Here is a 54,967-nt window from a genome sequence, read left to right as displayed (position 1 = left end):
AACGAGGTCAATCTGATCCTTAAAGCCCCTGCTGTCATCGCTGAAACTGATATAGTTGCGGGCTCTTGCGCTCGTATATGCGCTGTCCGCCGTCTGGATATCAGCGGCAAGTTTATCCAGTGTTTCGTCCATCTCGTGGATCATAGCGTCAGCCTTCGCTTTTTTCTTCCGGTCAGACAGCCTTGTCTTCAGCTTTTCAGTCAGATAAGTGCTGTATTCAATCTGCTCCAGCCGTTCTGTCGCGCCTGCAAGCTGCGCGTCGGCGTGAAGGGCCATATTGTCCATCCCGGTTTTGGTCCTGGACATATAATACTGCATCGTCTGATCCTGGGTAGGAATCATGACAACAGCGCTCATCGCAGCGTCATACAGCCGGATTCCGTTATTATCCTCATCGTATGCTGCCATCAGTTTGCTGTACATCAGCCGATCCATACGTATTTTGTAATCCAGCATGCTGATAAGGCCAGCCCGGTCATTCGCTATGCCGTTTTCAATCACATAGGATCGGAGTTTTGCGAGGTCATAGTCATAGAAGTTATTCACCCGCTGTTCCAGCGCTGAAAAAGTAATTCCGGTATCCGGTTCCTGATAGTTTTTGCTTTCCCGCCTGCGAAGCTGTACATATTTCTCCAGCTGGCTGCACTTCAGGTCCAGCAGATCAACCGCGGTCAGATACTCGTCATTGAATTTCAGGTCATCAATCTCAAAAGACAGGATGGAGTGATTGTATCCGTAGTGCTCCACGAAGTACTCGCGATACGCTTTGCAAAGAAGTGAAAGCATATCTTCCGCGGTTCTTCCGGCCATAGCCCCGTTGACTGTAAACTCCACAACAAACGAGGTGCTGATATAGTTCACGCTGCCGCTGATGCTTTTATCATGCGTTGCCTGAACGTTGATGCATTCGCTCAGTTCTTTCGGAGTGATCTTTCCTTCCAGGCCGGCATATTCAATCAGCCGTTCCATCACTTCGCCGCCCTGGATCTCGAAGATGTTGAACCGCGTCCTGTTGGGCGTCAGGCCTTTGGAAGCTTCCTCATAATCCAGCGACAGCACAGTGCTGGCCGTGTGCTTGTTTACAAAATAGTGATAACCGCACAATGCCAGGAAAACAAGCATAAAAACAATGAGAAAGAAACGCCACCTCTTCCGGAATACTTTCAAAGCATTTCGCATGCCGTTCCATACTTTGCCGGAAATTCCGGGCGTTCCTGCGGATTCGCCAGTCCGGATTTTGTTCTTCTCTTTCATTCCTTCTCCTTCTTATCTTTCAGGTCATCCTGCAGACGTGCTGTGCGGCGGTTGTACACCGGGAATTCCTAATACCGGTCAATATCGATCACAACCAGTTCCGGCATGTTATTGATCCGCGGCGGGAACGGTTTGGAATCGCCGAGTCCCGCGCTGACGATCAGTTTCTGTTGGTTCTGCAGCGTGTATTCCCCCGCAGTAAAGCGCGGGAAGAATCCTTCTTCGTCCGAATACAGGCCTCCGGCAAAAGGCAGGTTCACAATCCCGCCGTGCACGTGTCCCGCGATTCCCAGGTTGAAATCATATCCGGCCAGCTGCGATTCAAAGAGGATCGGAACATGGGCCATCAGAATGCTGTACGCAGATGGATTGATCACGGTTTTATCCATGAATTCCCGTCCGCCGTATGCTTCAAATCCGTGAGCGCTGCCTTCCACTCCGATCAGCTGGATCACGTCATTTCCGATCCGGACCTCTTCAGTCGCGTTGCGCAGCAGCTTCAGCCCCGCGTCTCTGAACTTCCCGGGCAGTTCCTGGTCGTCCCGGTAATAAATGCGTTCGCTCTCATGATTTCCGAGAACCCCGTAACACGGCGCGATCCCGGATAATGAGGACACAAGATTCAGCATGGGCCTGTAGTCATCCTGTTCCCGGATCACCATATCGCCCGGGATAAGAATCAGATCTGGTTTCAGGGCTCGGATGTCAGAAATCAGCGTTTCGTTTTTTTCCCCGTATTCCCGGTTATGAATATCGGAGACAACCGCGATCCGGATGTTGTCACTGACTTTTCCGGATGTCTCCTGATAGAATCTGATCAGGTAATGGGTCTGCGTATACTGGCTGTAAAAATACACAGCCGCAGTAATGATCGCCAGGATCAATACCAAAGCGATCAGTACACGAAAGAACTTCCGCAAAAAACGGTTTTTCCGCCTTGCCGTTTTCTTTTTTACAAGTACGGTATCAGTACTCATGTAAACGTTTACTCCTGAGTTTAGATTTTTGCATAGTTGTTTTTCCTATTATATCAGCTGAATATATGAAAAACAAGGTGATTTACGTTACACTTTTGCATTCTGCAATCATGAAATAATATGATTGGATCATAAAGTACATACATCATACCGGAGCAATGGCAAAGAAACCGCAGCCGGATGACCGGAAGTAAAAAAGAAAAGAGCTCTTGATCTCTCAAGAGCTCTACGTGCGGGAAACAGGACTTGAACCTGCAAGTACGTACGTACACATGAACCTGAATCATGCGCGTCTGCCAATTCCGCCATTCCCGCAAGTATGGTGGGCAGGGGTGGATTCGAACCACCGAAGCTAATAGCGGCAGATTTACAGTCTGCTCCCTTTGGCCACTCGGGAACCTACCCATATGATGTCCCTCTTGACCCAAAGGGTGGAGCTGGCGATGGGACTCGAACCCGCAACCTGCTGATTACAAATCAGCTGCTCTGCCAATTGAGCTACGCCAGCACGAAGCTCGTTCTGCGAGTCCTACCGTAAAAGTGGCGACCCGGAAGGGGCTCGAACCCTCGACCTCCAGCGTGACAGGCTGGCGCTCTAACCAACTGAGCTACCGGGCCAAATGGCTGTGGGCCTTCAGGGACTTGAACCCCGGACCAACCGGTTATGAGCCGGCCGCTCTGACCAACTGAGCTAAAGGCCCATATCGGAAAGGAAGAAAAAGTGACTCCGCCGGGATTCGAACCCGGGTAGCCGCCGTGAAAGGGCGGTGTCTTAGGCCTCTTGACCACGGAGCCACGTACGAGGTGACTGAGTCGGGGTGAAGGGATTCGAACCCCCGGCCCCATGCTCCCAAAGCACGTGCGCTAGCCAGACTGCGCTACACCCCGGTGCATCCTTCCCACGGTCTATCCCGCAGGCGACTTTGTTAATATACACGATTATTTGACGGATGTCAATCACTTTTTTTTCCATTACTGAAGAAAAATTTTTACGTGCTGAATCAGTCCCTGTCGTGTATGTGTGCCTGCCCGAATCAGTCCTTGTCTTATGCTTCCTTCTTATCCAGTGTGGACATAAACCAGGCAATCGCAAAACCGACAATCAGGCAGGCAATGCTGGCAATCCAGTTTCCGGTGTTTGCCAGCTGGAAGCATTCCCGGTTCTGCATCAGCAGTGCCACAGGAGATCCGATCACCAGTCCGAAAATCGCGGAGAAGGTCAGTGCGGCATGCTTTTTGAGCAGGAAGTTCATGAGCTTCGCGATGAACACGATGCCCACAAGAAGACCGATTACATAAGGCGCCAGAATCGCAAGGCTGGACCAGTCCCCGCCCCGCAGGTCATTCATGGCATTGATAACCGGGTTGTAGTAGCCCAGGAGCATCAGGATCATGGAGCCGGAGATACCCGGAATGACCATGGTGGAAGAAGCAATTGCGCCCAGCGGGATCATCAGCAGGATGGTTCCGATGGAATGATCCACTGTCCGCGCTTCCGGAGGATTCAGCAGGGGCAGAACCACTACCAGCGCCAGGAAGACCAGGAACAGGATCACGCCGGGGATCTTGGCGCTCTTCATATTGACCCGCTTGTAAATGGCGGGAAGTCCCCCGAGAATCAGGCCGATGAACGCGAAATTGGTGGGCAGGCGGGTGATCGGAATCTCATCGGATTTCGTTCCCAGCAGGGTGCCGATGAGCGCGGCAAAGGCAAACAGGCCGATCAGCACGCCGATGATAATCGGCAGAAGATCCTTGAAGTTCTTCTTGAACTGCTTGAAAAGGTTATTCACCGCATAGATCACGCGGTCATAAATACCCATGGACACGGCCATGGTCCCGCCGGATACGCCGGGGATGATATTGGAAACGCCGATTACGGCGCCGCGCAGAATGTCAAGAATCCACTGCAGCATTGAACTAACCTTCCCTTCAGCCAATAAGTTGTACGCCGTTGATAACAATCAGGCTTCCCACACCCATAATGATGGCAGCCAGCAAGACGCCCAGCAGCACAGCAATGACGCTGGATTTGAAATCCATATCCAGGATGCTTGCAGCCAGGGTACCCGTCCAGGCTCCGGTTCCGGGAAGCGGAATGCCGACAAACAGCAGAAGCGCGATGAAAAGTCCCTTGGTGCCGGCCCTTGCCTTCAGCTTTTCGCCTGCTTTGTGACCCTTTTCCAGGCAGAAAGTAAAGAAGCGCCCGATGTATTTTTTATCCTTGCCCCATTCCAGCACCTTGCGTGCAAAGAAAAAGATCACCGGCACCGGCAGCATATTGGCCACCATGCACACGATGTAGGCAGGCAGGGTGGGAATCCCGTTGGCCAGTGCGTAAGGCAAAGCGCCCCTGAGCTCGATCAGGGGAACCATGGAAATCAGAAATGAAATAATGTAGTGTTTCAGCATATATCCTCCGGCGGGCATCCTGAATGTCCCGGCAAAAAAACAACGTCGGCATTATAGCATAGCCGCAAAACCGTGTAAAGCCGGGTCAGGGCCTGTCATCAAACCATTCGGCGTCTTCCGGATCCTCATCAAAGGACGCGGCAATGTTTTCCGGATCAAACCTGGGATCAAAGGCCAGGTCCTTCAGTCTCTCCCGACTGACCACCGTATTGGTTCCCAGGCAGTCATTGCAGCGATAGCCGCAGTCCGGGCAGATACAGCCCAGATGATCGCTTTCCGCCTGGATCATGTAGGTTCCGCATTGCTTACAGCTGCACCGCATACGGATCGTCTCCTTCCCGAATTCAAGGGAAATTATAGCAAACCAGCAGAGGATATTCAAGAAAGGCAAAAAAATGGGGCCGCACCCGCGGCCCCGGGGTATATTGTACGGTCCGGATCTCAGGGTCATTTTACGGCCTTGTCGCTCTGATCGCTAATCGCGTTTTGATGTGCATGGCTTCTCTCCGGAAATTCCACATGCTGTTTGAGCTTTTTTTGCCGTTCCTGATTGTCCTATCCGGACTTTACAGTCTCATTAAGCTTCCGGCTCCAGCAAACCCAGATCTCCGTCCTTTCTCAGGTAGAGGACGTTGGTCCGATCTGTGTCGATATTTACAAAGGCGAAGAAATTATGTCCCAGCAGTTCCATTTCAATTGCGGCGTCTTCCACGCTCATGGGGCGTACCGGGAAGGTCTTCTGCTTAACCACCTTTCTCTCTTTCTCTTCTTCGCCTGAATCCTCTTCAATATACTCCGGCACATCCGGGATTTCTTCTCTCAGGTTCTTGCCCAGCTTCGTCCGGTGTTTCCGGATCTGCCGTTCCATCTTCGCCAGGGCTTTGTCAATGGCGAGGAACAGGTTGTCGTCCGCGGAGGACTCGCTGCGCAGGATCACGTTCTTTCCCATGGGGACGGTGATTTCCACCACCCGGCGGTCGTTCTTCTCCTTTCTCATTCTTACCTGCATCTCTGTCTCTGGCCAGAGATACTTGCCCATGGTTTCCGTCTTCTTCTCGATCCTCTGAGTGATTGCCGGGCTGACCGACATGTTACGTGCCTGTATTGTAAGTTTCATATTTCCGATGGGCTCCTTTCAAATTTGTGATACATGATTCTCACAGAAAGGTTATCCGATCAGATTCCCTCTCTGTGAAAGATCGTGTGCCATCGGCATCACACCCTTTCATTTTGTTTCTGTTTTATTATTTCGACACCCCTCGACGAATTCCTTCTTCTTTTTGTATTTTTTTTGAGAATTTAAGACCATTTATAACAAAATTTGTATTTACATCTGATGATTCCTGTATTCTCCGGGCGTGCAGCCGGCGATTTTCTTGAAGCTGCGGGAGAAATGCGCCACGTCTGAGAAGCCTGCCATTTCCGCAATTTCATGTATCCGGAGCGCCGGATCCGCCAGCAGTTTTTTGGCTTTGGCAATCCGCATACTTCCCAGCAGGTCAAAGAAGCTCTGATCCGTTTCACGATTCAGCAGCTTGGACAGATGCCACTGGCTCACATAAACGTGATCCGCCACCTCTCCCAGGGAAAGATGCTGCTCTGTGCAGTGTTCCTTCATATAGGCCAGCGCCGCCTTGACCAGGTGGTTGCCGGCTTCCTTCACGGATTCGTCATCCGGATCCTCTGGCAGCTGCGGCATGGCGTCCAGCCGGGAAACCATCAGCTTCACGGCTTCCTGCAGTTCATCCAGGTTGCTGGGCTTGAGCAGGTATCGGCACACGCCCAGCGTAATGGCCTTCCGGGCGTATTCAAAATCCCGGTAAGCCGTCAGCACGGACATCTGGATGCCCGGAAACTCGCTGCGGATGGCTGCCAGCATTGTCAGTCCGTCCATGTTCGGCATCCGGATATCCGTCAGCACGATATCCGGCCGGATGCTGCGGATCAGTTCCAGGCCGCTGACGCCGTCATGGGCTGTACCGGCGATTTCACAGCCAAGTTCTGCCCACGGAATCACCGTGGACAGTCCGCGGATAATCAGTCTTTCATCGTCCACAAGGACTACCCGATACATCTCTTCACCTCATTCCGCGAAAGGGGCCAGGCTCATCACCCGGCGCCAGCATTCTTCAGGCGTCATGGTTCCCTCCGCCACCGCGGGAATACATTCCAGCAGCCAGACTTCCCGGGCCTTGATGTTCATGGCGTCCTGCAGCGGGCTGACCATCTGCCTCCCTGCCTGCATATCCTTTGCGGAATCCAGCAGCCTCCCCGAAAGGGTAGAGCTGCCAAGCTCCGCGATACTTTCTTCGCTGGTCAGTTCCTGCAGCAGGGCCACTGCCGCGTCCCGCCGTCCGGACTCCCAGGCCCGGCGGGTCAGGTAGAAGCCCATAGAAACACCGCCGACATAGCAGTCGGCCGTTCCTTCCCCATTGTGCAGCGGCATGGGCAGCACCCGCAGGGTGTCCATCATCCCGTACGTAAAGGAGGATTGAATCCAGCTGCCGTCCATCTGCATGGCCGCCTTCTTTTCCAGGAACAGGTTGGTGGTCGCGCTTTCATAGGTGCTCCACGCGTTATCCGCAAAGGCCCCGGCCTCTGCCAGTTCCCGGATCAGGCTCATTGCTTCCAGCCAGGAGGCAGGCACCTCTTCAAAAGTCTTCGGCCTTGCTGCCAGGTCTTCTTTTGGCGCGCAGGCCAGCAACGACATTTCCGCCAGGTAATGGGGAATGTCTGACAGGGAAATGGCAATCGGGATAATACCATTCTCCCGGAAGATTTTGATTGCTTCCAGAAGCGACGTCCAGTCCTTCGGCAGCGGCGCACCGTATTGCTCAAACAGGTCTGTATGTACATACAGGCCTTCCCAGTATCCTCTCACCGGCACCGCGTATACCTTCCCGTCCGGTTCCCGCAGGATATCGTTTTCCGGCAGGTTCATATCCGGATAGGCAGTATTGATTTCTTCAAGAGAAACGACCCGGGACAGGATCGGTGCGGAGTCCGCTCCCGCCGCGAAGAAGAAAAGGATATCCGGCTCATTTCCCGCCGCGAAGTCCTTCAGGACATCTGTCTTCCAGGCCTCATCGATGACGGCGGAATTGTCGATCACCGTATTGCCGGTCATCGACTCATAGTGCTGCAGGATCGCAACGTATTCTTCCGCAGACCCGTCCAGGCCCGCAAAACAGCTGATGGTGCGCAGCGTAACGCCGCCCTCCGCCGTTCCTCTTCCGGCAAGGACTGTCAGCAGCAGCGCCGCTGTTACTGCAATCAACTTCCTGATTCGCATATCCTTCTGCCTCCCTTCAGGGAATCTCCCGGGGGATCACGATACTGACCGTGGTCTGCCCGGGGGTGTCCGTATCCACGCGGATCTCTACCGATTCCCCGTAGATCAGGCGCAGTCTGTTCACAATATTGGCCAGGCCCAGGTGCTTTCCGGTGGGCTGTCCGTGTAGGGCCGCCTCGATCCGTTCCCTGTCTTCCTTGCCCGTCTCCCGGCCTGTATTGATGATTTCAATGTGCATGCAGGCATCGTTCAGGGAGCAGCGGATGGTAATCGTACCGCCGCCCGCCGGGGCAATGCCGTGTTCCACCGCGTTCTCCAGCAGCGGCTGGATCGTCAGCAGCGGCAGGATGCCGTCCAGCGCTTTTTCCTCGATCTCCCGGTTCATGGTCAGGTCCGGTCCGAAGCGCTGCTGGATGAAATAGATGTAAGCCTCCGCCACTTCCATCTCTTCCCGCAGGGTTACCAGCCGCCGGTCCTGCCGCGCCATGGTGGCGTTCAGCAGCACGGACAGGGAGGTCACCATGGAGGAAATGCTCTCTGAGCCCTCCATCCGGGCCTGCCAGTTGATATCCTCCAGGGCATTGTTGATAAAATGCGGATTGATCCGGCTCTGGAGCGCCAGGATCTGTGCGTTTTTCAGTTCGATTTCTTCTTTATAGGTCTTGTCAATCAGTTCCTTCAGCCGCAGGGACATCTTGGAGAAGGAGCGTCCCAGGCGTCCCAGTTCATCCCCGCCGTTCAGGGGAACGGTCACGCCCGGTTCGCCTTCCTCAATGCGCCGGCTGGCTGCGGACAGGAGCGTCAGGGGTTTTACAATGCGCCGGCTCAGGTATACGCCGATCAGCACCATGATGGGGATCAGCAGCAGGGCCATCACCAGCAGGAGCAGCCGGAAGGTATAGACCTCGCTGTACTGCTTCCTCCTGTCCATGGTCAGCTGCAGGTTCAGGCTGTTCTCGCTGTCCCCGGCCAGGCGGGTATAATACAGTTCTTTTCCGTCGTCTGTCAATCCCTGGGCCAGATTCACCCATTCGTTCTCCGGATTTCCGCAGTCATCCAGCTGGAAGGCCACCTTTGCGTCCCAGGCCTCTCCCAGTTCATTCAGCGGCTCAAGCAGCTGCTCTTCATTGATGCCCAGGATCAGCATGCCGAAGCGTTCCATCCGCAGGTTCAGCAGGTTCCGCACCAGGTAGATCTGTCCCCCGAAGCGGAAGAAACGGCAGCGGGTGTCCAGTTTTTCTCCCATAACCCGCACGGTATCCGTAAGCTCCTGCAGTTCTCCGGTTCCGCCGATTGTTCCGCCCCGGATATACCTGAGCATTTCAAGATTCTTTACCGGAAAGAAGGCGGCAAAGGAGAGCAGCGATTCCCGGCTGTACTTCCGGTCCAGGTAGCTCCTGCACAGCCGCATGTATTCCGCGTCCCCGATGGTTCCGTCGTTCCATTTCTGCCAGGTGTCCGTCAGTTCCCCGTCATAGGTGGCGTCCCGCGCCAGGTCCAGCGTCCGCTCAATCTTCTGTTCTGTCAGCGTCCAGGCCTGTTCAGCACCGGAAGTGACTGCCGCGCGGGTCTGGTTCTCCAGCCGTTTCAGCAGGAAACCTCCCGTAAAAATCCCCAAAAGGACCACGGGCGTCAGATAGCTGAGCAGCACGATCAGGCCTATCTGGGCACGCAGCGAATGCCGGATGCCGCCAAACAGGCGCTTTTTCGTTTTCCTGCCCGTATCCTTTCCCATGGTCCTTTCCTTTCCCCGGATGTCCCGGAGAGCTTATTCCTCCCACGGCAGGCCGGTAAAGTCTGCCATCTGTTTTACGGTACGCTTTGCTTCTTCTTCGGTCTCCGCCTCGGCGAAAATCCGCACCCTGGGTTCCGTACCGGAGAAGCGGACGATCACCCAGCCTCCGTCCAGGTAAACCTTGCAGCCGTCCAGGTAGCTGACCTTTTCCACCTTCCGGTTGAAAGCGGGCAGCTCTTTGTCCGTCATTATCTTTTTCGCGATCTCTTCCCGTTTTTCCTCGGTCAGTGCCCAGTCATACTCAGCCGTATGCAGTTCGCCGTACTTGTCATACAACAGCTGCAGCAGTTCACTGAGCTTCTTGCCGCTGACGCTGAGCATTTCCACCAGCAGGCTGGCCGCGTACAGGCCGTCCTTGCCGGAGATGTGCCCCCGCACCGTCAGGCCGCCGGAGGATTCTCCGCCGATCAGGGCGTCATGGGCTTCCATGCCCGCGGAAATATGTTTGAATCCTACCGGAACCTCCACGCATTCCTGTCCGTGATCCGCCGCGATCCGGTCCAGCAGATGGGTGGTGGCGATGTTCCGCACCGCCGCACCCTGCCATCCTTTGTACTCCAGCAGGTAGTAATACAGCAGCGCCAGGATTTCGTTTGCCGTCACATAGCGGCCGTTTTCGTCAATGATGCCCAGCCGGTCCGCGTCACCGTCCGTGGCGATACCCACGTCGGCCCTGTGTTCCTTCACCGCGTACTGCAGGTCCACCAGCGTGTCCGGGTTCGGCGCCGGCAGGTGCCGCCCGAAGAAGGCGTCATGACGGTCGTTGATCACGTCCACATCGCAGCGGCAGGTATACAGGATCGTCTGCAGGCCCGTCAGGCTCACGCCGAACATCGGGTCCAGCACAATCCGCAGCCGGCGCTTCCGGATCGCGTCCACGTTCACCTGGCCGAGAATGGAATCCAGGTAGGCATCCCGCGGGTCGATGATCCTGATGATACCGGCAGCCTTGGCTTCCTCAAAGCCCATATCCCGGATCTCATCCTCCCGGATACGGTTTGCTTCTTCCTGCACCGCTTCCGTCACGTCCTGGGCGGCGTCCCGGCCGCCGAAGGTGAACAGCTTGATACCGTTCCAGATGGCCGGGTTGTGGCTGGCCGTCACCATCGCCCCGTAGGGCAGTTTCTTTTCCTTTACGGTAAACATAATCTGGGGCGTCGGGCAGCTCATGTTCACAAAGAACACCTGGATGCCTTCGCCTGCCAGCACTTCGCAGAACCAGATCAGGGCTTCCCGGCTCAGGAAACGCCGGTCATAGCCCACGCAGATTCCTTCCTTTTCCGCGCCTTCCCGCTTCATCCTGCGGGCCAGCGCAGCCGCCACCAGGCGGATATTCGCCCGGGTGAACTCGTCGCCGATGATCGCTCTCCAGCCGCCTGTACCGAACTTAATCATGCCGGATCACTCTCCTTTCAGCTCCACGTCAATGAAGTGGATGCCTTCATCGAAGACAGGAATCTTTTCCACAGGCTTTCCGTCTGCCAGGATCCGTCCCACGCCCTTTTCCACATGGTTGGGGTTCGTTACGTTGATCCGGTATTCCGCGCCGCGCCACTTCCGCACCGCCTCAAAGCCGTCCCATTCCGCCGGGATGCAGGGATCCACTGTCAGGCCGTCAAATCCGGGCCGGATGCCCAGCATGTAGCGGGTTGCCGCATAGTAGGCCCAGCCGGAGGAACCGGTCATGAAGGGATGCCGTGCCCGGCCGTGGGCCGTGTGATCCTTGCCCATGATGAACTGGCAGTAGCTGTAGGGCTCCGCCTGCCGGATTTCCATCTTGTCGTTCTGGTTTTCCGGCAGCAGCGCGTCGTAGAACTTCATGGCACGGCTGCCCCGGCCCAGCATGCACTCCGCCACCCAGGCCCAGGGGTTCGGATGGCTGAAGATAGCGCCGTTTTCCTTGACGCCCGGATAAACCCGGGTCACAAAGCCGATGCTGTCATCCAGCGTGACGAAGGACGGCGCGTTCAGCATCAGGCCCCAGGGGGTGTACAGCCATTCATCCACCGCGTCCATGCAGCTCAGGCCCTGTTCCCGGTCCGCGGCGCCGCTGATCACGGCCCAGGTATTGCTTTCCATATGGACCTTGCCTTCCACTGCCGCCTGGGAGCCGATCGGCGCCCCGGCTGCCGTGAAGCCGCGCAGGAACCATTTTCCGTCCCACAGCTGCTTCCGGCAGGTCTCTTCCATGTGTGCTTTCAGCGCCGTGTATTTTGCTTCATCTTCCTTGCGTCCCATAGCCCGGGCCGCATCCAGGAAGTGGTTCGTCGCCCACACCAGCAGGAAAGCCACCATTGCGCTTTCGCCGCCGCCCAGGTTCAGGCAGTCGTTCCAGTCCGCCCGCAGGCCCTTGGTTACGCCGTGGCTGCCCACCTGTTCATAGGAGAAATCCAGTGCCGCCTTCATATGATCCCAGACGGTTCCGCTGCCTTCATCGGCAAAGGGAATCTCCTGGTCAAAGAAGCTCAGGTCGCCGCTCTCCCGCACGTTTTCCACAATCGCCGGGATCAGCCACAGGGCGTCGTCCGCGCAGGCGTCCTTCAGCCCGTGCAGCATGCCCTTCTTGTCCGCCTCCGGAATCACCGTGGGAGACTTGAAGCCGTCCGTTTCTTCCTTCTCCAGTACTGCCGGATCAAACAGGTGCAGGCCGTAGCCCTGCTTCATCTGTCCGTGCAGCAGCTGCCGGATGCGCTTCATGCACATATCCGGTTCCGCGTGGGGAATGCACATGGCGTCCTGTGCCGTATCCCGGTATCCCAGGCCGGTGCGTCCGCCCACTTCAATAAAGGAGGAGAACCGGGAGAACAGGACGTTCACTTCGCTCTGGTACAGGTTCCAGATGTTCAGGGAGCGGTTCATGTTTTCATGGGGAACCGTCACCTGCAGGCCGCCCAGCTTGGCGTCCCAGAAGCTGCGCAGTTCCGCGAAGGCTTCATCCGTGCCCGCTTCGTCATAGCGCTTCCTGGCCTTTTCCGCAGCGTCGCCCTTGCCGGTGCCCAGGTAGAACAGCACCCGTGCTTCCTCGCCCGGCTTCAGGGTCAGCTTCTTCTGCAGCGCGCCGCAGGGATTGCCGCCCAGTTCATGGGAGGAGGTCAGCTTTCCGGTGCTCACGCCTGCCGGGTTCCGCTCCGTGCAGTAGTTGCCGATGAAGGCTTCCCGCACGCCGTCGTATCCGTCCGGCACAAAGTTGCCGGCGAAGAACTGCCAGGCGTTGGGCTCATAGTGGAGCTCGCAGAGCACCGCGTCGTTCTCGTAGTGGGAACCGGCGGCATACAGGCTCATCTGGAAGTTCTGGTTGTCCATGTCAATTTCATGGAAGGAAAACTCCACATAGCCGTATACGCTGAGGTTCCGTTCCCGGCTGGAATTGTTCCGGATCCGGACGTCAAAAATCTCTACCGGATCTTCCTTCCCGGCTTCCCGGGGAATAAACAGGAGCTGCTCCGCGCTGATGTCCTGGTAATCGCACTTGAAGCGGGAATAGCTCAGGCCGTGCCGCGCTTCATATTTCGCTTCGTCCAGCGGAAGGCCCGTGGGCTGCCAGCTCAGGGACCAGTACTTTCCGCTTTCATCATCACGCAGGTAGACATAGTGTCCCGGCCAGTCCATGGGGACGCCGTTGGGACGGAATCGGGTAATCCGGTGATGCTGCGGGCTGTCCAGCCAGCTGTATCCTCCGGCGTTATGGGATATCACGGTACCCATCCGCTGGGTACCTAGATAGTTTGTCATGGAAACAGGCACGTCGACCCGGTCAATCACGTACTCGCGTGCGGCGTCGTCAAAATATCCGTAACGCATATAGAACCTCCTGCGCTGTATTTTTCATTATAAGCATACCAAATCAAAAGCTCAAGAAGAAGGAACAGGTATGGCATTTTTTGTCTCGGATTGGCATTCTGCTGTCAACCCCTGTCAATGGCAGAAAATCCTGCGGCTTCCGATTATATATATACATACCGTCGTTCCCTGAATCCGTTATTTTTCAATCCTTTGGCCAACAGCGCAACCGGAGTCAAGATTTGACAATAGAGGATAATGACAGAAAATTGTCCTTTTTATAGAATTTAATCACCAGATAAGACAATGAAGGAGGATGAAAGCCCATGACAGCGCTTCAGGCAAAAGACAGGCGTCGCCTCGGGCTCCGCAGCTTCGCCGCCACGAAGAAGACCTTCTGGCTTACCACCATGATGCTGCCCGGCGCCGTCTGGCTACTTCTGATCCGCTACCTGCCCATGTTCGGCATTGTGATTGCCTTTAAGAACTACCGGGCATTCCGTCCCAACACATTCTGGAACAATATCGTCAAGAGTGAATGGGTTGGACTGAAGAACTTTGAGTTCCTGAAATCCCCGGATACGGGCATCATGATCCGCAACACCCTGGGTTACAACCTCCTGTGGATCCTTCTCGGCCTGGTCATTTCAGTAGCCTTCGCGGTCATGATGAGTGAACTGACCACGCGGTTCCTGGCCAAGACGTACCAGACCATGATGTTCTTCCCCTACTTCCTGTCCTGGGTCGTCGCCAGCTACTTCGTCCTGGCGTTCCTGGATCCCACAAGCGGCATGATCCCCTTCATGCAGAAAGCCGCCGGACAGAAAGTGACAAACTTCTATCACGATACCACCTGGTGGCCGTTGATCCTGACCATCTGTAACCTGTGGAAGAACCTGGGATACTCCTCCGTGCTGTACCTGGCCGCCATCACCGGCATCGACACCACCCAGTATGAAGCTGCGGCTGTTGACGGTGCCACCAAATGGCAGCAAATCTGGCACGTGACCCTTCCCGGCATCCGCCCCATGATCGTCATCCTGCTGATCATGAACGTCGGCAAGATCTTCAACGCGGACTTCGGCCTGTTCTACAACGTCCCCCAGAACTCCGGTTCTCTGTATCCGGTCACGCAGGTTGTGGATACCTACGTGTACAGGGCTTACGCCAACACCCATAACCTGGGCATGAGCTCAGCCGCCGGTTTCCTGCAGAGCTTTATCGGCCTGATCTGCATTATCGGTGCCAATTCCCTGGTTCGCAAAATTGACCCCGACAGTTCCCTGTTCTGATTATTGAGGAGGTTCGCCCGATGACAGCTGTTAGTCAATCTGCTAAGAAGAAGATTAAGGCAGGCTCCTTCTCCCTGAATCGCTTCGGCACGGGAACCCAGAGCGTCTTCCACCTGGTGCTGGCAGCATTCTCGCTGATGTGCATTATCCCCTTCATCTTCGTCATCATCATCGCTTTCTCTTCCGAGGAAAGCATTCGTCAGATCGGTTATTCCTTCGCTCCTCTTTCCTGGAGCACCCAAGCCTTCACCTACACCTTCCAGCTGGGGAATGCCCTCTGGAGAAGCTACTTTAACTCCTTCCTGATCACTGCGGTCGGTACACTCCTGAGCGTCTCCATTACAGTGCTGTACGCTTACCCGCTGTTCCGCAGGGACTACAGGTTTCGTAACTTCTTCAACTTCCTCAGCTTCTTCACGATGATCTTCGGAGGCGGTCTGGTACCCACCTTCGTTATCTGCAAGAGCGTTCTGGGGCTCAGCGACAACTACGCCGCCCTGATCGTCCCCATGCTCTTCAGTCCCTTCAATGTCATCATCATGCGGACCTTCCTCCAGACCACCGTCCCGACGGAGCTGATTGAAGCCGCCACCATCGATGGCAGCGGAGAATACTCCACTCTCCTGCGGATCGTACTCCCGGTCGTGAAGCCCGGCATTGCCACCATCGCCCTGCTGGTCTCCCTGGCCTACTGGAATGAATGGTTCCTGTCCCTGCTGTACCTGAACAAGAACATGGAAATCATGCCCCTGCAGTATCTGCTGATGCGGATGCAGCGCAACGCGGACTTCCTGGCCAAGAACTCCTCCATGCTGGGTGCGGATGCTGCCAAAGCCGCGGCACAGCTGCCCTCCCAGTCCCTGAAGATGGCCCTGGTCGTGTTCATCGTAGTCCCGATTGCCTGCGCTTACCCCTTCTTCCAGCGCTACGTGGTCGCTGGTTTGACCATTGGTTCGGTAAAAGGTTAATCGTAATTTAAGGGCACAGCCCTTAAAAATATAGAATATCAGCACCCGGGAAGGTGCTGAAAATAAGGAGGATGACCATGAAAAAGTTCCTGTCTCTCATTCTGACCCTGGCGCTGATCCTGTCCGTGTGCAGCTTTGCCGCCGCTGACGATCTGCCCACCATCACCATCATGTTCCATGGCAGCAACGTTTCCGACGACTCCGCCGTGCTCGAAAAAGTCAACGAGTACATCGCTGACAAAGTCGGCGCGAAACTGGAAGTCATCTGGGGCACCTGGGGCGACTTCGACGAGAAGGCCGTCAACGCCCTGACCTCCGGCGACAAGGATGTTGACATCGTCTTCACCTGCTCCTGGAGCTCTGACGAATACAACAGCTACGCCAAGAAGGGCTACTTCCTGAAGCTGGACGACCTGATCGAGCAGTACGGTGCCGATCTGAAGGCCGCCATTCCGGAAAGCCTGATGCAGGCCGCCACCATCGAAGGTGCTGAAGGCAAGGGCGTTTACGCCGTCAACGGCTTCAAAGACACCGCCACCCAGAACACCTGGGACGTGAACGTCACCCTGCTGACCGAACTGGGCTACACCGTAGACGATCTCATGGCCAAGGGATTCTTCGACTGGGACGAAATCTTCGCTAAGGCCAAGGAAGTCAAAGGCGACAGCTTCTATCCCTTCCTCGTGGAGCCCATGGTTGCCGAGCGTATGGTTACCAACTCCATCATCGTGGCTGGTGACGCCGGTTCCACCAACCTGCTGTCCCTGTACCTGAACCCCGAAGATGTGTCTGCTGACGGCGTCTACGGCAACAAGCTGGTCAACAAGTTCGGCACTCCCGAATACAAGGCCTTCGCTGAGAAGATGCATGCCTACTACGAAGCCGGCTACATCGATCCCGCCCTGTCCGTGGGTGAAACCTCCAACGATTGCCGCACCAACCACCAGAAGGACGCTTCCTACCTGATCGGCACCCAGTCCTACGCCTTCGGCTATGAATACTCTGCCGACGTGCTGGCCCGCGGCGCTGAAATCAAGTTCGTGCCCTGCACCGATCCTTATGTGGACACCACCGCTTCCCAGGGCGCCATGATGGCTATCAACTCCGCTTCCGAGCATCCGGAAGAAGCCTTCAAGTTCCTGGCCCTGCTGAACAGCGACCCGGTTCTCATGACCCTGATGAATTACGGTGTTGAAGGCATCCACTACACCCTGAACGACGAAGGCCTGGTCGTCTTCAATGACGAAGCCCGCGCCACCTACAGCCCCTGGACCAACGGCGTTGGCAACGTCACCATCCTGCCCGACACCGCTTCCGAAGGCAAGGGCTTCCGTAAGTCCTTCCAGGAATACTATGCCGGCGCTAAGGGCATTCCTTCCCTGGGCTTCGTGTTCGACAACAGCCCCGTTGAAAATGAAATGGCTGCCCTGGGCAACGTTGCTGCTCAGTACGCCCTGGCTCTGGACTGCGGCGCTGTCGATCCCGAGACTGAACTGCCCTCCTTCCTGGCCGCTCTGGATGCTGCCGGAATGGAAGCTTACCTGAATGAAGCCAATGCTCAGCTGGAAGCTTACCTCGCCAAGTAACCTCCATACTTTCCTTCGGAACCGCCGGATTTCCGGCGGTTCTCTTTTTATGTGAAAATCCCCTGTTCCGGGTCGGAACAGGGGATTCATGATATTCAGATGAGGCGTTATCCGAGGATAACTTCCACCGCGTGGGTCTTTCCGTCCGCGAAAGCCGGCAGCACATTGCCGCTGATTTCCTTCCCGTCCACGGTAACCTTCTTTACGCCGCGGCAGACATGGGACGGATTCTTGATCTCGATGTCGTAGATCGCTCCGCGGAAGCGGCGGCTGACCTTGTAGCCGTCCCAGGTGTGGGGCACACAGGGATCGATCTTCAGGCCGTCCCAATCAGGCTTGACGCCCAGGATGTAATTACTGATCACGTAGAAGTTCCAGGCCGCGGTACCGGTCAGCCAGCTGTTCTTGGCCTGGCCGAAGTTCTTCGCGTCCTTGCCTGCGATCATCTGGCTGTAAACATAGGGCTCCAGCTTGTGCAGGTCAGAGATCTCCTCGCGCCATGCAGGAGCAATCCGGCTGTACAGGTCGAAGGCCCGGTCGCCGTGGCCTACCACGGTCTCTGCCGCAATAATCCAGGGATTGTTGTGGCAGAAGATACCGGCGTTTTCTTTATATCCCGGCGGGTAGGAACTGACTTCGCCCAGCTCCAGGTGGTATTCCTTGTAGGCGGGCTGCAGCAGCACGATGCCGTGCTCTGTCTCCAGGATGTTGTGGACGCTTTCCAGCGCCTTTTCGGCCATGCCGTTCTCCACGCCGACCCCGGCCATCACGCAGTAGCCCTGGGATTCAATGAAGATCTTGCCGTCCTCGCATTCCTTGCTGCCGACCTTGTTGCCCATCGCGTCATAGGCGCGGACAAACCATTCGCCGTCCCAGCCGTCCTTCTCGATGGCGGCGGTCATGGCGTCAATATCCTTCTGGTAGGCATCCGCCTTGTCGTTGTTGCCCTTGCGGCGCTCAATCGCCACCAGTTCGGGTCCGATGGACACGAACATGCCGGCAATCAGCACGGATTCAGCCACCCGCTCATCCGGCGCGTTGGGATTGGAGAATGTCTGGAAGCTCTCGTCCGGCGTATCGGAATAGCAGTTCAGGTTCAGGCAGTCGTTCCAGTCCGCCCGGCCGATCAGCGGCAGGCCGTGCGGTCCGCGGTTGTTCACCACGTGCATGAAGCTGGCTTCCAGGTGCTCCAGCAGCGTGCCGCAGTCATCCGGATTGCAGTCATAGGGCGTTGCGGCATCCAGGATGCCGAAGTCGCCTGTTTCCTTAATGTAAGCCGCGGTACCGGCAATCAGCCACAGCGGGTCATCGTTGAAGCCGCCGCCGATGTCGTTGTTGCCCTTCTTGGTCAGGGGCTGATACTGATGGTAGCAGCCGCCGTCACGGAACTGGGTCGCGGCGATGTCCAGGATACGCTCCCGGGCACGTTCCGGAATCTGGTGCACAAAGCCCAGCAGGTCCTGGCTGGAATCGCGGAAGCCCATGCCGCGGCCGATACCGCTCTCAAACATGGAGGTGGACCGGCTCATGTTGAAGGTCACCATGCACTGATAAGGATTCCAGATGTTGACCATCCGGTTCAGCTTTTCCTCGGAGGAGGTCAGCGTGTAGGCGCTCAGCAGGTTGTCCCAGTGGGCCTTCAGCTGGGCAAAGGCCTTGTCAACCTGTTCATCGGAAGACAGGGCGGCCAGCATGGCCTTCGCGGGCTTCTTGTTGATGATGCCCTTCTTTTCCCATTTTTCTTCGACGGGCAGTTCCACATAGCCCAGCACGAAGTTGAATTTCTTTTCCTCACCCTTTTCCAGATGCACTTTGATCTGGTGGGCGGCCATGGGCTGCCAGCCGGAGGCAACGGAGTTGCCCATCTTGCCGGTCAGCACGGCCTGGGGATTTTCAAAGCCGTTGTACATGCCCAGGAAGGTTTCCATATCGGTATCGAAACCGTCAATGGGTGTATTCACCGCGTAGAAGGAATAGTGATTCCGGCGTTCGCGGTACTCGGTCTTGTGGTAGACAACGCCGTCTTCCACTTCCACTTCACCGGTGGAGAAGTTGCGCTGGAAGTTCAGCATGTCGTCCTGCGCGTTCCACAGGCAGAACTCCACGAAGCTGGTCAGGATCACGTCCTTGGCGGCGTCGCTTTCGTTCGTCAGGGTCACCTGGTGTACCTCGGCGTCGTAGCCCATGGGCACGAAGCTCTTCTGGGAGGCCTTCAGGCCGTTCTTTTTACCGGTGATGATGGTGTAGCCCATGCCGTGGCGGCAGGAATACTCATCCAGCTCGGTCTTGACGGGCTTCCATCCGGGGTTCCAGACGGTGCCGTTATCATTGATATAGAAATACCGGCCGCCGTTGTCGATCGGCATATTGTTGTACCGGTAGCGGGTAATCCGGCGCAGTCTTGCATCACGATAGAAGCAGTAGCCGCCGGCCGTATTGCTGATGATGCCGAAAAACTTCTCGCAGCCGAGATAGTTAATCCAGGGATACGGAGTCCGCGGCGTATCAATCACATACTCCCGCGCTTTGTCGTCAAAGTGGCCGTATTTCATGGAGCTTTTTCCTCCTGTATAATTGTCCGTCCGAAAACGGTCATTTTTAAGTATAGCACATTCACTTATCCTGTGTAAACGTTTCCTTTGTTTTCTCGAGGTACTCTTCGTAGTTGCACAGGTAGTCAGCAATCGTGCCATCCGGCTTAATCTCAATGATTCTGTCGGCTACTGTGGAGATAAACTGGTGGTCCTGGCTGGTGAAAATCACGTTGCCCGGGAAGTTGATCAGGCCGTTGTTCACCGCGGTGATGGATTCCAGGTCCAGGTGGTTGGTGGGCTGGTCCAGCATCAGGAAGTTCGCGCCGGAAAGCATCATACGGCTCAGCATGCAGCGCACTTTCTCACCGCCGGAGAGGACGTTCACAGGCTTGTACACGTCGTCTCCGCTGAACAGCATCCGGCCCAGGAAGCCGCGCATATAGGTTTCCAGCTGTTCCGGGGAATACTGGGCAAACCACTGCATCATGGTCAGGTCGCAGCCGTCAAAATACTTGCTGTTGTCCTTCGGGAAATAGCTGGTGGAGATGGTCACGCCCCACTTCACCGTACCGCTGTCCGGCTGGATTTCCTCCGCCAGGATGCGGAACAGCGCCGTCTGAGCCTGTTCGTTGCCCACCAGGGCGATCTTCTGGCCCTTGGTCACCAGGAAGGAAACGTCCTTCAGCAGCTGCACGCCGTCCTGCGTGTAGTTCAGGTCCGTCACCTGCAGGATGTCCTTGCCCGCTTCCCGGTCAGGGGTGAAAGCAACCCAGGGATAGCGGCGGCTGGAAGCCGGCATCTGTTCGATGGTCAGCTGATCCAGCAGCTTGCGGCGGCTGGTGGCCTGCTTGGCCTTGGACTTGTTGGAGGAGAACCGCTGGATGAAAGCCTGCAGTTCACGGATCTTATCCTCGCGGCGCTTCTTCTGGTCGTTCATCAGGGCCTGCATGATCTTGCTGGATTCGTACCAGAAGTCATAGTTGCCCACGTACAGCTTCACCTGGTTATAGTCGATATCCACAATGTGGGTACACACGTTGTTCAGGAACCACCGGTCATGGCTGACCACGATCAGGGTGCCGGGGAAATCCATCAGGAAATCTTCCAGCCAGGCCACGGAACGGTTGTCCAGGTTGTTGGTCGGTTCGTCCAGCAGCAGGATGTCCGGATTGCCGAACAGCGCCTGCGCCAGCAGCACCTTGAATTTATCGCCTGCCTGCAGCTCGGACATGAGCATCGTATGCTCTTCCGCCGGAATGCCCAGGCCGGTCAGCAGCGTGGCCGCGTCGCTTTCCGCGTTCCAGCCGTCCATCTCGGCAAATTCGCCTTCCAGCTCAGCCGCCTTTTCGCCGTCCGCTTCGCTGAAATCGGGCTTGGCATAGAGGGCGTCCTTTTCCTTCATGATGTCATACAGGCGCTGGTTGCCCATGATAACCGTATCCAGTACCGGATAGGCGTCATACATGAACTGGTCCTGCTTCAGGGTGCTCATGCGCTCTGTGGGCGGAATGGTCACAGAGCCGGTGGTGGGTTCCAGCTCACCGCTCAGGATCCGCAGGAAAGTGGATTTTCCCGCGCCGTTCGCACCGATGATACCGTAGCAGTTGCCCGGGAGGAACTTCAGGTCCGCGCCGGAAAAAAGCTTCTGTCCGCCGAATGTCAGTGATACATTGCTTACTGTAATCATATTCGTTCATTCTCCTATACTCATACTTCTGTCTTTGTTCTCATTTCCGTGCGGCTGAACTATATATCATTCTGAATTCTTAATTCTGAATTCTGAATTAATCATTCGCCTGCCAGGCGAATTAAGGCGTTCGCGTATATCTTCATGGCCAGCATCAGCCTGTCGATATCCTCGTATTCATCCGCCTGGTGTGCCAGGTCTTCCTCATCCGGGAACAACGCCCCGAAGGCAACGCCCTGCTTCAGCACCTTGGCGTAGGTTCCTCCGCCGGTGGACATGGGCTTTCCTTCCAGTCCCGTTTCTTCCTCATAGGCAGCCAGCAGGCTGGTCACCAGTTCACCCTCTGCCGGCACGTGGTGCGGCGGCTTCTGAACCGCTGCATTCACGTCAAAACCCTTGAGGCTGGCTGCGGCGGCTTCCTTCAGTTTTTCCTGGTCGGCAGTCACCGGGCAGCGCATGTCCAGCGTGCCATACCAGCTGTCGTTTTCCAGCTTCAGGATCCCCATATTGCAGGTCAGTTCTTCGGACACATCGTCCCTGCAGGCACATCCGAGGCTCTTTCCGTCATGCTCAGTGCCGACCGCGTCTGCCAGTACGGCAACCGGTCCTTCAGCGCCCAGCGCTTTCAGCAGCAGGAGCATCATACCGATGGCGTTCCGTTTTCCTTCCGGATAGGCGCTGTGTCCGGGAATACCGGTGGCGGTAATCCATACGCCCTTTCCGGTTACCACCGCCGTATAGGGCAGGCCCGTCTTTTCCGCGTATGCGCTGACTTTTTCAGCAATGTCCGCCCCGCCTTCAACCAGTGCCCTGCATTCGCCGGGAATGACGTTGATCCGGTCTCCGGTGGACAGTTCCAGGATTTTCAGGCCGGCTTTCGCTTCCGGAGCACGCAGTTCCAGGCAGAGCATGCCTTTCTCCGTGTTGATCAGCGGGAAGCTCGCGTCCGGGCTGAATCCCACATCCGGAATCTTTTCGTGCGCGCCGTAGTAGGCCATGTCTTCCCAGCCTTCTTCCTCGTCGCAGCCGAGGATCAGGCGAATGCCCTTCTTCAGCGGAATTCCCGCTTCCCTGATCGCCTTCATGGCAAACAGCGATGCCAGTGCCGGACCCTTGTCGTCGTTGGTTCCCCGGCCGTACATCCGGCCGTTCTCAATCAGAGCCTCAAACGGCGGTTTCGTCCATCCGTCCCCGACGGGCACCACATCCAGGTGACCCAGCACGGCAATCTTTTCCTCGGCGTCGCCCAACGTCACGTCACAGGCATAGCCGTCAAAATCCCGTACCTCAAAGCCCATCTCCCGGGCGTCCGCCATGGCGGTGTCCAGCATATTCCGGATTTCCCGTCCGAAAGGCGCGCCGGCTTCCGCTTTTCCCCGTACGGAGGGAATCCGTATCCAGCGCTGCAGTGTTTCCGTATAAGCGTCCCGATAGCTGTCAATCAGCTCATAAACTCTCTGTTCCATGGTTACTCCTTGTTTTATACGCAGCCTTTGACATATACAGAGGTTAACCTTTAATTCTGAATTCTTAATTCTGAATTCTGAATTAGTTTCCCCTCCTACCTCGTTAGAATGCGTTTCTCGGATCCTGGCTCTTCTTCTTTGGAGCGTCCGGATCGATATATTCAATCTCCAGCTTTTCAAAAGGCACCGACTCAAAAAAAGCGTCCGGCAGGAAACGGGTCATTCCGAATTCATCCCATTCCCGCTCGTTCTTATCCAGCCAGATCGGTTCCGGAAGATCCAGCTCGTGGCAGGCTTCCAGCAGTGCCCTGTGGGCGTCCGCCCGGGTACAGGGAACCGTAGTCTGCCGGTCCGTCCTGTGATGCCGGATCGTCTTTACCCAGAGTGCGGTAGCCATGCGGAGATCCTCCCAGTAATCAATGAATAATGCATATTGCAAAGCTGTTTTTCATCCTGAATCTTTATTCATTCAGGCTTTGGTTGATTATTTGTTATAATTCTGAATTCTTAATTCTGAATTCTGAATTACAACAAATTATTATCTCATGGATTCATATCGTATGGCAACCTTTATTTTTCCGCCCAGGCTCTCACCGCTTCTGCCGTGGCCCGGTTCATGCCGGGTACGCCGGCCAGCGTCTCAAGATCCGCCGCCTTAATGGCTTTCAGGCTGCCAAAGGCCTTCAGCAGGGCTTTCCGCCGCGCCGGACCCACGCCGGGAATATCCTCCAGCTGTGAATGAATGGAGGCTTTTCCGCGCAGCGCCCGGTGATGGATAATACCGAAACGGTGCGCCTCGTTCCGGACGCGCTGTACCAGTTGCAGTTCCGGGGTACGGTGATCCAGCAGGATCGGTTCCTCCGCGTCCGGCAGCCAGATTTCCTCCAGTCTCTCCGCCAGGCCGAACATGGCCGGCGGCTCAATGCCCAGGTCCAGGATCGCCTGCCTGGCAAACCGCAGCTGCTGCGGTCCGCCGTCGATGAGGATCAGGTCCGGCAGGTCTGTAAACTTGCCCTGTTCCGTTCCTTCCTCTTCCTCCCGGGCCGCATGGGCATACCGGCGGCTCAGCGTCTCATACAGGGACGCAAAATCATTGGCTCCTTCCACGGTCTTGATCCGGAAGTGCCTGTATTCCTTTTTCGCCGGTTCACCGTCAATGAATACCACCATGGCCGCCACGCTCTGCACGCCCTGGGTATTCGATATATCGTAGCCTTCAATCCGCCGGGGATACCGGTCCATTCCCAGGATTTTGCCCAGGTTCTTCGCCGCCTCCACCGTCCGTTCCTCGTGGATGGTCCGGCGGGCATTCCGCTTCATCAGGGCGTCCCGGGCATTCTTTTCCGCCAGCAGCACCAGTTCATGCTTTTCTCCCCGCTGCGGCGTGGCAACGGTAACCGCGGATCCTTTCTTTTCCCGCAGCCAGAGTTCCAGCTGCTCCGCTGCCCCTTCCGGCAGCGTCTGGCACAGCACGTTCCGGGGAATCAGGCCTGCCTGCTCATAATACTGGGTCAGGAAGGACGCGATCACTTCTCCCGGTTCCTCCCCGCCTTCCCTTGGCAGCGCAAAATGATCGCCGCCCACCATCCGGCCTCCCCGGACGTACAGGATCTGGATCATCGCGTCCAGTCCGTCCTGGGCCAGGGCGATCAGGTCCTGTTCGCTCCGGTCTGTCCGCAGGGCGATCTGGCGTTCCATCAGCCCCTGCACGTCCCGGATTTTATCCCGGATAGCCGCTGCCTTTTCAAACCGCAGTGCGGCGGCAGCTTCCTCCATATCCTTCCTCAGTTTTTTCAGCACGCCGTCATAGTCCCCGCCCAGGAAACTCAGCACACCCTCCATCATCTCCCGATAGGCTTCCTCCTTGCACTTTCCGGCACAGGGCGCAAGGCACCGACCGATGTCGTAGTTCATGCAGGAACGTTTGGGGCTCTTCGGCGGCAGGACCTGCTTGCAGGAACGGATGGGAAACACATCCCGCACCGCTTCGATCACCTGGCGCACCGCGTTGGCGCCGATGTACGGTCCGAAATACTTGGCTCCGTCCTTTTCCATTTTCCGGCACAGTTCCAGCCGCGGGAAGGGCTGGCGCATGTCCACCTTCAGATAGGGATAATGCTTGTCATCCTTCAGCAGGATGTTGTAATACGGTTTGTGCCGTTTGATCAGGTTGCATTCCAGGATCAGCGCTTCCAGGTTCGTCTCGCACAGCAATATATCAAAATCGTCTATGTGGGCGATCATCGCCGCCACCTTGGGCGTATGCGCCGTATCCCGGAAATAGCTCCTCACCCGGTTTTTCAGGTTAACGGCCTTGCCGACGTAAATAATCTCACCCGAGGCGTCCTTCATCAGATAGCAGCCTGGGGAATCCGGCAGCATCCGGATCTTTTCCTCCAGTTTTTCTCCCCAGTTGATCACTGTCTTTTCCCCTTCCCCGAATGAAAAGAAGCGGGATTCCCGCTTCTGCTCTTGGTTATTCCAGATTGCCTACGATCTCCTGCAGTTCAGACAGTGCTGTCTGGAGAGCGGTTGCGTTTTCTCCCGTAGCCATTCCTGTTGAAAGCACTCCCAGGAAACGGTCTACTTCATTCAGCAGGCTCTGCAGTTTTGCGTCTTCCACAAATGGATGTCCGTTCTCAGTGTTGCTCAGGTTGTTGATTACCCGCATGGCATGGACGTTGCACCGTACGCGTGCAAGGATCTGTGCGGAATCCGCGCCGGCTGTCCGGCTCAGTGAGGCTGTATCCGCATAAGCTTCCTTGCATTCCTTCTGCATCTGGGAAATATAAAGCTTATGGGTGTTGTTCTTACCCTGCAGCATGGGAATGCTGAGCACCAGCAGTGCCACCACCGCCGCCAGCAGCAGCAGGATAATGATGTTTCTGATTCGGTTCCTGTTCATTTGTGAGAGAGACATATTGCCGTCTCCCACCTGGGAATAACGTCTGTACACGGCTTTCCCTCCTTTACCCACATATTCTATCACAAGGGCATATTTCCGTAAAGGGACAGCCACCCGCGCCCCCACCTGGGGCGTCTGGAAACGGTTTTCCGGCTCCGGACCGCAGGCAAAAAGAAAAACCCGCACCCAGTTTGCACCGGTGCGGGTTTCGGTTGCTCAGCCCTGTTTCTGCTTGTGCTTGGGATTCTCGCAAATGACCATAACGCGGCCCTTGCGCTTGATGATCTTGCACTTTTCGCAGATCGGCTTTACAGACGGACGAACTTTCATCGTTATACCCTCCTCTTTCAGGATCAGTTCTTGCTGCGCCAGGTGATCCGGCCTCTGGTCAGATCATAGGGCGATAGTTCAATCGTTACTTTGTCACCGGGATAGATCCGGATGAAATTCATCCTCATCTTGCCGGAGATATGCGCCAGGATCTGGTGGCCGTTCTGAAGCTCCACCTGGAACATGGCGTTGGGCAAAGCTTCAATCACTTTGCCTTCCATTTCGATTACGTCGCTCTTGGACAAACTCAGTCCCCCTCTCGCAGCGAGCGTTTATCGGCAAAACCGTTGTCTTCCAGCGCTCTTCTCAGATCGCTGTTCTGCAGCGCTCCGCCTTCCGGCCGCAAAGCCTTCAGGTTCAGCAGCACCGGTTTTGCGCGCAGATGTTTCGTCTTTTTCTTCTTCGGGTTTTCCAGCTTGTGATGGCTGCCGTCGGCGATCATGACGATGCCTTCGGACACATTCTCCAGGATCAGGAAGCAAAGTCCCTTATCCCTTCCCTGTGTGCTTTCCACCACTCTGCCAGGCTCAAAGCTGAAAGGTTCTTTCATCCTTATTCCTCCCAGGTAAATCCGGGAAGGGTCAGGAGTTCCGGAAGCCCTTCTTCGTTGATGGCAAGTGTGTGCTCATAATGAGCAGTCAGGCTGTGATCCACGGTTCTTGCGCACCAGCCGTCATCGTCAACAGACAGATGCCAGTCTCCGGCGGCAATCATGGGTTCGACTGCCAGGACCATGCCCTTGCGCAGTCTCATTCCCCTGCCGGGTTCACCGAAATTGTACACGGCGGGATCTTCATGCATCTCCCTGCCGATACCGTGGCCCGTAAACTCGCGAATCGGGGCAAACCCGTTCGCTTCGGCCAGGCTCTGGACTGCATAGCCCACGTCGCCCAGCCGGTTTCCGGCCACACACTGCCTGGCGGCTTTCCAGAAACATTCCTCGGTTACCCGGATCAGTTTCTCCGCCTCTTCGCTGATGGTTCCGACGCCCGCTGTAAAAGCGGAGTCAGCCTGCCAGCCGTCGAGGAGCAGCGTGCAGTCCACTGAAATGATGTCTCCATCCTTCAGGATCCTGCGGTCGCTGGGAATGCCGTGCACCACCTCATCGTTGATGCTCGCGCAGATGCTGCAGGGATAGCCCTCATAGTGAAGGGAAGAAGGAATCGCGCGGTGTTTCCGGATCAGCTTTTCAGCCAGGATATCCAGTTCCGCGGTGGATACGCCGGGCTTGATGGCCAGGCGTACCTCATCCTCTACCTCACGGAGGATCTTCCCTGCTTCACGCATCTTTGCGATCTGGCTCGAATTTTTCAGGCTGATCATGCTTTCGCTCCAAGGGCGTTCATGATCGCCGTGAATATACCGTCAATGCCCTGATCCCCGGGGATCGTTTTCAGCAGGCCCTTCTGTCCGTAGTATCCGATCAGGGGCGCTGTCTGGGCATGATATACCTGCAGCCGGTTCAGCACGGTCTCTGCTTTGTCGTCATCCCGCTGAATCAGTTCCTCACCGCACTTGTCGCAGGTGGTCTTGCCGTTCAGCATACTGACGTGGTAGGTAGCGCCGCACTTGAGACAGACGCGGCGTCCGCTCAGTCTGTCTACCAGCACCTGGTCGTCCACTGCCAGCTCAATAACGCTGTCGATGGTAGCGAAGGTGCTCAGGGCTTCCGCCTGCGGTACGGTACGGGGGAACCCGTCCAGGATATAACCGCCTTTGCAGTCATCCATGGCCAGGCGTTCCTTCACGATGTCGATGATGACTTCGTCCGGAACCAGCTTGCCGGCGTCGATAAAGCTCTTCGCCTTCAGTCCTGTCTCAGTACCGTCCTTGATCGCCCGGCGGAGAATGTCTCCGGTGGAGATCTGCGGAATTTTCAGCGCGTCGCAGATGCGCTGCGCCTGTGTTCCCTTACCGGCCCCTGGAGGCCCTAAGAAGATAATGTTCATAATGACACTCCATCATTCTAATGAATAAATTCATTATTCATTCGGTTTCAGCAAGCCTTCGGCTTACATGAATCCGTCCATGTCCATGTCGATGCCGCGGACACTCATTTCACCCTGGATGGTGCGGACGGTCTCAAGGGACACGCTCACAGCGATCAGGATGGAGCTGGCAGCGAACGGAATGCTGTTCGCGCTCACACCAGCCAGTGTGATCAGCAGCGTAGGCACAGCGGCCAGGATGGCCAGGAAGAATGCTGCGAACAGGTTCAGACGGCTGACAATGTTCTGCAGGTACTGCCGGATGTTCTTGCCCCGCTGTCCGGGAATCACGGCGCCCTGCTGCTGCAGCTGTTCAGCCTGCTGCTTGGGATCAAAGCTGATGGAAGAATAGAAGAAAGTAAAAGCGATGATCAGCAGACCGGAAACGATCATGTATCCGATCTTGCCCTGATTCATGTTTGCTTCCCACCACTGTGTGAACCAACCCTGCTTATTGGGGTCGATCAGCTGAGCGATCGTTCCCGGGAAAGCCAGGAAGGAATAAGCGAAGATCAGGGGCAGCACGCCGACAGAGACCACTTTCAGGCTCATGTGGGTGTTCTGTCCGCCGTATACGCGGCGGCCCTTCACCTGCTTGGCGATCTGCAGGGGAATCCTGCGCTCGCCCAGTTCCACAAAGGTCACAACAACGGTCATCAGGATGCAGGTGACCACGACGATGATGAGGGTCAGCCAGCCGGAAGTGGTGGCATTTCCGCTCGCCATGGTGAATCCGCTGACAATACCGTTGAACAGGTTGGAGATGATACCGGCGAAGATCAGCAGGCTGATGCCGTTGCCGATTCCCTTCTCGGTAATCCGCTCACCAATCCACATAGCCAGGGCGGTACCGCCGGCCATGCTCACACCGACCAGGACGTAGTTGATCCAGCCAGCCTTGATGAAGCCCAGGCCGCGGACAAGTCCGATAGCCTGCAGGGCAGCCAGGCCGATGGTTACGTACCGGGTAATCCGGTTGATCTTCTGACGGCCGTCCTCTTCCTTGCTCAGGCGTTCCAGAGCAGGAATAGCGATGGTCAGCAGCTGCATAATAATGCTGGCGTTGATGTAGGGAGTAATACCCATGGCCATCAGCGTCATTTTCTCGAAAGCATTACCGGTCATCATGTTGACCAGTCCCAGCAGATTCGTGTTAGACATGCCGGCGGAGTTAAAAACCTTCACAGCATCCACACCAGGTGCCGGGATAACACCGACGAGACGGTAAACCAGCAGCATCAGGAACGTGTAGATGATCTTCTTGCGAAGCTCACCAATCTTCCACATCTTACGAATGCTTTCGATCATTTTAAATCACCTCGGCCTTTCCGCCGACGGCTTCGATCTTTTCCTTGGCGGTAGCGGAGAACTTGGCCGCTTTCACGGTCAGCTTCTTCGTCAGTTCGCCTACGCCGAGAATCTTCACACCGGCCAGTTCCTTGCGGATGATCTTCTTCTCGAGCAGAGCGGCGGCATCCACCACAGCACCGTCTTCAAAGACTTCCAGGCGTTCAACATTCACGGTAGCGTAATCGGTGCCGAATACGTTGGTAAATCCACGCTTAGGCACACGGCGGTACAGAGGCATCTGGCCGCCTTCAAATCCGGGCCGCTTGCCGCCGCCGCTGCGGGCTTTGGCACCCTTGTGACCTTTACCGGAGGTCTTGCCCAGGCCGGATCCGGCGCCGCGGCCCAGCCGCTTCTGAGCGGAAGTGGACCCTTCGGCGGGACGCAGTTCATGCAGTTTCATAGGGGTTCAACCTCCTTTATTCGTCAACTTCCTCAACCTTCACCATGTGCTTCACGGCGAAGATCTGGCCCCGGATAGCGGGGTTATCAGGCTGGGTCACGGTCTGGCCGACTTTACGCAGGCCCAGAGCGGCGACGGTCGCCTTATGCTTGGGCAGGCTGGCGATCGGAGACTTCACCAGGGTAATCTTCAGTTTCATCTCTTCTGCCTCCTTATCCCAGGATCTCTTCCACGGTCTTGCCGCGCATCTTGGCAACCTGCTCGGCGCTGCGCACCTGCTTCAGGGCTTCGATGGTAGCTTTAACCATGTTGATCGGGTTGTTGGTTCCGAAACTCTTGGTCCGGATATCCTTGATGCCGGCCATTTCCAGCACGGCACGGGCAGCGCCGCCCGCGATCACACCGGTACCTTCGGGAGCGGGGATCAGCACGGACTTCGCGGTGGAATAATATCCGGTCATTTCATGGGGAATCGTGGTGCCGTCCAGCGGCACGTTCACCAGGTGCTTTTTAGCGTCTTCATTGGCCTTGCGGATAGCTTCCGGAATTTCGGCAGCCTTACCCATGCCGGCACCGACGCGGCCATTCTCGTCGCCAACGACCACCAGAGCGCTGAACCGCATGTTGCGGCCGCCCTTAACAGTCTTGCTGACGCGGTTGACGGCTACCAGGCGCTCTTTGAATTCGCTGACCTGTTCTGTGCGTTGCATTTGCGTCGTCCTCCTTATCAGAATTCAAGTCCGGCTTCCCGTGCGCCGTCAGCCACAGCGGCGACGCGCCCGGTGTACATGTACCCTCCGCGGTCAAAGACCACGGTCTTGATGCCGGCTTCGACGGCGCGCTCCGCGATGAGCTTGCCCACGAGTTTGGCGGCACCCTTCTTGTCCACTTCGTCCAGCTGGCCCTTCAGTGCGGGATCCATGGTGCTGGCGCTCACCAGGGTGATGCCCTTGGTGTCGTCAATGATCTGAGCCTGAATGTGCTTGTTGGAGCGATATACGGAAAGACGCGGGGCTTCGGGGGTGCCGCTGATCTTTTTCCGTACCCGTGCGTGACGGATCACGCGAATTTCATTACGGTCACGTTTCTTAAACATCTGCAGTCACTCCCTCTCTTACTTACCGGTCTTGCCTTCCTTACGACGGATGTGCTCATTCTGGTACTTAATGCCCTTGCCCAGATAGGGTTCAGGCTTCCGAATGGCGCGGATGTCCGCCGCGAGGTTGCCAACCTGCTGTTTGTTGCTTCCCTTAACCACGATGGTGGTCTGGTTGGGAGTTTCGAAGGTGATTCCTTCGGGAGCTTCAAGAACCACGGGGTGGCTGAAGCCGATGTTGATGGTCAGGGTCTTGCCTTCCGCGGCAGCGCGGTAACCGGTACCAACCATCTCCAGGGTCTTGGCGAAACCTTCGGTCACGCCGACGACCATATTGTTTACCAGCGCCCGGTACAGACCATGCATGGCCTTGTGGGGCTTGGAATCAGTGGGGCGTTCCAGGGTCAGGACATTGCCTTCCTGTTTGATGGTGATGTCGGGATTAACCTGCTGGCTCAGGGTGCCCTTGGGGCCCTTCACTGTCACCAGGTTGTTCTCGTCCACCATCACCGTCACGCCCGCGGGTACTGTGATCGGAAGTTTTCCGATTCGAGACATTTTGTCATTCCTCCTCTGCGGTCAGTAACACGAATGTTTTTTGCCTTTCGGCAAATTTCTACCCGTTACGACTTTATGCGTGAACGGTGATTACCAGATGTACGCCAGCACTTCGCCGCCGATGGCAGCCTTCCGTGCTTCCTTGTCGGTCATCAGTCCCTTGCTGGTGCTGATGATGGCGATGCCCAGGCCGCCGAGAACCTTCGGCAGCTCTTCGCTGCGGGCATAAACCCGCAGACCGGGCTTGGAGATGCGCTTCAGACCCGCGATAACAGGGGTCTGCTTGCCGTTCAGATATTTCAGGGTGATTTTGATCTCGCCCTGGAGTCCGTCATCAATAAAGTCAACCGCCTTGACGTATCCCTCGTTCAGAAGGATCTTCGCGATCGCCTTCTTGGTATTGCTGGCGGGCATGGTCACGGCGTCGTGCCGGGCCACCTGTCCGTTGCGGATGCGGGTGAGCATATCGGCGATGGGATCGTTAATAACCATTTCCTGTCTCCTCCTTTCGCTTACCAGCTGGCCTTGCGGACACCCGGAATCTGTCCCTTATAGGCCAGTTCCCGGAAGCAGATGCGGCATACGCCATACTTGCGCAGCACGCTGTGGGGTCTGCCACAGATGCGGCAACGGGTGTAGGCGCGGGTTGAGAATTTGGCCGGCCTCTGCTGCTTGAGTTTCATGCTCAGTTTTGCCATTATTCTGTCCTCCTCCTCATTACGCCTCGAAGGGCATGCCCAGAAGCCTCAGCAGCTCCTTGCACTCTTCGTCCGTCTTCGCGGTCGTTACGAACACGATTTCCATACCGCGGATCTTCTCCACCTTATCGTATTCGATTTCGGGGAACAGCAGCTGTTCACGGATGCCCAGGCTGTAGTTGCCGCGGCCGTCGAAAGCCTTGGCGCTCACGCCGCGGAAGTCGCGGACGCGGGGCAGGGCAACGCTGACCAGCTTATCCATGAACTCTTCCATCCGGGCACCGCGCAGGGTGACCTTGGCGCCAACGTTCATGCCCTCACGGACTTTGAAGTTAGCGATGGACTTCTTGGCCTTGGTGACCAGGGGCTTCTGACCGGCGATAGCGGTCAGTTCGTTAACAGCCATTTCCATGGCCTTCGCATTATCCTTGCAATCGCCCAGACCCATGTTGATGACGATCTTGGCGAGCTTCGGAACCTGCATGGCGTTCTTGTAGCCGAACTTTTCCTCCAGGGCAGGAATCGCCTCGGCCAGATATTTTTCCTTGATTCTGGTTGCCATTTGGCTCTTCCTCCTTATCAGTCGATTTCGGCGCCGCACTTCTTGCAGACGCGGATCAGTTTGCGGTGGCTCTTGCCGTTTTCATCAGTGACCTTTTCGGCCTTGTTGTTGACACGGGTGGGCTTGCCGCACTTGGGGCAAACCAGCATAACGTTGCTGGCGTCGATGGGCATTTCCTTGTGGATGATGCCACCGGGGGTCATGGCGTTGCGGGCCTTCTGATGCTTGGTGACAACATTCACGCCTTCAACCGTCACACGGTTCAGCTTCGGGAAAGCAGCGGAGATCTTACCCTTCTTGCCCTTGTCCTTGCCGCTGATAACGATCACGGTATCTTTACTCTTTACATGCATTACCGTTCTGCCTCCTTACAGTACTTCGGGAGCCAGAGAGACGATCTTCATGAAATCCTTCTCACGCAGCTCGCGAGCCACGGGCCCAAAGATACGGGTTCCGCGGGGCATATTCTGGTCGTTGATGATGACGGCGGCGTTGTCGTCAAACTTGATGTAGCTGCCGTCAGGACGGCGCTTGTTCTTGCGCATACGGACGATAACGGCCTTGACGACCTCGCCCTTCTTCACGGTGCCGCCGGGGGTTGCAGTCTTGACGCTGGCCACGATGACATCACCGATGCTGCCGTCACGCCGGAAAGAACCGCCCAGAACACGGATGCACATGATTTCCTTGGCGCCGGAATTATCGGCTACCTTAAGCCGGGTTTGCGGCTGAATCATAGCGGTTTCCTCCTTAAATTACTTAGCTTTCTCGATGATCTCAACGAGACGCCAACGCTTGTCCTTGCTCAGCGGACGGGTTTCCATCACTTTGATGGTATCTCCGATGCCGCATTCATTATTTTCATCATGAACCTTCAGCTTGCTGGTCTTGTTCATGATTTTTCCGTACAGGGGATGACGGACGCGGGTCTTGATCTGGATGACACAGGTCTTGTCCATCTTGTCGCTGACCACAACGCCGATCCTTGTTTTACGAAGTCCTCTTTCTTCCATTGTTCCAGCTGCCTCCTTTCTCAGGCTTCATCCTTCTGCCGAAGGATCGTCTTACACCGTGCGATATCGCGCTTCAGTTGGCTGATCTGCATGGTGTTCTGCAGCTGGCCCGTCGCGAGCTGGAAGCGAAGGCCAAACAGTTCGCTCTTCAGTTCCTTAACCTTCTGCTCGAGCTGTTCCTTGCTCATGGCATTCAATTCATTCGCCTTCATGCTTCTTCACCACCCGCTTCTTTGGCTGTCACTTCTGCGGCTGCCTTAGCGGCTTCGGTTGCCTTGGTGATCAGCTTGGTCTTCAGAGGTAGCTTGTGGCTGGCCAGACGGAGCGCTTCACGGGCGACTTCTTCGGAGACGCCGGCGATTTCAAACAGCACTCTGCCGGGCTTAACCACGGCTACCCAGTACTCAGGAGCGCCTTTACCGGAACCCATGCGGGTCTCGGCGGGCTTGGCCGTTACCGGTTTGTCGGGGAAAATCTTGATCCATACCTGACCGCCACGCTTGGTGTAACGGGTCAGGGCGATACGGGCCGCCTCGATCTGCTGGCTGGTAACCCAGTGCGGTTCGGTGGCCTGCAGTCCGAATTCGCCGTAAGCCAGGGTGTTGCCCCGCTGGGCTTTACCCTTCATGCGGCCGCGGAACTGCTTGCGGTGTTTAACTCTCTTGGGCATTAACATGGCTTACTTTCCCTCCTTCCCGGCAGGGGCTTTCTTGGCCCGGGGCAGGATCTGGCCCTTGTAGATCCAGACCTTAACGCCCAGACGGCCGTAAGTGGTCTTAGCTTCGGAGAAGCCGTAGTCGATGTTCGCGCGCAGGGTCTGCAGCGGAATAGATCCGTCATGATAGTGCTCGCTGCGGGCGATATCGGCGCCGCCCAGACGTCCGCTGACAGCAGTCTTGATACCCTTGACTCCCGGGATCTTCATGCTGCGGCCCATGGCCTGCTTCAGAGCACGGCGGAAGCTGATGCGCTTCTCGAGCTGCTGGGCGATGTTCTCAGCAACCAGCTGAGCATCGGCGTCGGGCTGCTTGATCTCCATCACGTTGATGTGGCAGGGACGGCCCAGGAACTCGGTGATGTTCTTCTTGAGCTCTTCGATGCCGGCGCCGCCGCGGCCGATAATCATGCCGGGCTTGGCAGTGAAGATGTTCACTGTCATGGTCTGCGCCGTACGTTCGATATCAATGTGGCTGATACCGGTGGAGTAGTACTTTTCTTTCAGCATCTTGCGAAGCTTGAAATCTTCCACCAGATTGTTGGCAAAATCCTTCTTCCCGGCGTACCAGCGGGTGCTCCAGTCATAGATGACTCCGACCCGTGCACCGTGGGGATTTACTTTCTGACCCATGTCTTTTCCTCCTTCGCCTTACTTCTGGTCCAGCACCACGCTGATGTGGCTGGTGCGCTTGAGCATCGGTGACGCGCTGCCGCGGCTGCGGGCAACGTAGCGCTTCAGCGTAGGACCGGGATTGGCATACACTTCGGCGACGTAGAGGTTGTCACGGTTCAGTTCCTGGTTGTTCACCGCGTTGGCGATGGCGCTGTTCAGAACCTTCAGGACCACGGGGCTCGCGGCCTTGGGGGTGAACTGCAGGATCGCTGCGGCTTCATCCACGCTCTTCCCGCGGATCAGATCGATCACGATCTTCACCTTCCGAGGAGAGATGCGAATGTACTTGGCATGAGCCTGGGGACGCTTGTCGGCGTTCGCCTTACGGGCCGCTGCCTTTTCTTTCGAACGGGTAGCCATTTCGTTTTTCCTCCTCTTTCAATTACTTCCGCGCGCTGTTCTTGTCCCCGGCGTGGCCGCGGAAGGTGCGGGTGGGGGCGAACTCGCCCAGCTTATGACCGACCATGTCCTCTGTTACATAAACCGGAACATGCTTCCGGCCGTCATGCACAGCAACGGTATGGCCCACAAAGTCCGGGAAGATCGTGCTGGAACGGCTCCAGGTCTTCACGACCGCTTTTTTGCCGCTCGCATTCATCTCGGTGATGCGCTTCATCAGCGCGGGCTCTACATAAGGGCCCTTCTTTACGGAACGACTCATATCTTTCAGGTGCCTCCTTTACTTCGAGCTTGCGCGCTTGACGATCATCTTGTTGGAATACTTCTTGTGCTTCCTGGTCTTCAGACCCAGAGCGGGCTTACCCCAGGGAGTAACAGGAGCCGGCATACCAACGGGGCTCTTGCCCTCGCCGCCGCCGTGCGGGTGATCGCAGGGGTTCATAACCACACCGCGGACGGTGGGCCGGATACCCATGTGGCGAACGCGGCCGGCTTTACCCAGGCGTACGTTCTCGTGATCGGTGTTACCCACGGTACCGATGGTGGCCTTGGCGTTCAGCGGAAGCTTCCGCATTTCGCCGCTGGGCAGGCGGACCTGAGCGAAACCATTTTCCTTAGCCATCAGCTGGGCGCTCATGCCGGCACTGCGTACCAGCTGGCCGCCGCGGCCGGGCTTCAGCTCCAGGTTGTGGATCAGGGTACCAACGGGGATGTTGCTGATCGGCAGGGCGTTACCGGGCTTGATGTCCGCGCTGTCGCTGCTGATCACGGTGTCCCCGACCTTCAGGCCCAGAGGAGCCAGGATGTAGCGCTTCTCGCCGTCTACATAGTTCAGCAGGGCGATGAAGGCGCTGCGGTTCGGGTCGTACTCGATCGCGCTGACCTTGGCGGGGATATCCACCTTGTCGCGCTTGAAGTCGATGATGCGGTATTTCCGCTTGTTGCCGCCGCCCTGATGACGGACGGTGATCTTGCCCTGCTTGTTCCGGCCGCTGTTCTTCTTCAGAACCTCGGTCAGGCTCTTCTCGGGCGCTTTCTTGGTGACCTCTTCAAAGGTCAGAACCGACATATGCCGCCGGGCGGGCGAAGTCGGCTTGTAAACTCGGATAGCCATTTCTTTCGTTCCTCCCTTGCGTTACTGTGCCATGCCTTCGAAGAACTTGATGGGCTTGGAGTCCTTCTTCAGAATCACATAGGCCTTTTTGGTTTCGGGGGTCATGCCCTGGGTGCGGCCCTGGCGCTTCATCTTACCGATGGTGCGCAGGGTGTTAACCTTGGCAACTTTCACGCCGTCTTCCGCGAACACGGTTTCAATGGCGTTCTTGATCTCGGCCTTGTTGGCCTTGATGTCGACTTCGAAAACGTAGCGCTTCTCGTCGATTCCTTCGTAAGCCTTTTCCGTCAGGATCGGCCGCTTGATGATGTCATGGGGGTTCTTCATGCGTACACCTCCTCGACGCTTTCCTTGGCCGCAACGGTCATAACCAGCTTGTCGGCGTTCAGGATGTCGTAAACGTTCAGAGTGTTCACGTAGCTGACCTTCGCCTGGGGCAGGTTCGCGGTCGCGCGGATGATGCTCTCTTCACGCTCGGGCAGGATCACCAGGGCCTTCTTTTCAGCCTGCAGCTTCTTCAGCGTTTCGGCCATCAGCTTGGTCTTGGCATCCTTCAGCTCCAGCTTGTCAACAACGATGATCTCGCCAGCGTTCAGCTTGGTGGTCATGGCGCTCTTGAAAGCCAGGCGGCGAACCTTTTTGTTCACGGCCAGATCGTAATCACGGGGCTTGGGGGCGAACACGACACCGCCGTGCTTGAACTGGGGTGCGCGGTTGCCATGGTGGCGGGCGTTACCGGTGCCCTTCTGGCGGTAGATCTTCCGGCCGCCTCCGCGGACTTCGCCGCGGGTCAGGGAGCTCTGTGTTCCCTGGCGCTGTGCTGCCAGGTAGGAGCGGACCATCAGGTGCATCGCTGCTTCGTTGATCGGAGCCGCGAAGATCTCGTCGCTCAGCTCAACTTCGCCGATGGTCTTTCCTTCCATATTATAAAGTGCGGTTTTTGCCATTGTCTCTTCCTCCTTGCTCAGCTTCAGGCCTTGCAGGTGTCACGGATAATCAGCAGACCTTCGTTGGGGCCGGGCACAGCGCCCTTGACCAGCAGCAGGTTGCGTTCCGCGTCCACCTGGACGACTTCCAGGTTCTGCACCGTGACCTTATCCACACCGTAGTGGCCGGCCATGTGCTTGTTCTTGAATACCCGGCTGGGGTCGGAGTTCGCGCTCATGGAACCCACGCCGCGGTGATACTTGGAGCCGTGAGCCATGGGGCCGGTGTGCTGGTTCCACCGCTGGATGGGACCGGTGTATCCGTGACCCTTGCTGGTTCCGGTGATGTCGATCTTGTCGCCCTGGGCGAACTGGTCGCACTTCAGAACGTCGCCGACTTTGTAGCTGCTGCAGTCTTCAAACCGGAATTCACGCAGGGTGCGCTTGGCCTCCACGCCGGCCTTCTTGAAGTGGCCGATTTCAGGCTTGGTGAGCAGTTTCTTGGCGCGGTTCTCGGTCAGGTCGCCGAAACCGACCTGTACGGCATCGTAGCCGTCGCTTTCGATGTTCTTGGTCTGCACCACTGTGCAGGGGCCCGCTTCAATCACGGTGACCGGTACGAGACGGCCGTCTTCAGTGAAGACCTGCGTCATGCCGATCTTTTTGCCCACGATCGCTTTCTTCATATTAATCGCTCCTCCTGCCTCACAGTTTCATTTCGATTTCGACACCAGCAGGAAGATCGAGCTTCATCATGGCGTCCACCGTCTTGGGATTCGGATTGTTGATGTCGATCAACCGCTTATGGGTGCGGCGTTCGAACTGTTCGCGGCTGTCCTTGTACTTATGGACGGCGCGAAGGATAGTGACGATCTCCCTTTCCGTGGGGAGCGGGATGGGGCCGGAGACACGAGCGCCGGTACGCTTTGCGGTTTCAACGATCCGCTCCGCGCTCTGGTCGATCAGTTTGTGCTCGTAGCTCTTCAGCTTGATACGGATTTTCTGGTTGGCCATTCCTGTTAACCTCCTCAATTCGTTCTCGTTTGCGTTCTCCGGGATCCACTGCAGGTGCAGATCCTCTCTGACGCCTTCGAGTCCGTCGCCCGATTAGCGGGCTGGTCCGTGATAATTACCCGTCTGGCCGGACGGCAACTTACCACTTCATCCCTAAACAGACAACAGGAGAATTATATATGAGTTCTGATTTTTTTTCAAGAGGTAAAAAGCAGTTTTTTGAAATTTTTTTTGAACTTTTTTACTTTTTCGATTTCCTGTAAACGACGGTTTTACGTGCTTTACGTCATTCCAATGTGAACACTGTTACTGGTGTGTCCCTATTTTTCGCCTATTCTCCCTTTTCCTGGTCTCAAAAAAATATTTTTCAATTTTACAACATAATCTTTCTTTATTTATCAATGCTTTCGTCCGATATTTATATACACCCCATCATGTGTGTCTATTTACAGTCCCCCTGAAACATACAAATCGCCCGGAACCTTTCGGTTCCGGGCGTCATATACTGTATCTTGTATTACAGACTGCTCTCAAGCGCATCATATTGTTCATACAGGCGCTCAATCTCATCCTTCAGGGCGTTATACCGCCGGGTGGTTTCGGCTGCCTTGTCCGGATCTTTCCAGATCTCCGGATCCGCCAGTTCCGCCTCCATCTCTCCGGCTTCCTTCTCCGCGCGGGCAATCGCCTGCTCCGCCGCCTTCAGCGCTTCCTTCTGTTCCCGGAGTTTCCTTTCTTCTTCCCGGCTCCTGCGCTTTTCCTTGTCCATCGCTGTCCGGGTCTGCTGCGGAGCACTGCCGTCCGGTTCCTGGTCACGGCTGACCTTCAGCGCGTAGCTGTCATAGTTGCCCAGGTACTCCTTGATCTCGTTTCCATCCAGTACCCAGACCTTTTCAGCAAAGCGGTTGATAAAGTAACGGTCATGGCTGACCGAGATAATCGTCCCCGGGAAATCGCTCAGCGCGTTCTCCAGCACTTCGCGGCTGTCCATGTCCAGGTGGTTGGTCGGTTCGTCCAGCAGCAGCACATTATCCTTCCGCAGCATCAGCTCCGTCAGGGCCACCCGGCCCTTCTCGCCGCCGCTCAGGGTACTGACCGGCTCAAAAACCTCATCCCCGGTAAACAGGAACAGGCCCAGCGCTCCCCGCACCTCATACTGTTCCATTCTCGGGAACCGGTCCCATACCTCATCCAGCACGGTTTTGTTCTCATGCAGCTCCGACTGGTGCTGGTCGTAGTATCCCAGATCCACGCCTGTTCCCCAGCGGATTACACCTGCGTCCGGCTTTTCCACGCCGATCAGGCATTTAAGCAGCGTACTCTTGCCTGTGCCGTTGTCACCGATCAGGGCAATCCGGTCTCCGGCGCGGACGTGCATCTTCAGATCCCTGAACAGGATCCGGTCCCCGTAGCCCTTACTCAGGCCTTCGGTCATCAGCACGTCGTCACCCGTACGCCGCCGGGTTTCAAACCGGAACCGGATTGTGCTTTCATCTTCAGGCTTCTCCAGCCGTTCAACCATATCCAGCCGTTTCTGCTTGCTGTTGGCAATCCGTATGCTCTTCTCCTTATTGAACCGGCGGTACATGGCGATAATGGCTTCCTGCCGGGCGATTTCCTTCTGTTGCAGCTTCCAGGCCCGCATCCGGTTTTCGTACACAGCCGTCCGCTTTTCCAGGTATTCGGTATAGTTTCCGCTGTATGTCTCTACATTGCCCAGCAGCAGCTCCGCCATCCGGCCGCACACCCGGTCCAGGAAATACCGGTCGTGGCTGATGACAAGCACAGCGCCGTGGAAAGCAGCCAGGTACTCTTCCAGCCAGGCAATGCTCTTCAGGTCAAGGTGGTTGGTCGGTTCGTCCAGCAGCAGCAGATCCGGTTCCGTCAGCAGCATCCGTCCCAGGCACAGCCTGGTGCGCTCGCCGCCGGACAGCAGTCCTGTCTTCATATCCTGGAACTCCCGGAGCTCCAGACCGGCCAGCACACCCTGCACAGAAGACCGCCATCCGTAGCCGTTACTCCGTTCAAACTCCCGGGTCAGCGTGTCATATTTCCCGCCCAGGATCCGCAGTGCTTCCGGATCAGACCCGGATTCAGCCATTTCCTGCTCCAGGGACCGCAGTTCCGCTTCCATACGCCGCTGGGGTTCAAAGACGCTCTCCAGCGTTTCCAGCACCGTCTCCTCCCCGGTCAGCTCGCCCTGCTGGGCCAGATAACCGATCCGGAGCCCTTTCTGCATGCTCACGGTGCCGCTGTCGGCAGTTTCCAGTCCGGCAATGATCTTCATGATGGTACTTTTGCCGCTGCCGTTGACTCCAACCAGGCCCATCCGTTCCCCGTCCTGAAGGGTAAAGGAAACAGACTTCAGCACCTCATGGGTGCCGAAGCTCTTCTTTACGTCCTGAAGGGCCAGTATAATCATAACCTTATGTTCTCTCTTTCAGTATATAGACGCTGCCGACCTCGTCCCGCAGCGCTACCTCCATCCGGATGTCCTCCCCCGGCCGGATGCCTTCCCGGGCCAGTGCGTCAGAGGATACTTTCCGGGCCAGCGTGGGCGTATTGTTCTCTCCGCTCAGGTGGCCGAGGATCACATTGCCCGTCCCGGCATTGATCAGCCGCAGCAGCGCTGATGAGCATGCTTCGTTGCTCAGGTGGCCGTGATCCCCCAGGATCCGTGCCTTCAGCGCCGCGTTATACCGCGGGTTGGCCCGCAGCATATCCGGGTCGTGATTGCTTTCCAGCAGCACCAGCGTGCTGCCCGCCACATTGGCGTACACATCTTCCGAAAAATAGCCCAGGTCCGTCGCTGTGGAAACGCTCAGGTTTCCGCCGTACAGCCTGAAGCCTACCGGATCCGCCGCGTCATGCGGAATGGAAAAGGGTACCACGCCGATATCGCCGAGCCAGAAATCCTTTCCGGCTTCGATCTCCCGCATGCATTCCTGCGGAATCTTTCCCAGTTTGCCCCGCATCGCCCACCAGGTCTCCCTCGTGGCATACAGCGGCAGGTTATATTTCCGCGCCAGCACGCCCGCGCCGGAAATGTGGTCGCTGTGTTCATGGGTAATCAGTACCCCGCTGATGCTCCGTATATCCGCGCCGATGGAAGCCAGTGCGTCCTCGATCGTCTTCCCGGACTTCCCCGCGTCAATCAGCAGCCTTGTGTTCCCGTACTGGCAGAACAGCGCGTTTCCGCTTGATCCGGAGTACAGGGGGCAGAAAAACATGTCCACCTGGTCTTATCCCCGTTTCTCGTCAATCTCTGAATTCACAATTCAGAATTCATAATTCATAATGATTGTATGCTTTTCCCTGCCGCAATTCCATGTCACATACTGCCAGCTTTCCTTATTTCAGGAAGTAAAAGCCAGGTTGACAATTCAAAATTATGAATTGTGAATTATGAATTATGAATTGTTGTGAAGTATTTGGATCAGAGATCCAAATGCTTCGCAACCCGTTCCGCTTCCGGTGGCGGCATCATATAGTCCGGTCCGAAGAGCACGGTCAGCACCTCGTCATACTTCTTCGGAATCAGGCACTCCACGTCCTCAAAGGGCGCCGTGATTTTTTCGGCAAACTGTTCCGGATGCCACACATGCGTCATCAGCTCAAACGCGCCATTGGACATGTGCAGGTCGTTCCCGCTCCTGATCCGGGTGGACACCTTGTCGTACCGCTTTGCTTTCCAGGCATAGCTGAAGGGCATGCCCAGCAGGTGGGTCGCCTTCAGCAGGATCCGGTTCTTCAGGTTGAACCGGCTGTAATCCACGTTCTTTTTCATCATGCCCTGCAGCAGGTGCAGGTGCAGCAGATGCAGTTTCCTCTGCCAGCCTTCCGGCGGCAGCGGATCCAGGATAAAGAAGTCCGTAAAGGCGGCCGCCTTCTCCGGATCCCGGTTCATCACCCGGGGTGTCCAGGTGTCCAGGTAGGTCAGCTCAAACCGGCTGTCACATTCTTTGGGATAAATCTGACGGAATTTGGTGAATTCCTCCCGGGTCATCAGCAGGTCCACGTCGTCATCCCAGGGAATGAACCCCTTGTGGCGCACCGCGCCCAGCAGCGTTCCGCACATCAGGTTGTACTCAATCCCGTGCCTGTCACAGATCGCCTTGATGTCCCGCAGCTGGCAGAGCAGCTCCTCGTGGATCTCGTCCAGCGTCAGTTCCCTTTTCATCTTCGCGCCTCACTCTTCCAGGAAAGCTTCCGCCTTGTCGGCAATGGCTTTCCCGTCCATCCCGTATATCTCTCTCAGGTACTGCCGGTCTCCCACCACGGTGGTAAAGCAGTCGTTCAGTCCGATCCGCTTCACCCGGCATCCGGTTCCCTCTTCCGCAGCCAGTTCGCAGACCGCGCTGCCGAAGCCGCCGATGATCGTATGCTCTTCCACGGTGATAATCCGCCGGAAGTTTGCCAGCAGTTCCTTCACCGTGTCAGTGTCCAGGGGCTTCAGGCAGGGGAAGCTCACCACCCGCGCGCTGATGCCTTTCTCCGCCAGCCGCTCCGCCGCGTCCATCGCCTGGGTCAGGATGCCGCCGCAGCTCAGGATGGCTATATCCTTGCCGCCCCGCAGCGTAATGGCCTTGGGAAAGGACCAGCCCTTCACCGGGCCTTCATGCACTTTCGGTTCATTGCCCCGGCCCAGCCGCAGATAGCATGTGCCCTTCCGCCAGATCATGTCGTGGGTCACAGCCTCGGTCTCCGCGGGATCGCCGGGCGTATAGCAGATCATTTCCGGAATCGCGCGCATCACGGACATATCTTCCGTCGCGTGATGGCTCATGCCCAGGCTTCCATATACGAAGCCGCCGCCCACGCATACGATCTTCACGTCCGCCTTGTGGTACACGCAGTCGTTCCGGATCTGTTCCAGCGGACGGAGCACCGGAAAGTTGCCGATGGAATAAACCAGCACGGTCCTGCCCGTGGTCGCCAGGCCGGCAGCCATGCTGACCATGCCCTGTTCCGCGATGCCGGCGTTAATCAGCCGGTCCGGAAAGCGCCTGTGGATCTGCCGGAGCACGCCAAAGCCCAGGTCGCCCGTAATCAGGACGATCCGCTCGTTCTGCTCCATCTCCTCCTCAAGGACCCGCGCAAACGCGTCTCTCACGGTCTGATTGCCTCCAGTTCCTTCAGTGCTGCGTCATATTCCTCGCCCTGGGGCGTCCGGTAATGCCACAGGATGTTGTTCTCCATAAAGGAGATCCCTTTGCCCTTCACGGTATGGGCCAGGATCACCGACGGTTTCCGGCTGCCGGCGTTTTCCTTTGCCCACTCAAAAGCCTTCAGCAGGGCTTCTGTATCATGGCCGTCCACGCTGATCGCGTTCCAGCCGAAATCCTTCCATTTCTGCTCAAAGGGTTCCAGCCGCAGGGTCTCATCCACCGTGGCCAGGCTCTGCATATGGTTGTAGTCAACCACGGCAATCAGCCGGTCCAGCTTGTACTGGGCCGCCTGCAGCGCGGCTTCCCATACGGATCCCTCGTCGCACTCGCCGTCTCCCAGCACCACATAGGTCCGCCACTGGGCGCCGTCCATCTTTGCGCCCAGCGCCATGCCGGTCCCTATGCCCAGGCCATGTCCCAGGGAACCGGTGGAAACCTCCACTCCCGGCACGCCCTTATGGCTCACATGACCGGACAGGATCGATCCGTTGGCGTAATGTGTCTTCAGCTGTTCAACAGGAAAAAAGCCGGTCTCCGCCAGTGCGGCGTATACCGCGCTGCCCGCGTGACCCTTGCTCAGAATCAGGCGGTCCCGGTCCGGCTTCTTCGGTTCCTTCGGATCCACATTCAGCACGCGGGCATAAAGCACCGCGATAATCTCCGCGACACTGAGTACGCTGCCGATATGGCTGCCCCGGCTCAGGTGGGTCATTTCCAGACCGTTCCTGCGAATCAGCCAGGCCAGCGTTTTCGGATCCCGGACGTCCGGTTCCCCTTCAAACCCGCTGTGCACCAGCGCCTCGTAGCTTTCCATGCCGTCTCCTTCTTAATTCATAATTCATAATTCATAATTGATAGTGTTTCCTTCAAATCAGGAATGTTACTGCATCGATACACTCCATGCAGGAGGATCGCCGACTTTGGTTCCACCATTCATAATTGTGAATTATGAATTATGAATTGTGAATTTACTTATTCTCTTTCCTCATATCATCCGCTTTTTTGAACACGCCCTTGATCGTCTCCAGGAACAGTCCCGCGTCCAGCGCAAAGCTCTGGCTCCTGGCGTATTCCACCCGCAGGCGGTTCTTCTCCGGCAGGATCAGCCGTTCAAAGTTGGCTACCGGATCTTCCTCGCCCACGATCTCATCCTGGGCAATATACACGATGCTGCTCCGGTCCGTGATGCCCGGCCGCACCCACATGATGCACTGCTGTTCCTCCGTATACTGCTCTGTGTACAGCAGCAGTTCTGGCCGCGGGCCGACAAAGCTCATGTCACCCTTGATAATGTTGAACAGCTGGGGCAGCTCGTCCAGCTTCAGCCGCCGCATCACCCGGCCTGCCCGGGTCACCCGGTCGTCGTTCTTGGCGGTGCAGCCGCCGGTCTTGTCAGCGTCCACCACCATGCTGCGGAACTTGAAAATACGGAAGGGCTGGTTATGATAACCGCCCCGTACCGCCCGGTAGAAAACCGGGCCTTCCGAATCCAGCTTGACCCAGATGGCCAGCGGAATCATCACAATCAATCCGGGAATCAGCAGGATCAGTGCCAGCAGCAGATCCAGGATCCGCTTGACTACCTTGCTGTAAAAGGGATGTGACAGCGGTCCGTCCCAGTACGGCTCCTTCGGCAGCTCGTTCTTTCCCATGCCTTCTCCTTAAAAGGTTAAAGTAGTAGAAAAACTCCTATCCGCAACCTCAATCGTCGCACTGCTCCCTTGGAGCGGTCGCATTGCTCGTTTCGGTTGACTCACTCGCCTCGTCTTCGCCTACGGCGAATGACCCACTGGGTCACCTCTCGGATCGTTCCCCTCCTACTTCCTACTTCCTACTTCCTACCTCTTACTCCCCGATCTTATCGAGGATGTCATTCAGCCTCTCCAGCTCTTCCCGGCTGCTGTACTGCAGCACAATCCGTCCCTTGGAGATGCTGCCCGTCAGGGTGCTCTTCAGTCCGGTCCGGCGCAGGATCTTTTCCTGCAGTTCGTTCAGTTCCGCAGGCAGGCGCTTCGGTGCGGCTTTCTTCTTGGGCTTGGCGCCCAGGGCCTTCACCAGCTGCTCCATCTGGCGCACGTTCAGGCCTTCGTCCACTGCTTTATGGGCAAGGCGCAGCTGTTCCGCGCTGCTGTTCACACCGGCAAGCACCCGGGCATGGCCGGCGGTCAGCAGGCCGTCCTTCACCATCTCGGTCACTTCGTCCGGCAGTTGCAGCAGGCGCAGCATGTTGGCCACCGCCGGACGGCTCTTGCCCAGGCGGAAGCTGACCTTCTCCTGCGTATAGCCGCACTGGTCCATCAGGGCACGGATGCCCTTCGCGGCTTCGATGGGGTTCAGGTCCTCGCGCTGCAGGTTCTCAATCAGCGCGATTTCACGCTGCCGGATCACGTCAATATCCTTGACGATGCAGGGCAGCGTCTCCAGTCCGGCTTCACGGCCCGCGCGGTAGCGGCGTTCACCGGCAATGATCATATAGCGGCCGCCCCCCGCGGGAGCAACCAGCAAGGGCTGCAATACACCCTGTTCCCGGATGCTGTCCGCCAGCTGGCTGATGCTTTCCGGGCTGAAGGTGCGCCGGGGCTGATCCGGGTTCGGATCCAGTTCGCCCACGGGGATTTCCTGGATACTGGTTCCCCAGTCTTCGGCTCCCGCGAACAGGGAGTCCAGTCCCCTTCCGAGGCCGTGCGTCTTCTTCGGCATAACTGCAGTCTCCTATTGCTTACTTCTTTTTCTTGTTGCGGGACAGGACTTCCTTGGCCAGGGATTCATAGGCCAGGGCGCCGCTGCTCCGCGGGTCGTAAATGCAGATCGGTTCTCCGTGGCTGGGCGCTTCACCCAGGCGGACGTTCCGCGGAATCGTGGTCGCGAACACCGCCTTCTTGAAGTGCTTCTTGACCTGGTCCACCACCTGCAGGCCCAGGTTCGTCCGGCCGTCCAGCATGGTCAGCAGGATGCCCTCGATCTCCAGCCGGGGATTGAAGGTGTGTTTCACCCGGTTCACGGTGTTCATCAGGCTGGTCACGCCCTCCAGCGCGTAGTACTCACACTGGATCGGCACCAGCACGCTGTCTGCTGCTGCCATGGCGTTCAGCGTCAGCAGGCTCAGGCTCGGCGGGCAGTCCACGAAAATGAAATCATAATCGTCCCGCACCACGCCCAGCAGCTTCTTCAGGAAAAACTCCCGGTCCTTTACGCTGACCAGTTCCACTTCGGCGCCTGCCAGGCGGATGTCCGATCCGATCAGCTTCAGCTTTTTGATATCCGTGTCCTGAATGCAGTTTTTCAGATCCGCGCGGCCCATCAGCGCGTCGTAAACCGAGCTGCGCTCGTTCACGCTCCTGCCGAAGCCGCTGGTTGTGTTCCCCTGGGGATCCAGGTCTACCATCAGGACCTTTTTGCCTGCCTGCGCAATGGCCGCGGACAGGTTCACGGCTGTGGTTGTTTTACCCACGCCGCCCTTCTGGTTCGCAATTGCGATAATCTTCGCCATATTCTGCCTTTCATAACATGCTCCGGACAGCGGTTTACGCTTCCGGAGCTTCTCCGTTTTCAATCCTCGCGATCATGTCGATGCGCCGCTGATGGCGGCCGCCCTCAAACTCGGCGGTCAGCCAGTGCTTCGCGATCATCTTCGCCAGCTCTGTGCCCACCACCCGGGCACCCATGGTCAGGATGTTGCTGTTGTTGTGCCGTTTGCTCAGTTCTGCGCTGTACACGTCGCTGCAGGTGCAGACGCGGATGCCCTTCACCTTGCCGGCGGCGATGCCGATGCCGATACCGGTGCCGCAGATCAGGATACCCCGGTCGCATTCGCCGTCCGCAACGGCTTTTGCAGCCTTGTATCCGTATACCGGGTAGTCGTCGTCCCGGTTATTCGCATCATAATTGCCGTAGTCTTTCCAGGCGAGTCCCATCTCGTCCAGCATCTTCATCAGTTCCTGTTTCAGGGCCACTCCGGTATGGTCACAAGCCAGTGCAATCATGACGTATACGCTCCCGTTTCCTTATAATATTCCTTCGCATAGGAATCTATGCTATAATACATCATCATGCGCTGAATTTCAAGGAGGCGGGAAGATCAATGCCCCTGCATCACTGCGAGCTTTGTCACATCGATCTGGACCGGATTACTGTCCGCCGCGGCGGCCAGACCCTGCTCCAGGATGTGTCCATGCACATCCACTGCGGACAGCTCACCGTACTCATCGGCCAGAACGGTGCCGGTAAAACCACACTGATCCGCGCCCTGCTGGGAGAGCTTCCCCACACAGGCCTGATTCATCATGTGGACGGCCGCGGGCTGGATATTCCTCACCTGCGGACCGGCTATGTACCGCAGCATCTGCAGTTTGACCGGGAAATGCCCCTCACAGTCCGGGATTTCATGGCCGCCTCTCTTTCAAAGCGTCCGGTCTGGACCGGCGTCGGCAAAAAGACTCGTGCGCTGGTGGATGAAGCCCTTGCCGCCGTCAATGCCGGCGATCTGGCGGACCGGCCTCTGGGCCGCTGTTCCGGCGGTGAACTGCAGCGCGTTCTCCTGGCCCTGGCCATGAATCCCGCGCCGGACCTGCTGGTGCTGGATGAACCGGTCAGCGGCATCGACCGCAACGGCCTGAAAATGTTCCTGGATACGCTTCTGGATCTGAAGCAGACCCATCACATGGCCATCCTGCTGGTCAGTCACGACCTGCGCTTTGTCCGGGAATACGCCGACCATGTGGTCCTGCTGGACAAATCAGTCCTTGCCCAGGGCTCCGCTGAGAGCGTTTTCTCCTCTCCGGAGTTTTCTGCCGTATTCGGCTACAGCGGTGAAGAAGAGGAGGCGGAATGATGGATACGATCTACAGCATCCTCGGTGCAATCCTCCCGCTGGAGGCTTATCAGTACTCTTTCATGAAAAACGCCTTCCTGGCGATCCTGCTGCTGACCCCGCTCCTGGGCCTGCTGGGCACCATGGCGGTCAATCACCAGATGGCTTTCTTCTCAGACGCGCTGGGCCATTCCGCCCTCACCGGTATCGGCCTGGGCATCATCCTCGGCTTGCGGAACGATCTGGTTGCCATGCTGGTTTTCGGAATCATCTGGGCCATCCTGATCTGCGTCATCAAGCAGTCCGGCTCTGCTTCCACCGATACCGTCATTTCCGTATTCTCCTCCACCTCCGTGGCTGCGGGTCTGCTGATCCTCGCCCGGGGCGGAAAGTTTGCGAAGTATTCCTCCCTGCTGATCGGCGACGTACTGGCCGTCACCCCCTCCGACCTGCTCTGGCTGCTCCTGGCCCTCATCGGCACGCTGGTCCTGTGGGCCCTGCTGTATAACTCCCTGCTGCTTACCAGCGTGGACAGCTTCCTGGCCCGCAGCCGCGGCATCAAAACCCGCCTGGTGGAATGCGCCTTTGTGGTCATGGTCGCTGTCGCGGTCATGCTTTCCATCCGCTGGGTCGGCGTTATGCTGATCAACGCCCTGCTGATCCTGCCGGCCGCCGCAGGCCGCAACCTCGCCCGGTCCTCCCGCCAGCATGCGGTCTGGTCCGTGGTCCTGGCCCTCTTCAGCGGCCTCCTCGGCCTGACCCTTTCCTATTATCTGGATACCAGTGCCGGCGCGTCCATCGTGCTGGTTTCCGCCCTGTGCTATGCCGTTTCCCTGGCTGTCAGGGGCATCCGGAAATAAAGCACATAAACAATTGTCCTGTACGGAGACCTGTCCGGTCTCCGTTTTTTGTTGAAAAGAATCGCCAATCCGGCTACAATAGAGACTCATTCCTGACCTTTGGAGGGTATTCATGCTGCTGTTTTTCGATATCGACGGAACCCTGTTTGACGACAGCCGGAAGCTGCCGGCCTCCGTCCTGCCATCCCTGGAAAAAGCGCATGAGAACGGTCATCTCATCTTCATCAATACCGGCCGGACCCTCTGCAACCTGGATCACCGCCTGGACGGTTTCCCGGTGGACGGCTGGATCATGGGCTGCGGCACCCGGATTGTCTTCCGGGGTGAAACGCTGCAGAGCATGGAATATGACCCAGCCCGGACCCGGCGTCTCCGTCAGGTTTTTCTTTCCCTGGAAATGCCGGTTGTCTATGAATGCGATACCGCCATGTATTTCGATCCCCTGGCCCCGGCCCATCCCGCCATCCCCATTTTCCGGGACTATGCCCGGAAGAACGGAATAGACCGGGACATCACTGAAACGGATCCGGAATTCAGGGCAGTTAAAATGTTCTGTTTTTCCGACACCCGCGGCCCGATCGACCGACTCGAGGAAGCAACTGCCGCCATCGGCCTGCCGTTTACCGCCATCGACCGTGGTAAGGGAGGCTGGGAAGTGATCCCCGCCGCCTATTCCAAAGGAACCGGCATTGACGTCATCCGGCAGAAGCTGAACGTCGCTTTCGAAGACTGCTATGCCTTCGGCGACAGCCGGAATGATATGACCATGTTTGAGCATGTGGGCCACAGCATCGCCATGGGCAATGCCCCGGAGGATGTGAAGGCTGCCTGCTCCTGGACCACCGCCCGTCCGGAGGATGACGGTATAAAAAAAGCCATGATCCATTTCGGGATCATAGCGGATGAATAATATGCTTTTATTGGATTCCCAGCTCTTCCTTCAGCTTGCTGACCCGGGCCGCTTCATGCGGTGCAGGAGCAACCAGCGGCATAATCAGGAAGTGCTGCAGCGCGTCTGCATCCTTCAGCACCTCGTCAAAGGGTGAATCAACCTCGTCTTTATCGCTGTGACGGTAAATCGCATGCGAAATCATATCAATCTCTTCTTCTGAAAACAGATTCAGCTCCTGCAGGATCTTCCTTGCCGCAGCAGCACCCTGATGGGCATGATCCTTCCTGTTTCCTGTCTGGTAGGCATAGATGTCGTGCAGCAGGCCGGCAATCGCGGCCAGCTCCACGTTCTGCTGCCGTTTCATTGCCAGCAGCGCGCAGGTCTGTGAAACGCTGTACAGATGCACATAGCCGAATTTGATATCAATTTCTTTTGTTTGTGCCGCTACGATTTTGTCCACGCAGGCCTGGACCGCTCCGATTCTTTCCATTTTTAATGATCATCCTCTGTTTATTCAGGTTTTACTGCCCTGGCCAGGAAATTGAGTTCTGTAATATCCTCGCCCTGGCACTCCAGATATCCGTTCAGCACAAAACCGCATCGGATCATGCCGCCCAGGTATTCCTCCATGGTGTGCCCGTACTCGATCCACTCGGAATCATCGTACTCCCGGGTACAGCAGGGCACCCGGTGAACCGTCTTGTAATAGCCGCCCTGCTCATTCTCCACCCAGTCACACATATAGTTGATGGGAGCCGGCGCCATGATCATCAGCTCCCCGCCTTTAGCCAGCACCCGGAAGCATTCCCGGAACACCACGCTGACGTCCGGGATATACATCAGGGACGGCGGGTTGAAGATCAGGTCAAAGGATTCATCCGCAAACCGGGACAGGTCGCATATGTTGCCTTTCACGATCTCAATGTCCAGTCTCTCCCGTTCCGCGATTGCCCGGTCCTTCTCCAGCATCCCGCCGGAGAGATCAATCACCGTTACCTTTGCCCCAGCGCAGGCAAAGAGCGGCGCCTGCAGCCCGCCGGCACCCGCCAGGCACAGCACCCGTTTCCCTTTGATATCACGCAGCCATTCTGCCGGCACTTCCCCGTTCCAGAAGCGCAGATGCAGTTCCCCTTTTCGGGCCGCTTCCAGCTCTTCCTTTGTGGCGGATGCCGTCCAGTCCGCGTTGCCCAGGACCAGGTTGTCTATGTTCTTTTCCACCTGTTCAAATACATTGTCCACTGTTTTACCTCATGTTTGCTTTACCAGCGCTTCATGTTCTTCTCAAACTTTTCTGTATATGCAGCTTTCAGTTCTTCCGGCGTAATGCCGTAGCAAAGCATCACGTCATTGTAATACATCAGCACGTCCGCCATCTCTTCCACAAGATCCTTCCGCAGTTCAGGATCCTGCGCCGCTTTTGTGCCGCCGTTTTTCTTGACGATGTCGATGACTTCGCCGGTCTCCCCGATCATCCAGAGCAGCTTGTTCTTCCCGGTCTCCGGTCCGATCGGTTCCCATTTGCCTTTGTACTGTTCCTGCAGCTGCTTTTGCATCTCCTGCATTTCCTGGATACTGAAATCTGTCATGAATCTGTTCCTCTTTTCCGGCCGCCGGGGCGGCACCGTCTCAGTTCCTCCGCCGGTCCTTCCCGGTGCTTTCATAATACTGTGCTTTCTCCGCGTACATCATGGCGTCTGATTCCCGGAGCAGCGCGTCTATATCCTTCGTTCCTTCGCTGATATAGCTGAAGCCGACAGCGCAGCTGTAGGGCGTTTCCGCCACATTGGCCCGGATGCGTTCAATCAGCTGGAGCACCTCGTCCCGCGTGCATTTCCTGCAGACGATAATGAACTCGTCGCCACCCACCCGGTATCCGGCCTGCCTGCGTTTCAGCGCACGCATAAAACAAATCGCCAGGGTGATCAGCGCATCGTCACCGGCCGCGTGGCCGTCGGTATCATTGATGGTTTTCAGTCCGTTCATGTCCAGCGAGACCAGGGCGCTGATATCTTCCGGATTGTTGTATATATCCGCGTAATAGGCCGAACGGTTGAGCATGCCTGTCATCAGGTCCTTCCGGGTTACCTGGAGAACGGAAAACACATAGTATGTGAAAAGGGCAATAGCGATGGTTGCGCAGAAAATCTGGGAGTAGGCACTGCCGAACACAAACGGCAGGAACAGTCCCAGTGCGAACGCAAAGCAGAGGAAGCCGATCGGGGAAAGTTCTATCAGTTTCTTATTGCTGCGGGTATACAGAATGTAGATCAGGAAGACGCAGTACGCCCCCGCCATGATGTAGGGCAGCAGTCCGAGCGGTCCGCGGCGGAATACATTGTCGCTGTCAATCCGGAAAACAATCCCGGTAAAGATGGAAATGAAATTGATAACTCCATGCAGGGCTGCGGGAATAAAAATATACCTGTGCAGTTCCTTGTTCATCGTATAAAGCACCTGCGCGATGATAATCGGCGTGGCACTGTACCGGAGGGCCATCAGCACAACCCGCAGCTCCCGGTTCAACCCCCGGTCAGCCAGGTAAAACTCCACATACACGACAATGGAGAGAAGGAAGATTTCACCGATCAGCAGATACATTCGTTTGATGCTTCTGGGTGCCAGCGAAACCGTCATTTTCAGGGCAACCGCATACGCAAACAGAATAAGGATCAAAACCCAATTCTGCAATAAGTACTCTTTAAACATGCGGATGCCTCTTTCTGTTCTGTGTACAGTCGTGTCTGCTGTCAGATTTCTTCAATGATAGAGTTTCCCGCCTCGCCCGTCGTCCATTGCCACTTTTCATAAAACCGCAGCCTGCCGTTTTCCTCCTGCGGTTCAGAGTCACAGGATCCGGCCTTCAGTTCCCCGGCTGTATTGATGTGCTGATAGGTAAAATGCAGGCATTGCTTCTCAGCCATGGTTCCCACAAGGAACCCTTTCACGACGCTTCCGCCGGAATACTCCGCCCAGATCACGTTCCCTTTCTGGTGATAGCAGAAGATCGTCTGATCGGAAACCTCTCCGGATTCAGAGTTCTCTACTGCGGTAAACAGCCGGCCGTCCACGGAGAACGGTTCCTCCCTGTCATCAAACAGGGTTCTGCCCTTCTCGTAGGCTTCTGCCAGGTTCTGTTCCCAGTTTTGCTCCCGCTGTGCCAGTTCCCTGGTCATCCCGTCAAAAACCACAAACTCCTGCTTCCGGATCCGGTTGAAGAACCGGTCGCCGAACATCACTTTCTTCATGCTGTCCAGCAGGCCGAACTTTTCCAGCCGTTCCATCGTATTGCCCGCCGTGCACAGGATCAGCGCCTTGTCCAGTGTCTTCATCCGTTTCTCGCCGTAGGCAAAGCCGTAAGACCACACCCGGTCAATCCAGCCCACCAGCTTTGCCGGAGCCTCCGTCCAGAACACCGGATAGATCAGTACAATCGCATCCGCCGCATTGATCTTATCCTGCTCTGCCAGTACATCCTCCGCCAGGTCGTTTGTGTTTCTGTAATTGGCGTCCCGGAGGTATTCCTTTTCAGACATATCCGTCCTGAAATCCATGGCATACAGGTCAGACAGGATATATTCATTTCCCCCATCCGTGATTCCTTTGATAAACGCGTCCCGCACATGCCGGGTAAAGGAATCCTCCGACGGGTGGCAGTATACAATCAGTGCCTTCATTATTTCCCCTTTTCCATTTCCGGGTCTTCCCCGTTCTCAATCTTTTCGATCATATCGATCCGCCGCTGGTGGCGGCCGCCTTCAAACTCGGCATTCAGCCAGCTGCGGGCTATCATCTTCGCTTTTTCATTCCCCACAACCAGTGCACCCATGGTCAGGATATTGCTGTTGTTGTGGCGTTTGCTCATCTCCGCGCTGTACACGTCGCTGCAGGTGCATACCCGGATCCCCCTGACCTTGCACGCGACAATGCTGATCCCCATGCCCGTGCCGCACAGCAGGATTCCCCGGTCGCATTCGCCCGAAGCCACCGCCTGCGCGGCCTTGTATCCGTACACCGGATAATCGTCGCCCGGGTTGTTTGCGTCATAGGTGCCAAAGTCTTTCCAGGTGAGGCCCATCTCATCCAGCATCTTCATCAGTTCCTGTTTCAGTGCCACCCCATGATGGTCACAAGCCAGTGCAATCACGACGTATACACCTCCGTCTCAAAAACCCAGTGCCCGCAGCACCTTTACCGTAAAAAACTCATCAGCGTTTTTCATCGTTGGAATATGGATCAGCACCGCTCTTCCGCTGAACTTCCGGAGCAGATGCCAGTATGCTTCGTTGCACAGATAGGCCGTCGGCGTCTCAGAGACCTTTGCTTCCAGCCCGGCTTCCCGGAAGCCGTCCGTCATTCTTTCCAGATCCAGCCTTGACGAACACCTGATGCCGTCCTTCTCCGCTGTTCTTTCAATCCTCACCGTACCCGCCAGGTTCTTATCCACACCGAAC

Annotated in this window: 66 protein-coding genes and 7 tRNA genes (2 of these 73 cut by a window edge); 6 read left to right on the top strand and 67 right to left on the bottom strand. The window is 56.7% G+C overall.

The genetic code is table 11. The features are described 5' to 3' along the window. From JRC49_12305 to JRC49_12220, 18 genes are all read right to left on the bottom strand, one after another. Positions 1-1,122 carry the 5' portion of a hypothetical protein gene (locus JRC49_12305; protein ID QTE70566.1) on the bottom strand. 93 nt of this gene lie to the left of the window's left edge, so 1,122 of the gene's 1,215 nt are visible here — the first part of the coding sequence; its start codon is at positions 1,120-1,122; the stop codon falls past the left edge of the window. A 200-nt stretch (positions 1,123-1,322) separates the two neighbouring features. After that, positions 1,323-2,174, bottom strand: a complete 852-nt coding sequence (locus tag JRC49_12300) for a metallophosphoesterase (GenBank protein ID QTE70565.1) — start codon at positions 2,172-2,174, stop codon at positions 1,323-1,325. 288 nt (positions 2,175-2,462) lie between these two features. Continuing rightward, positions 2,463-2,546, bottom strand: a tRNA-Leu gene (locus tag JRC49_12295). Positions 2,547-2,551: 5 nt separating this feature from the next. After that, positions 2,552-2,636: transfer RNA gene (locus JRC49_12290), tRNA-Tyr, on the bottom strand. Between the two features lie 27 nt (positions 2,637-2,663). Then, positions 2,664-2,739, bottom strand: a tRNA-Thr gene (locus tag JRC49_12285). A gap of 33 nt (positions 2,740-2,772) precedes the next feature. Beyond that, positions 2,773-2,849 (bottom strand) — tRNA-Asp (locus tag JRC49_12280). 9 nt (positions 2,850-2,858) lie between these two features. Next, a tRNA-Ile gene (locus JRC49_12275) sits at positions 2,859-2,932 on the bottom strand. 21 nt (positions 2,933-2,953) lie between these two features. Then, positions 2,954-3,026: transfer RNA gene (locus JRC49_12270), tRNA-Glu, on the bottom strand. Between the two features lie 18 nt (positions 3,027-3,044). After that, positions 3,045-3,119, bottom strand: a tRNA-Pro gene (locus JRC49_12265). Between the two features lie 158 nt (positions 3,120-3,277). Next, positions 3,278-4,147, bottom strand: coding sequence for a DUF368 domain-containing protein (locus JRC49_12260; protein QTE70564.1), 870 nt, complete (start codon positions 4,145-4,147; stop codon positions 3,278-3,280). 16 nt (positions 4,148-4,163) lie between these two features. Next, positions 4,164-4,643: a small multi-drug export protein gene (locus tag JRC49_12255; GenBank protein QTE70563.1), complete on the bottom strand. Its 480-nt coding sequence runs from the start codon at positions 4,641-4,643 to the stop codon at positions 4,164-4,166. An 85-nt stretch (positions 4,644-4,728) separates the two neighbouring features. Further along, the gene (locus JRC49_12250) at positions 4,729-4,965 is read right to left on the bottom strand and encodes a hypothetical protein (protein ID QTE70562.1); all 237 of its coding nucleotides are present in this window, start codon (positions 4,963-4,965) and stop codon (positions 4,729-4,731) included. 255 nt (positions 4,966-5,220) lie between these two features. After that, positions 5,221-5,760 (bottom strand): ribosome-associated translation inhibitor RaiA, encoded by a 540-nt coding sequence (raiA, locus tag JRC49_12245; protein QTE70561.1) that lies wholly within the window; start codon positions 5,758-5,760, stop codon positions 5,221-5,223. Between the two features lie 210 nt (positions 5,761-5,970). Next, positions 5,971-6,717, bottom strand: coding sequence for a response regulator (locus JRC49_12240; GenBank protein ID QTE70560.1), 747 nt, complete (start codon positions 6,715-6,717; stop codon positions 5,971-5,973). Positions 6,718-6,726: 9 nt separating this feature from the next. Beyond that, on the bottom strand, positions 6,727-7,935 hold the full coding sequence (locus tag JRC49_12235) for a carbohydrate ABC transporter substrate-binding protein (protein ID QTE70559.1): 1,209 nt from the start codon (positions 7,933-7,935) through the stop codon (positions 6,727-6,729). 16 nt (positions 7,936-7,951) lie between these two features. Next, positions 7,952-9,670 (bottom strand): histidine kinase, encoded by a 1,719-nt coding sequence (locus tag JRC49_12230; protein ID QTE70558.1) that lies wholly within the window; start codon positions 9,668-9,670, stop codon positions 7,952-7,954. Between the two features lie 33 nt (positions 9,671-9,703). Further along, on the bottom strand, positions 9,704-11,125 hold the full coding sequence (locus tag JRC49_12225; protein QTE70557.1) for a phosphoglucomutase/phosphomannomutase family protein: 1,422 nt from the start codon (positions 11,123-11,125) through the stop codon (positions 9,704-9,706). A 6-nt stretch (positions 11,126-11,131) separates the two neighbouring features. After that, positions 11,132-13,531 (bottom strand): N,N'-diacetylchitobiose phosphorylase, encoded by a 2,400-nt coding sequence (locus JRC49_12220; protein QTE70556.1) that lies wholly within the window; start codon positions 13,529-13,531, stop codon positions 11,132-11,134. A gap of 305 nt (positions 13,532-13,836) precedes the next feature. Here JRC49_12220 and JRC49_12215 point away from each other — a divergent pair, with 305 nt between their 5' ends. The 3 genes from JRC49_12215 (at position 13,837) to JRC49_12205 (ending at position 17,356) form a co-directional block, all read left to right on the top strand. Then, a complete protein-coding gene (locus tag JRC49_12215) occupies positions 13,837-14,802 on the top strand; it encodes a sugar ABC transporter permease (GenBank protein ID QTE70555.1) in 966 nt (321 codons plus the stop codon). Between the two features lie 20 nt (positions 14,803-14,822). After that, on the top strand, positions 14,823-15,770 hold the full coding sequence (locus JRC49_12210) for a carbohydrate ABC transporter permease (GenBank protein QTE70554.1): 948 nt from the start codon (positions 14,823-14,825) through the stop codon (positions 15,768-15,770). Positions 15,771-15,847: 77 nt separating this feature from the next. Beyond that, positions 15,848-17,356 carry an ABC transporter substrate-binding protein gene (locus tag JRC49_12205; GenBank protein ID QTE70553.1) on the top strand — a complete coding sequence of 503 codons (1,509 nt, stop codon included), beginning with the start codon at positions 15,848-15,850 and terminating at the stop codon, positions 17,354-17,356. Between the two features lie 107 nt (positions 17,357-17,463). Here the strand turns inward: JRC49_12205 and JRC49_12200 are convergent, their stop codons facing one another. From JRC49_12200 to rpiB (JRC49_11995), 42 genes are all read right to left on the bottom strand, one after another. Beyond that, positions 17,464-19,908, bottom strand: a complete 2,445-nt coding sequence (locus tag JRC49_12200) for a glycosyl transferase (GenBank protein ID QTE70552.1) — start codon at positions 19,906-19,908, stop codon at positions 17,464-17,466. A 61-nt stretch (positions 19,909-19,969) separates the two neighbouring features. Then, positions 19,970-21,577, bottom strand: coding sequence for an ABC-F family ATP-binding cassette domain-containing protein (locus tag JRC49_12195; GenBank protein ID QTE70551.1), 1,608 nt, complete (start codon positions 21,575-21,577; stop codon positions 19,970-19,972). 101 nt (positions 21,578-21,678) lie between these two features. Then, positions 21,679-23,043 (bottom strand): dipeptidase PepV, encoded by a 1,365-nt coding sequence (pepV, locus tag JRC49_12190; GenBank protein ID QTE70550.1) that lies wholly within the window; start codon positions 23,041-23,043, stop codon positions 21,679-21,681. A 103-nt stretch (positions 23,044-23,146) separates the two neighbouring features. Further along, positions 23,147-23,440, bottom strand: coding sequence for a hypothetical protein (locus JRC49_12185; GenBank protein ID QTE70549.1), 294 nt, complete (start codon positions 23,438-23,440; stop codon positions 23,147-23,149). Positions 23,441-23,613: 173 nt separating this feature from the next. Then, a complete protein-coding gene (gene uvrC / locus JRC49_12180; protein QTE70548.1) occupies positions 23,614-25,464 on the bottom strand; it encodes an excinuclease ABC subunit UvrC in 1,851 nt (616 codons plus the stop codon). A gap of 55 nt (positions 25,465-25,519) precedes the next feature. Next, positions 25,520-25,948 carry a hypothetical protein gene (locus JRC49_12175; protein ID QTE70547.1) on the bottom strand — a complete coding sequence of 143 codons (429 nt, stop codon included), beginning with the start codon at positions 25,946-25,948 and terminating at the stop codon, positions 25,520-25,522. A gap of 216 nt (positions 25,949-26,164) precedes the next feature. After that, positions 26,165-26,278, bottom strand: a complete 114-nt coding sequence (gene rpmJ / locus JRC49_12170; protein QTE70546.1) for a 50S ribosomal protein L36 — start codon at positions 26,276-26,278, stop codon at positions 26,165-26,167. A 23-nt stretch (positions 26,279-26,301) separates the two neighbouring features. After that, entirely contained in the window at positions 26,302-26,523 is a 222-nt protein-coding gene (infA, locus tag JRC49_12165) for a translation initiation factor IF-1 (GenBank protein QTE70545.1), read from the bottom strand. A gap of 2 nt (positions 26,524-26,525) precedes the next feature. Continuing rightward, positions 26,526-26,828 carry a KOW domain-containing RNA-binding protein gene (locus JRC49_12160; protein QTE70544.1) on the bottom strand — a complete coding sequence of 101 codons (303 nt, stop codon included), beginning with the start codon at positions 26,826-26,828 and terminating at the stop codon, positions 26,526-26,528. Positions 26,829-26,830: 2 nt separating this feature from the next. After that, positions 26,831-27,601 (bottom strand): type I methionyl aminopeptidase, encoded by a 771-nt coding sequence (gene map / locus JRC49_12155; GenBank protein ID QTE70543.1) that lies wholly within the window; start codon positions 27,599-27,601, stop codon positions 26,831-26,833. Continuing rightward, positions 27,598-28,227, bottom strand: coding sequence for an adenylate kinase (locus tag JRC49_12150; GenBank protein ID QTE70542.1), 630 nt, complete (start codon positions 28,225-28,227; stop codon positions 27,598-27,600). Before JRC49_12150 ends, map begins: the two co-directional genes overlap by 4 nt. Before the next feature lie 63 nt (positions 28,228-28,290). Continuing rightward, the gene (gene secY, locus JRC49_12145) at positions 28,291-29,574 is read right to left on the bottom strand and encodes a preprotein translocase subunit SecY (GenBank protein QTE70541.1); all 1,284 of its coding nucleotides are present in this window, start codon (positions 29,572-29,574) and stop codon (positions 28,291-28,293) included. A 1-nt stretch (position 29,575) separates the two neighbouring features. Next, a complete protein-coding gene (rplO, locus tag JRC49_12140; GenBank protein QTE70540.1) occupies positions 29,576-30,016 on the bottom strand; it encodes a 50S ribosomal protein L15 in 441 nt (146 codons plus the stop codon). 16 nt (positions 30,017-30,032) lie between these two features. Further along, complete coding sequence (gene rpmD / locus JRC49_12135; protein ID QTE70539.1) at positions 30,033-30,215, bottom strand: 50S ribosomal protein L30; 183 nt, start codon at positions 30,213-30,215, stop codon at positions 30,033-30,035. 13 nt (positions 30,216-30,228) lie between these two features. Next, positions 30,229-30,726: a 30S ribosomal protein S5 gene (gene rpsE / locus JRC49_12130; protein ID QTE70538.1), complete on the bottom strand. Its 498-nt coding sequence runs from the start codon at positions 30,724-30,726 to the stop codon at positions 30,229-30,231. A gap of 17 nt (positions 30,727-30,743) precedes the next feature. Then, positions 30,744-31,112, bottom strand: coding sequence for a 50S ribosomal protein L18 (rplR, locus tag JRC49_12125; GenBank protein QTE70537.1), 369 nt, complete (start codon positions 31,110-31,112; stop codon positions 30,744-30,746). 18 nt (positions 31,113-31,130) lie between these two features. Further along, positions 31,131-31,670, bottom strand: coding sequence for a 50S ribosomal protein L6 (gene rplF, locus JRC49_12120; GenBank protein ID QTE70536.1), 540 nt, complete (start codon positions 31,668-31,670; stop codon positions 31,131-31,133). Positions 31,671-31,760: 90 nt separating this feature from the next. Then, the gene (gene rpsH, locus JRC49_12115; GenBank protein QTE70535.1) at positions 31,761-32,162 is read right to left on the bottom strand and encodes a 30S ribosomal protein S8; all 402 of its coding nucleotides are present in this window, start codon (positions 32,160-32,162) and stop codon (positions 31,761-31,763) included. Positions 32,163-32,182: 20 nt separating this feature from the next. Next, on the bottom strand, positions 32,183-32,368 hold the full coding sequence (locus tag JRC49_12110; GenBank protein ID QTE70534.1) for a type Z 30S ribosomal protein S14: 186 nt from the start codon (positions 32,366-32,368) through the stop codon (positions 32,183-32,185). A 19-nt stretch (positions 32,369-32,387) separates the two neighbouring features. Next, a complete protein-coding gene (rplE, locus tag JRC49_12105) occupies positions 32,388-32,930 on the bottom strand; it encodes a 50S ribosomal protein L5 (GenBank protein ID QTE70533.1) in 543 nt (180 codons plus the stop codon). Positions 32,931-32,947: 17 nt separating this feature from the next. Continuing rightward, positions 32,948-33,283: a 50S ribosomal protein L24 gene (locus JRC49_12100; GenBank protein QTE70532.1), complete on the bottom strand. Its 336-nt coding sequence runs from the start codon at positions 33,281-33,283 to the stop codon at positions 32,948-32,950. 15 nt (positions 33,284-33,298) lie between these two features. After that, the gene (rplN, locus tag JRC49_12095; protein QTE70531.1) at positions 33,299-33,667 is read right to left on the bottom strand and encodes a 50S ribosomal protein L14; all 369 of its coding nucleotides are present in this window, start codon (positions 33,665-33,667) and stop codon (positions 33,299-33,301) included. Positions 33,668-33,685: 18 nt separating this feature from the next. Then, entirely contained in the window at positions 33,686-33,943 is a 258-nt protein-coding gene (gene rpsQ / locus JRC49_12090) for a 30S ribosomal protein S17 (protein ID QTE70530.1), read from the bottom strand. 20 nt (positions 33,944-33,963) lie between these two features. Next, positions 33,964-34,155 (bottom strand): 50S ribosomal protein L29, encoded by a 192-nt coding sequence (gene rpmC, locus JRC49_12085; GenBank protein QTE70529.1) that lies wholly within the window; start codon positions 34,153-34,155, stop codon positions 33,964-33,966. After that, a complete protein-coding gene (gene rplP / locus JRC49_12080) occupies positions 34,152-34,619 on the bottom strand; it encodes a 50S ribosomal protein L16 (GenBank protein ID QTE70528.1) in 468 nt (155 codons plus the stop codon). The genes rpmC and rplP overlap by 4 nt, the downstream gene beginning before the upstream one ends. 3 nt (positions 34,620-34,622) lie before the next feature. Then, a complete protein-coding gene (gene rpsC, locus JRC49_12075) occupies positions 34,623-35,291 on the bottom strand; it encodes a 30S ribosomal protein S3 (GenBank protein ID QTE70527.1) in 669 nt (222 codons plus the stop codon). An 18-nt stretch (positions 35,292-35,309) separates the two neighbouring features. Then, the gene (gene rplV / locus JRC49_12070; GenBank protein QTE70526.1) at positions 35,310-35,693 is read right to left on the bottom strand and encodes a 50S ribosomal protein L22; all 384 of its coding nucleotides are present in this window, start codon (positions 35,691-35,693) and stop codon (positions 35,310-35,312) included. A gap of 22 nt (positions 35,694-35,715) precedes the next feature. Further along, a complete protein-coding gene (gene rpsS, locus JRC49_12065) occupies positions 35,716-35,994 on the bottom strand; it encodes a 30S ribosomal protein S19 (GenBank protein QTE70525.1) in 279 nt (92 codons plus the stop codon). A gap of 18 nt (positions 35,995-36,012) precedes the next feature. Beyond that, positions 36,013-36,846, bottom strand: coding sequence for a 50S ribosomal protein L2 (rplB, locus tag JRC49_12060; protein QTE70524.1), 834 nt, complete (start codon positions 36,844-36,846; stop codon positions 36,013-36,015). A 21-nt stretch (positions 36,847-36,867) separates the two neighbouring features. Continuing rightward, positions 36,868-37,173, bottom strand: coding sequence for a 50S ribosomal protein L23 (gene rplW / locus JRC49_12055; GenBank protein QTE70523.1), 306 nt, complete (start codon positions 37,171-37,173; stop codon positions 36,868-36,870). Beyond that, positions 37,170-37,793: a 50S ribosomal protein L4 gene (gene rplD, locus JRC49_12050; GenBank protein QTE70522.1), complete on the bottom strand. Its 624-nt coding sequence runs from the start codon at positions 37,791-37,793 to the stop codon at positions 37,170-37,172. The genes rplW and rplD overlap by 4 nt, the downstream gene beginning before the upstream one ends. A 23-nt stretch (positions 37,794-37,816) precedes the next feature. Then, positions 37,817-38,458, bottom strand: a complete 642-nt coding sequence (rplC, locus tag JRC49_12045; protein QTE70521.1) for a 50S ribosomal protein L3 — start codon at positions 38,456-38,458, stop codon at positions 37,817-37,819. Between the two features lie 19 nt (positions 38,459-38,477). Continuing rightward, positions 38,478-38,786: a 30S ribosomal protein S10 gene (gene rpsJ / locus JRC49_12040; protein ID QTE70520.1), complete on the bottom strand. Its 309-nt coding sequence runs from the start codon at positions 38,784-38,786 to the stop codon at positions 38,478-38,480. 517 nt (positions 38,787-39,303) lie between these two features. Then, on the bottom strand, positions 39,304-41,208 hold the full coding sequence (locus JRC49_12035; protein QTE70519.1) for an ABC-F family ATP-binding cassette domain-containing protein: 1,905 nt from the start codon (positions 41,206-41,208) through the stop codon (positions 39,304-39,306). 4 nt (positions 41,209-41,212) lie between these two features. After that, positions 41,213-42,016 (bottom strand): MBL fold metallo-hydrolase, encoded by an 804-nt coding sequence (locus JRC49_12030; GenBank protein ID QTE72876.1) that lies wholly within the window; start codon positions 42,014-42,016, stop codon positions 41,213-41,215. A 206-nt stretch (positions 42,017-42,222) separates the two neighbouring features. After that, on the bottom strand, positions 42,223-42,966 hold the full coding sequence (locus tag JRC49_12025; protein ID QTE70518.1) for a LicD family protein: 744 nt from the start codon (positions 42,964-42,966) through the stop codon (positions 42,223-42,225). Between the two features lie 9 nt (positions 42,967-42,975). Beyond that, positions 42,976-43,899 carry a transketolase gene (locus JRC49_12020; GenBank protein ID QTE70517.1) on the bottom strand — a complete coding sequence of 308 codons (924 nt, stop codon included), beginning with the start codon at positions 43,897-43,899 and terminating at the stop codon, positions 42,976-42,978. Beyond that, positions 43,896-44,768, bottom strand: coding sequence for a transketolase (locus tag JRC49_12015; protein ID QTE70516.1), 873 nt, complete (start codon positions 44,766-44,768; stop codon positions 43,896-43,898). Before JRC49_12015 ends, JRC49_12020 begins: the two co-directional genes overlap by 4 nt. Positions 44,769-44,922: 154 nt before the next feature. Next, positions 44,923-45,606, bottom strand: a complete 684-nt coding sequence (locus JRC49_12010; protein QTE70515.1) for a sugar transferase — start codon at positions 45,604-45,606, stop codon at positions 44,923-44,925. A 193-nt stretch (positions 45,607-45,799) separates the two neighbouring features. After that, positions 45,800-46,654, bottom strand: coding sequence for a ParB/RepB/Spo0J family partition protein (locus tag JRC49_12005; GenBank protein ID QTE70514.1), 855 nt, complete (start codon positions 46,652-46,654; stop codon positions 45,800-45,802). A 19-nt stretch (positions 46,655-46,673) separates the two neighbouring features. Continuing rightward, positions 46,674-47,444, bottom strand: a complete 771-nt coding sequence (locus JRC49_12000; protein ID QTE70513.1) for a ParA family protein — start codon at positions 47,442-47,444, stop codon at positions 46,674-46,676. A 34-nt stretch (positions 47,445-47,478) separates the two neighbouring features. Further along, on the bottom strand, positions 47,479-47,937 hold the full coding sequence (rpiB, locus tag JRC49_11995) for a ribose 5-phosphate isomerase B (protein ID QTE70512.1): 459 nt from the start codon (positions 47,935-47,937) through the stop codon (positions 47,479-47,481). Between the two features lie 98 nt (positions 47,938-48,035). Here rpiB (JRC49_11995) and JRC49_11990 point away from each other — a divergent pair, with 98 nt between their 5' ends. The 3 genes from JRC49_11990 (at position 48,036) to JRC49_11980 (ending at position 50,534) form a co-directional block, all read left to right on the top strand. Beyond that, a complete protein-coding gene (locus tag JRC49_11990; protein ID QTE70511.1) occupies positions 48,036-48,785 on the top strand; it encodes a metal ABC transporter ATP-binding protein in 750 nt (249 codons plus the stop codon). Next, positions 48,782-49,624, top strand: a complete 843-nt coding sequence (locus JRC49_11985; protein QTE70510.1) for a metal ABC transporter permease — start codon at positions 48,782-48,784, stop codon at positions 49,622-49,624. Before JRC49_11990 ends, JRC49_11985 begins: the two co-directional genes overlap by 4 nt. Positions 49,625-49,736: 112 nt before the next feature. Further along, complete coding sequence (locus JRC49_11980) at positions 49,737-50,534, top strand: HAD family phosphatase (protein QTE70509.1); 798 nt, start codon at positions 49,737-49,739, stop codon at positions 50,532-50,534. A gap of 7 nt (positions 50,535-50,541) precedes the next feature. On the opposite strand, the gene JRC49_11975 is transcribed toward JRC49_11980, so the two are convergent. From JRC49_11975 to JRC49_11945, 7 genes are all read right to left on the bottom strand, one after another. Further along, entirely contained in the window at positions 50,542-51,006 is a 465-nt protein-coding gene (locus JRC49_11975; protein QTE70508.1) for an HD domain-containing protein, read from the bottom strand. A gap of 20 nt (positions 51,007-51,026) precedes the next feature. Continuing rightward, a complete protein-coding gene (locus JRC49_11970) occupies positions 51,027-51,755 on the bottom strand; it encodes a class I SAM-dependent methyltransferase (GenBank protein ID QTE70507.1) in 729 nt (242 codons plus the stop codon). Positions 51,756-51,775: 20 nt separating this feature from the next. Then, the gene (locus tag JRC49_11965; GenBank protein QTE70506.1) at positions 51,776-52,102 is read right to left on the bottom strand and encodes a nucleotide pyrophosphohydrolase; all 327 of its coding nucleotides are present in this window, start codon (positions 52,100-52,102) and stop codon (positions 51,776-51,778) included. Between the two features lie 40 nt (positions 52,103-52,142). Further along, a complete protein-coding gene (locus JRC49_11960; GenBank protein ID QTE70505.1) occupies positions 52,143-53,189 on the bottom strand; it encodes a GGDEF domain-containing protein in 1,047 nt (348 codons plus the stop codon). A 74-nt stretch (positions 53,190-53,263) separates the two neighbouring features. Further along, positions 53,264-54,190 (bottom strand): NAD(P)H-dependent oxidoreductase, encoded by a 927-nt coding sequence (locus JRC49_11955; protein ID QTE70504.1) that lies wholly within the window; start codon positions 54,188-54,190, stop codon positions 53,264-53,266. Then, positions 54,190-54,660 (bottom strand): ribose 5-phosphate isomerase B, encoded by a 471-nt coding sequence (gene rpiB, locus JRC49_11950; protein QTE70503.1) that lies wholly within the window; start codon positions 54,658-54,660, stop codon positions 54,190-54,192. The genes JRC49_11955 and rpiB (JRC49_11950) overlap by 1 nt, the downstream gene beginning before the upstream one ends. A gap of 18 nt (positions 54,661-54,678) precedes the next feature. After that, on the bottom strand, positions 54,679-54,967 hold the 3' portion of the coding sequence (locus JRC49_11945; GenBank protein QTE70502.1) for a hypothetical protein. 158 nt of this gene lie beyond the right edge of the window; the window shows 289 of its 447 coding nt (coding positions 159-447); its start codon lies off the right edge, out of view — the gene reads right to left on this strand; the stop codon is at positions 54,679-54,681.

This window comes from Clostridiales bacterium FE2011 (assembly GCA_017569305.1).
Taxonomy (GTDB): Bacteria; Bacillota; Clostridia; order Christensenellales; family Aristaeellaceae; genus Aristaeella.
The sequence above is the reverse complement of the archived record's forward strand: the minus strand, read 5'-3'. Positions and strand labels throughout refer to the sequence as shown.

Coding starts and splice junctions, on each gene's coding strand:
- JRC49_12260 (QTE70564.1), bottom strand. CDS start 4,147: ATGCTGCAGTGGATTCTTGACATTCTGCGCGGCGCCGTAATCGGCGTT.
- JRC49_12255 (QTE70563.1), bottom strand. CDS start 4,643: ATGCTGAAACACTACATTATTTCATTTCTGATTTCCATGGTTCCCCTG.
- JRC49_12250 (QTE70562.1), bottom strand. CDS start 4,965: ATGCGGTGCAGCTGTAAGCAATGCGGAACCTACATGATCCAGGCGGAA.
- raiA (QTE70561.1), bottom strand. CDS start 5,760: ATGAAACTTACAATACAGGCACGTAACATGTCGGTCAGCCCGGCAATC.
- JRC49_12240 (QTE70560.1), bottom strand. CDS start 6,717: ATGTATCGGGTAGTCCTTGTGGACGATGAAAGACTGATTATCCGCGGA.
- JRC49_12235 (QTE70559.1), bottom strand. CDS start 7,935: ATGCGAATCAGGAAGTTGATTGCAGTAACAGCGGCGCTGCTGCTGACA.
- JRC49_12230 (QTE70558.1), bottom strand. CDS start 9,670: ATGGGAAAGGATACGGGCAGGAAAACGAAAAAGCGCCTGTTTGGCGGC.
- JRC49_12225 (QTE70557.1), bottom strand. CDS start 11,125: ATGATTAAGTTCGGTACAGGCGGCTGGAGAGCGATCATCGGCGACGAG.
- JRC49_12220 (QTE70556.1), bottom strand. CDS start 13,531: ATGCGTTACGGATATTTTGACGACGCCGCACGCGAGTACGTGATTGAC.
- JRC49_12215 (QTE70555.1), top strand. CDS start 13,837: ATGACAGCGCTTCAGGCAAAAGACAGGCGTCGCCTCGGGCTCCGCAGC.
- JRC49_12210 (QTE70554.1), top strand. CDS start 14,823: ATGACAGCTGTTAGTCAATCTGCTAAGAAGAAGATTAAGGCAGGCTCC.
- JRC49_12205 (QTE70553.1), top strand. CDS start 15,848: ATGAAAAAGTTCCTGTCTCTCATTCTGACCCTGGCGCTGATCCTGTCC.
- JRC49_12200 (QTE70552.1), bottom strand. CDS start 19,908: ATGAAATACGGCCACTTTGACGACAAAGCGCGGGAGTATGTGATTGAT.
- JRC49_12195 (QTE70551.1), bottom strand. CDS start 21,577: ATGATTACAGTAAGCAATGTATCACTGACATTCGGCGGACAGAAGCTT.
- pepV (QTE70550.1), bottom strand. CDS start 23,043: ATGGAACAGAGAGTTTATGAGCTGATTGACAGCTATCGGGACGCTTAT.
- JRC49_12185 (QTE70549.1), bottom strand. CDS start 23,440: ATGGCTACCGCACTCTGGGTAAAGACGATCCGGCATCACAGGACGGAC.
- JRC49_12175 (QTE70547.1), bottom strand. CDS start 25,948: ATGAACAGGAACCGAATCAGAAACATCATTATCCTGCTGCTGCTGGCG.
- rpmJ (QTE70546.1), bottom strand. CDS start 26,278: ATGAAAGTTCGTCCGTCTGTAAAGCCGATCTGCGAAAAGTGCAAGATC.
- JRC49_12160 (QTE70544.1), bottom strand. CDS start 26,828: ATGAAAGAACCTTTCAGCTTTGAGCCTGGCAGAGTGGTGGAAAGCACA.
- map (QTE70543.1), bottom strand. CDS start 27,601: ATGATCAGCCTGAAAAATTCGAGCCAGATCGCAAAGATGCGTGAAGCA.
- JRC49_12150 (QTE70542.1), bottom strand. CDS start 28,227: ATGAACATTATCTTCTTAGGGCCTCCAGGGGCCGGTAAGGGAACACAG.
- secY (QTE70541.1), bottom strand. CDS start 29,574: ATGATCGAAAGCATTCGTAAGATGTGGAAGATTGGTGAGCTTCGCAAG.
- rplO (QTE70540.1), bottom strand. CDS start 30,016: ATGAAACTGCATGAACTGCGTCCCGCCGAAGGGTCCACTTCCGCTCAG.
- rpmD (QTE70539.1), bottom strand. CDS start 30,215: ATGAAACTGAAGATTACCCTGGTGAAGTCTCCGATCGCCAGCCTGCCC.
- rpsE (QTE70538.1), bottom strand. CDS start 30,726: ATGCAACGCACAGAACAGGTCAGCGAATTCAAAGAGCGCCTGGTAGCC.
- rplR (QTE70537.1), bottom strand. CDS start 31,112: ATGTTTAAGAAACGTGACCGTAATGAAATTCGCGTGATCCGTCACGCA.
- rplF (QTE70536.1), bottom strand. CDS start 31,670: ATGTCTCGAATCGGAAAACTTCCGATCACAGTACCCGCGGGCGTGACG.
- rpsH (QTE70535.1), bottom strand. CDS start 32,162: ATGGTTATTAACGATCCCATCGCCGATATGCTCACCCGCATCCGCAAC.
- JRC49_12110 (QTE70534.1), bottom strand. CDS start 32,368: ATGGCAAAACTGAGCATGAAACTCAAGCAGCAGAGGCCGGCCAAATTC.
- rplE (QTE70533.1), bottom strand. CDS start 32,930: ATGGCAACCAGAATCAAGGAAAAATATCTGGCCGAGGCGATTCCTGCC.
- JRC49_12100 (QTE70532.1), bottom strand. CDS start 33,283: ATGCATGTAAAGAGTAAAGATACCGTGATCGTTATCAGCGGCAAGGAC.
- rplN (QTE70531.1), bottom strand. CDS start 33,667: ATGATTCAGCCGCAAACCCGGCTTAAGGTAGCCGATAATTCCGGCGCC.
- rpsQ (QTE70530.1), bottom strand. CDS start 33,943: ATGGAAGAAAGAGGACTTCGTAAAACAAGGATCGGCGTTGTGGTCAGC.
- rpmC (QTE70529.1), bottom strand. CDS start 34,155: ATGAAGGCGAATGAATTGAATGCCATGAGCAAGGAACAGCTCGAGCAG.
- rplP (QTE70528.1), bottom strand. CDS start 34,619: ATGTTAATGCCCAAGAGAGTTAAACACCGCAAGCAGTTCCGCGGCCGC.
- rpsC (QTE70527.1), bottom strand. CDS start 35,291: ATGGGTCAGAAAGTAAATCCCCACGGTGCACGGGTCGGAGTCATCTAT.
- rplV (QTE70526.1), bottom strand. CDS start 35,693: ATGGCTACCCGTTCGAAAGAAAAGGCAGCGGCCCGTAAGGCGAACGCC.
- rpsS (QTE70525.1), bottom strand. CDS start 35,994: ATGAGTCGTTCCGTAAAGAAGGGCCCTTATGTAGAGCCCGCGCTGATG.
- rplB (QTE70524.1), bottom strand. CDS start 36,846: ATGGCTATCCGAGTTTACAAGCCGACTTCGCCCGCCCGGCGGCATATG.
- rplW (QTE70523.1), bottom strand. CDS start 37,173: ATGAAGAACCCCCATGACATCATCAAGCGGCCGATCCTGACGGAAAAG.
- rplD (QTE70522.1), bottom strand. CDS start 37,793: ATGGCAAAAACCGCACTTTATAATATGGAAGGAAAGACCATCGGCGAA.
- rplC (QTE70521.1), bottom strand. CDS start 38,458: ATGAAGAAAGCGATCGTGGGCAAAAAGATCGGCATGACGCAGGTCTTC.
- rpsJ (QTE70520.1), bottom strand. CDS start 38,786: ATGGCCAACCAGAAAATCCGTATCAAGCTGAAGAGCTACGAGCACAAA.
- JRC49_12035 (QTE70519.1), bottom strand. CDS start 41,208: ATGATTATACTGGCCCTTCAGGACGTAAAGAAGAGCTTCGGCACCCAT.
- JRC49_12030 (QTE72876.1), bottom strand. CDS start 42,016: ATGTTTTTCTGCCCCCTGTACTCCGGATCAAGCGGAAACGCGCTGTTC.
- JRC49_12025 (QTE70518.1), bottom strand. CDS start 42,966: ATGAAAAGGGAACTGACGCTGGACGAGATCCACGAGGAGCTGCTCTGC.
- JRC49_12015 (QTE70516.1), bottom strand. CDS start 44,768: ATGGAAAGCTACGAGGCGCTGGTGCACAGCGGGTTTGAAGGGGAACCG.
- JRC49_12010 (QTE70515.1), bottom strand. CDS start 45,606: ATGGGAAAGAACGAGCTGCCGAAGGAGCCGTACTGGGACGGACCGCTG.
- JRC49_12005 (QTE70514.1), bottom strand. CDS start 46,654: ATGCCGAAGAAGACGCACGGCCTCGGAAGGGGACTGGACTCCCTGTTC.
- JRC49_12000 (QTE70513.1), bottom strand. CDS start 47,444: ATGGCGAAGATTATCGCAATTGCGAACCAGAAGGGCGGCGTGGGTAAA.
- rpiB (QTE70512.1), bottom strand. CDS start 47,937: ATGATTGCACTGGCTTGTGACCATACCGGAGTGGCCCTGAAACAGGAA.
- JRC49_11990 (QTE70511.1), top strand. CDS start 48,036: ATGCCCCTGCATCACTGCGAGCTTTGTCACATCGATCTGGACCGGATT.
- JRC49_11985 (QTE70510.1), top strand. CDS start 48,782: ATGATGGATACGATCTACAGCATCCTCGGTGCAATCCTCCCGCTGGAG.
- JRC49_11980 (QTE70509.1), top strand. CDS start 49,737: ATGCTGCTGTTTTTCGATATCGACGGAACCCTGTTTGACGACAGCCGG.
- JRC49_11975 (QTE70508.1), bottom strand. CDS start 51,006: ATGGAAAGAATCGGAGCGGTCCAGGCCTGCGTGGACAAAATCGTAGCG.
- JRC49_11965 (QTE70506.1), bottom strand. CDS start 52,102: ATGACAGATTTCAGTATCCAGGAAATGCAGGAGATGCAAAAGCAGCTG.
- JRC49_11955 (QTE70504.1), bottom strand. CDS start 54,190: ATGAAGGCACTGATTGTATACTGCCACCCGTCGGAGGATTCCTTTACC.